The organism is Butyricimonas paravirosa, assembly GCF_032878955.1.
Lineage (GTDB): Bacteria > Bacteroidota > Bacteroidia > Bacteroidales > Marinifilaceae > Butyricimonas > Butyricimonas paravirosa.
The window spans coordinates 2,422,205-2,479,875 of the sequence record NZ_CP043839.1 but is presented as its reverse complement, the minus strand read 5'-3'; the positions used below and the strand labels follow the sequence as shown (position 1 = coordinate 2,479,875).

Annotated in this window: 39 protein-coding genes and 1 tRNA gene (2 of these 40 running past the window's edge); 18 read left to right on the top strand and 22 right to left on the bottom strand. The window is 43.7% G+C overall.

Going from position 1 to position 57,671, the window contains the following annotated elements:
• The 5 genes from F1644_RS10300 to F1644_RS10280 all read right to left on the bottom strand — a co-directional run.
• Window positions 1-42 carry the 5' portion of a DNA recombination protein RmuC gene (locus F1644_RS10300; RefSeq protein WP_118303800.1) on the bottom strand. The gene continues 1,272 nt to the left of window position 1, outside the view, so the window shows 42 of its 1,314 coding nt (coding positions 1-42); it begins with the start codon at window positions 40-42; the stop codon falls past the left edge of the window.
• A 40-nt stretch (window positions 43-82) separates the two neighbouring features.
• On the bottom strand, window positions 83-646 hold the full coding sequence (locus F1644_RS10295; protein WP_229782404.1) for a lipocalin family protein: 564 nt from the start codon (window positions 644-646) through the stop codon (window positions 83-85).
• Between the two features lie 344 nt (window positions 647-990).
• Window positions 991-2,025, bottom strand: coding sequence for a 23S rRNA (adenine(2503)-C(2))-methyltransferase RlmN (gene rlmN / locus F1644_RS10290; protein WP_118303802.1), 1,035 nt, complete (start codon window positions 2,023-2,025; stop codon window positions 991-993).
• Window positions 2,026-2,164: 139 nt separating this feature from the next.
• Entirely contained in the window at window positions 2,165-3,289 is a 1,125-nt protein-coding gene (locus tag F1644_RS10285) for a PDDEXK nuclease domain-containing protein (protein WP_118304014.1), read from the bottom strand.
• A gap of 88 nt (window positions 3,290-3,377) precedes the next feature.
• The gene (locus F1644_RS10280; protein WP_087421422.1) at window positions 3,378-3,911 is read right to left on the bottom strand and encodes a sigma-70 family RNA polymerase sigma factor; all 534 of its coding nucleotides are present in this window, start codon (window positions 3,909-3,911) and stop codon (window positions 3,378-3,380) included.
• A gap of 208 nt (window positions 3,912-4,119) precedes the next feature.
• On the opposite strand from F1644_RS10280, the gene F1644_RS10275 reads away from it, so the two are divergent.
• The 8 genes from F1644_RS10275 (at window position 4,120) to F1644_RS10240 (ending at window position 20,970) form a co-directional block, all read left to right on the top strand.
• Window positions 4,120-5,343, top strand: a complete 1,224-nt coding sequence (locus F1644_RS10275; protein ID WP_158571845.1) for a FecR family protein — start codon at window positions 4,120-4,122, stop codon at window positions 5,341-5,343.
• 88 nt (window positions 5,344-5,431) lie between these two features.
• Window positions 5,432-8,869: a SusC/RagA family TonB-linked outer membrane protein gene (locus F1644_RS10270; RefSeq protein WP_118303806.1), complete on the top strand. Its 3,438-nt coding sequence runs from the start codon at window positions 5,432-5,434 to the stop codon at window positions 8,867-8,869.
• 14 nt (window positions 8,870-8,883) lie between these two features.
• Entirely contained in the window at window positions 8,884-10,809 is a 1,926-nt protein-coding gene (locus F1644_RS10265; protein WP_230328283.1) for a RagB/SusD family nutrient uptake outer membrane protein, read from the top strand.
• Window positions 10,810-10,859: 50 nt separating this feature from the next.
• Window positions 10,860-12,206, top strand: coding sequence for a DUF4959 domain-containing protein (locus F1644_RS10260; protein WP_158571846.1), 1,347 nt, complete (start codon window positions 10,860-10,862; stop codon window positions 12,204-12,206).
• A gap of 3 nt (window positions 12,207-12,209) precedes the next feature.
• Window positions 12,210-13,784: a DUF4998 domain-containing protein gene (locus tag F1644_RS10255; RefSeq protein ID WP_118303810.1), complete on the top strand. Its 1,575-nt coding sequence runs from the start codon at window positions 12,210-12,212 to the stop codon at window positions 13,782-13,784.
• Window positions 13,785-14,011: 227 nt separating this feature from the next.
• Entirely contained in the window at window positions 14,012-17,302 is a 3,291-nt protein-coding gene (locus F1644_RS10250; protein WP_168044285.1) for a metallopeptidase TldD-related protein, read from the top strand.
• 91 nt (window positions 17,303-17,393) lie between these two features.
• Window positions 17,394-18,485, top strand: a complete 1,092-nt coding sequence (locus tag F1644_RS10245; protein WP_118303814.1) for a TlpA disulfide reductase family protein — start codon at window positions 17,394-17,396, stop codon at window positions 18,483-18,485.
• Window positions 18,486-18,807: 322 nt separating this feature from the next.
• Window positions 18,808-20,970, top strand: coding sequence for a S46 family peptidase (locus tag F1644_RS10240; protein WP_118303816.1), 2,163 nt, complete (start codon window positions 18,808-18,810; stop codon window positions 20,968-20,970).
• A gap of 245 nt (window positions 20,971-21,215) precedes the next feature.
• On the opposite strand, the gene F1644_RS10235 is transcribed toward F1644_RS10240, so the two are convergent.
• The 4 genes from F1644_RS10235 to F1644_RS10220 form a co-directional block, all read right to left on the bottom strand.
• The gene (locus F1644_RS10235; RefSeq protein WP_118303818.1) at window positions 21,216-24,341 is read right to left on the bottom strand and encodes an efflux RND transporter permease subunit; all 3,126 of its coding nucleotides are present in this window, start codon (window positions 24,339-24,341) and stop codon (window positions 21,216-21,218) included.
• Window positions 24,342-24,496: 155 nt separating this feature from the next.
• Window positions 24,497-25,588: an efflux RND transporter periplasmic adaptor subunit gene (locus F1644_RS10230; RefSeq protein WP_118303820.1), complete on the bottom strand. Its 1,092-nt coding sequence runs from the start codon at window positions 25,586-25,588 to the stop codon at window positions 24,497-24,499.
• Between the two features lie 97 nt (window positions 25,589-25,685).
• Window positions 25,686-27,113 carry an efflux transporter outer membrane subunit gene (locus F1644_RS10225; protein ID WP_087421432.1) on the bottom strand — a complete coding sequence of 476 codons (1,428 nt, stop codon included), beginning with the start codon at window positions 27,111-27,113 and terminating at the stop codon, window positions 25,686-25,688.
• A gap of 98 nt (window positions 27,114-27,211) precedes the next feature.
• Window positions 27,212-28,405 (bottom strand): DUF4252 domain-containing protein, encoded by a 1,194-nt coding sequence (locus F1644_RS10220; protein ID WP_118303822.1) that lies wholly within the window; start codon window positions 28,403-28,405, stop codon window positions 27,212-27,214.
• Window positions 28,406-28,650: 245 nt separating this feature from the next.
• Between F1644_RS10220 and F1644_RS10215 the strand changes: the two genes are divergently transcribed.
• Window positions 28,651-29,871, top strand: coding sequence for a 3-deoxy-D-manno-octulosonic acid transferase (locus F1644_RS10215; protein ID WP_118303824.1), 1,221 nt, complete (start codon window positions 28,651-28,653; stop codon window positions 29,869-29,871).
• On the opposite strand, the gene F1644_RS10210 is transcribed toward F1644_RS10215, so the two are convergent.
• The gene (locus F1644_RS10210) at window positions 29,860-31,227 is read right to left on the bottom strand and encodes a S28 family serine protease (RefSeq protein WP_118303826.1); all 1,368 of its coding nucleotides are present in this window, start codon (window positions 31,225-31,227) and stop codon (window positions 29,860-29,862) included. The genes F1644_RS10215 and F1644_RS10210 overlap by 12 nt on opposite strands.
• A 117-nt stretch (window positions 31,228-31,344) precedes the next feature.
• On the opposite strand from F1644_RS10210, the gene F1644_RS10205 reads away from it, so the two are divergent.
• The gene (locus tag F1644_RS10205) at window positions 31,345-31,809 is read left to right on the top strand and encodes a DUF2059 domain-containing protein (protein WP_087421436.1); all 465 of its coding nucleotides are present in this window, start codon (window positions 31,345-31,347) and stop codon (window positions 31,807-31,809) included.
• 7 nt (window positions 31,810-31,816) lie between these two features.
• Window positions 31,817-32,356, top strand: a complete 540-nt coding sequence (locus tag F1644_RS10200; protein ID WP_118304018.1) for an RNA polymerase sigma factor — start codon at window positions 31,817-31,819, stop codon at window positions 32,354-32,356.
• Between the two features lie 136 nt (window positions 32,357-32,492).
• On the opposite strand, the gene F1644_RS10195 is transcribed toward F1644_RS10200, so the two are convergent.
• The 6 genes from F1644_RS10195 to F1644_RS10170 form a co-directional block, all read right to left on the bottom strand.
• Window positions 32,493-35,183, bottom strand: a complete 2,691-nt coding sequence (locus F1644_RS10195) for a zinc-dependent metalloprotease (RefSeq protein WP_118303828.1) — start codon at window positions 35,181-35,183, stop codon at window positions 32,493-32,495.
• Window positions 35,184-35,309: 126 nt separating this feature from the next.
• Complete coding sequence (locus F1644_RS10190; protein ID WP_118303830.1) at window positions 35,310-36,902, bottom strand: PKD-like family lipoprotein; 1,593 nt, start codon at window positions 36,900-36,902, stop codon at window positions 35,310-35,312.
• A gap of 18 nt (window positions 36,903-36,920) precedes the next feature.
• Window positions 36,921-37,625 (bottom strand): DUF4843 domain-containing protein, encoded by a 705-nt coding sequence (locus F1644_RS10185; RefSeq protein WP_118303832.1) that lies wholly within the window; start codon window positions 37,623-37,625, stop codon window positions 36,921-36,923.
• 18 nt (window positions 37,626-37,643) lie between these two features.
• Entirely contained in the window at window positions 37,644-39,179 is a 1,536-nt protein-coding gene (locus F1644_RS10180) for a RagB/SusD family nutrient uptake outer membrane protein (RefSeq protein WP_158571847.1), read from the bottom strand.
• An 18-nt stretch (window positions 39,180-39,197) separates the two neighbouring features.
• Window positions 39,198-42,617 carry a SusC/RagA family TonB-linked outer membrane protein gene (locus tag F1644_RS10175; RefSeq protein WP_229782403.1) on the bottom strand — a complete coding sequence of 1,140 codons (3,420 nt, stop codon included), beginning with the start codon at window positions 42,615-42,617 and terminating at the stop codon, window positions 39,198-39,200.
• A 79-nt stretch (window positions 42,618-42,696) separates the two neighbouring features.
• Window positions 42,697-43,866 carry a FecR family protein gene (locus tag F1644_RS10170; RefSeq protein ID WP_118303836.1) on the bottom strand — a complete coding sequence of 390 codons (1,170 nt, stop codon included), beginning with the start codon at window positions 43,864-43,866 and terminating at the stop codon, window positions 42,697-42,699.
• A gap of 200 nt (window positions 43,867-44,066) precedes the next feature.
• Here F1644_RS10170 and F1644_RS10165 point away from each other — a divergent pair, with 200 nt between their 5' ends.
• Window positions 44,067-45,452 (top strand): MATE family efflux transporter, encoded by a 1,386-nt coding sequence (locus tag F1644_RS10165; RefSeq protein ID WP_118303838.1) that lies wholly within the window; start codon window positions 44,067-44,069, stop codon window positions 45,450-45,452.
• An 18-nt stretch (window positions 45,453-45,470) separates the two neighbouring features.
• On the opposite strand, the gene F1644_RS10160 is transcribed toward F1644_RS10165, so the two are convergent.
• Window positions 45,471-46,088: an HAD family hydrolase gene (locus F1644_RS10160; protein WP_118303840.1), complete on the bottom strand. Its 618-nt coding sequence runs from the start codon at window positions 46,086-46,088 to the stop codon at window positions 45,471-45,473.
• Between the two features lie 26 nt (window positions 46,089-46,114).
• Complete coding sequence (locus tag F1644_RS10155) at window positions 46,115-48,523, bottom strand: TonB-dependent receptor (protein WP_118303842.1); 2,409 nt, start codon at window positions 48,521-48,523, stop codon at window positions 46,115-46,117.
• Window positions 48,524-48,885: 362 nt separating this feature from the next.
• Between F1644_RS10155 and F1644_RS10150 the strand changes: the two genes are divergently transcribed.
• A tRNA-Leu gene (locus F1644_RS10150) sits at window positions 48,886-48,970 on the top strand.
• 105 nt (window positions 48,971-49,075) lie between these two features.
• Here F1644_RS10150 and F1644_RS10145 read toward each other — a convergent pair.
• Together F1644_RS10145 and F1644_RS10140 are read right to left on the bottom strand one after the other, a co-directional pair.
• Window positions 49,076-49,720, bottom strand: a complete 645-nt coding sequence (locus F1644_RS10145; RefSeq protein WP_118303844.1) for a nucleotidyl transferase AbiEii/AbiGii toxin family protein — start codon at window positions 49,718-49,720, stop codon at window positions 49,076-49,078.
• Window positions 49,717-50,049, bottom strand: a complete 333-nt coding sequence (locus F1644_RS10140) for a hypothetical protein (RefSeq protein WP_087421441.1) — start codon at window positions 50,047-50,049, stop codon at window positions 49,717-49,719. Before F1644_RS10140 ends, F1644_RS10145 begins: the two co-directional genes overlap by 4 nt.
• Window positions 50,050-50,262: 213 nt before the next feature.
• On the opposite strand from F1644_RS10140, the gene F1644_RS10135 reads away from it, so the two are divergent.
• The 3 genes from F1644_RS10135 (at window position 50,263) to F1644_RS10125 (ending at window position 53,408) form a co-directional block, all read left to right on the top strand.
• Window positions 50,263-51,186 (top strand): alpha/beta hydrolase, encoded by a 924-nt coding sequence (locus tag F1644_RS10135; protein ID WP_118304022.1) that lies wholly within the window; start codon window positions 50,263-50,265, stop codon window positions 51,184-51,186.
• Window positions 51,187-51,291: 105 nt separating this feature from the next.
• Window positions 51,292-52,587 carry an MATE family efflux transporter gene (locus F1644_RS10130; RefSeq protein ID WP_118304024.1) on the top strand — a complete coding sequence of 432 codons (1,296 nt, stop codon included), beginning with the start codon at window positions 51,292-51,294 and terminating at the stop codon, window positions 52,585-52,587.
• 386 nt (window positions 52,588-52,973) lie between these two features.
• Window positions 52,974-53,408: a PepSY-like domain-containing protein gene (locus tag F1644_RS10125; protein ID WP_087421443.1), complete on the top strand. Its 435-nt coding sequence runs from the start codon at window positions 52,974-52,976 to the stop codon at window positions 53,406-53,408.
• Between the two features lie 53 nt (window positions 53,409-53,461).
• Here F1644_RS10125 and F1644_RS10120 read toward each other — a convergent pair whose 3' ends face one another.
• Together F1644_RS10120 and F1644_RS10115 are read right to left on the bottom strand one after the other, a co-directional pair.
• Window positions 53,462-54,550 carry a linear amide C-N hydrolase gene (locus tag F1644_RS10120; RefSeq protein ID WP_118303846.1) on the bottom strand — a complete coding sequence of 363 codons (1,089 nt, stop codon included), beginning with the start codon at window positions 54,548-54,550 and terminating at the stop codon, window positions 53,462-53,464.
• Window positions 54,551-54,598: 48 nt separating this feature from the next.
• Window positions 54,599-55,486, bottom strand: a complete 888-nt coding sequence (locus F1644_RS10115) for a helix-turn-helix domain-containing protein (RefSeq protein ID WP_158571848.1) — start codon at window positions 55,484-55,486, stop codon at window positions 54,599-54,601.
• A gap of 144 nt (window positions 55,487-55,630) precedes the next feature.
• On the opposite strand from F1644_RS10115, the gene F1644_RS10110 reads away from it, so the two are divergent.
• Together F1644_RS10110 and F1644_RS10105 are read left to right on the top strand one after the other, a co-directional pair.
• Window positions 55,631-56,800, top strand: coding sequence for a multidrug effflux MFS transporter (locus tag F1644_RS10110; protein WP_118303849.1), 1,170 nt, complete (start codon window positions 55,631-55,633; stop codon window positions 56,798-56,800).
• Window positions 56,801-56,878: 78 nt separating this feature from the next.
• A protein-coding gene (locus F1644_RS10105; protein ID WP_118303851.1) for a hypothetical protein crosses the window boundary here: on the top strand, window positions 56,879-57,671 show its 5' portion. The gene runs 203 nt beyond the window's last position; 793 of the gene's 996 nt are visible here — the first part of the coding sequence; its start codon is at window positions 56,879-56,881; its stop codon lies off the right edge, out of view.

The window sequence follows — 57,671 nt, the reverse complement described above, 5'->3', positions numbered from 1 at the left end:
AATGAGAAGTAAAACGCAGGATATAAGTATAAATAATTCCATATTTCTGAACTTTTTGTTGTTCAAAAATATGGAAAATAACTCAGAGTTTGGTCAACTCTTCTTGAATTTGTTCCTGCCCATGCGGGACGAAGATAAGGGCGGTAGTGTCGTACCCTCTGCGTTGTGCCCGTTGCATCAAGTCATTCAATTTCTTGGGAGGGAGTTTTGGGGTACGACTCACAATCCAGAGATGATCACATTGAGAACTTCCGATGAGGGCTGCACTGTAATCATTCTCGACTTCCAGAATGTGATAGTCTGTCTTGAAAATCAAGAAAAAAGTGACCTTTAGAACTCCCGGTTGGGTCGTGTCTGGGATGTGCACGTGCCCCACGATTTCTTTCCTCTCCCCTTGGAAACTATCTTGGTAACCTCGTCCAATAACCTCGATGTTTCCGTCGGGTTTGATGGTGTACTCGGTTGTAACCCCGACCAAGCCTCGTTCGAAAGGATGGTCAAAGCGTGCGATTTCATACCATAGGCCGACGTACTTTTTTAGATCCAGAGTGTCTATGGCCCGGTTATCGACGATTTTGTCGGATTGTGCTGTTGTCGCCATGATATTGCATCCGACGAGCAATACGGCTAATAAGAAGAACTTCATACTATGAGTTGATAATTAGGTGTTTAGTTTCTTGTAATACGAGAAGTCGGGAGCCGATGTTCGTTTATAAGATTTATAAAGTCTGTAAAGTTCATAATACCTTTGGGGAGGTATTATCAAATGAAGAATAGATAAGTACTTAAGGTAATCACCAGATAATCAAAAATTAAAGATAAATCGAATTCGTATCAAAGACGTTCACGAACGTCTTTGATACGTCTTTGTAGCGAAGTTGATACGTCTTTAATCCCTAAGTGCATCGAATGTGCAACGGGTAAACACGGTGTATTACCTTGAAAAAGTTTACTGTAAGCCTATGTCAGAATAGCTAAAAATGTAGTAGGCTAACTATTCTTGTTGGCCAGTTGTCCGCAAGCCGCATCAATGTCTTTTCCTTTGCTGCGACGGATATTCACCACGATATTTTTGCTTTCGAGGTAGCGAACAAATTGATCCCTGCAGGCATCCGGGCTGTGGCGGTAGGGGGCGTTGTCCACTTCGTTGTACTCGATAATGTTGATTTTCACGGGGAATTGTCGACAGAACAAGGCGAGAGCCTTGGCATCGTCGAGACTATCATTGACACCTTTTAGTAACAGGTACTCGAACGTGGGACGTGTCCCCGTTTTATCCACGAAATACCGAATAGCCTCGGCGAGTTCGGTAAGCGGGTAAGCCTTGTTTATCGGCATAATTTTGTCCCGGGTCGTGTTGACTGCCGAGTGGAGTGAAATGGCAAGGTTGAAACGAACGTCGTCATCTGCCAGTCGCTTGATGCCTTCCACGATGCCGGAGGTGGATAGCGTGAGGCGATAGGGGGACATTCCCAATCCATCCTCTGCCGTGATGCGTTCTATGGCGGCAAGGACATTCTCGTAGTTCAGAAGTGGTTCGCCCATGCCCATCAGTACGATGTTGGATAGCGGTAGTCCCCGTTCTTCTCCCAGGCGTTTCACGGCAACTACTTGGTCGAATATTTCTTCCGGTAACAGGTTTCGGGTGAACCCCAACCCTCCCGTGGCACAAAAGCTACATTTCAGTTTGCATCCTACTTGCGAGGAGACACACACGGTCGATTTATCCTTGCTTGGGATAAGTACGGTTTCAATCAGGTTCCCATCGGGAAGGGTAAAGCCGAGTTTCGTTGTACCGTCACTACTCTCTTGTTTATGGGTGAGTGTGGCCGTTTGTAGGATAAAGTGGTTGTCCAAGAATTCCCGGAAGTCTTTTGACAAGTTGGTCATGTCCTCGAAACGGGTCACTCCCTTTTGCCAAAGCCACTGCCAGATTTGTTTTGCCCGGAATGCTTTTTCCCCGTGTTGTACGAGGACGTTTGCTAACTCTTGTAACGTGTACGCTCTTATGTTCGTTTTTTCCATGTCATCGCTTTTTTCCGCTGCAAAAATACAACAAGAAAATGATAAGGAGTTCATATAATGGAAAAATGTTGTGAATTAATGGTTTAGAAAAATATTTTGTTTTTGTAAGAAATTGATTCTCTTGAAATTTTACTTCGTATTAGTCATTATTTTCTTCTTCTAAAAGTTTCTTCAATTCGTCGGCTCTAGGTAAAATCCCCTCATAATCTTTAGGTAATTCGTTGGCCAATTTGTATGTGGCAACACCCATCGGTTTTGAAGTGTCGCGAAAGGCGAATTCAACGGTTTTCGAACGTTGCGATTTGCAGAGGATAATCCCGATAGAGGGGTTTTCGTGTGGAAGACGCACATATTCATCCAGAGCCGAGAGATAAAAATTGAGTTTCCCTGCGTATTCGGGTTTGAATTCGCCTCGTTTTAGTTCGATGGCAACGAGCGCTTGTAAATGGCGATTGAAAAATAGTAAATCGATAAAATACTCTTGTTCATCTACAATAAGTCTGTATTGGTTACCTAAAAATGAGAAATTAGAACCGAGTGCCATGATAAATTTCTTTATGTTTTGAATGATCTGGTTTTCAATAACTCGTTCATCAATCTCATCAATGTCCTTGATGTTGATAAAATCAAGGAGATATTCATCTTTGAATGATTGTATGGCTCGTTTACGATAATTTACATTTGTGATGGTTTGATTGAAATTATTGGCTACCGCTTGTTTAAAATAGGATTTTTCATTCAAATAGTATCTTAATTTTTCGACACTCCAAAATTCAGTAGCACAATGACGGATGTAGAATAAACGTTCTTCTATATCTGATGTTTTTAAAAGTATTTCATAATGGTGTGTGAACCCGATACTTGTAAAAGATTCCAAGTCAGAAATATTCAATTCGTCCGTTGTCAACGGACGAATTGTAATAGTTATATTTTCTGGGATTAATGAGGATGTGTTTTTGTCCGTTGTTGACGGACGGTTTGAAAATATACTATTCCAGTTTTCGAAAAAAGTACGCATTTTTTTTAGACTGGTGATAGAGAATCCTCGCAGTCCGGGCAATTCTTGTTGTAATTGTTGCGATATGAACTCTAATGCACCGGTTCCCCACGTGTTTGTTCGACTATTGAGTGAGATGTATTCACCTACGGCATAATATAGGGCGAGCATTTCTCGATTGACCAATCGAGCTGCCGTGTAGCGACTCTGCAAAATGGCCTGTTTAATTGCCTGAATGGCATCGGAATATTGTTTGCTATATGTAATTTGTGCCATAATGAATTATTGTATTGATTTTGGAAATATGTAACAAAGATAAGCTATTCTTTGTGTGAAATCGTTATATGGAGACGATTTAAAACTCGATCCAAATATCATTCCGGGAGAAATATTCCCTTAGTTTATGGATGGCCCTGCTTTTTAGGACTTTCACGGTATTCACGGCGATGTCGAGGGTTTCTGCGATCTCTTTCGTGTTTTTGCCCGTGAGGGAGAGTTCCACGATTCGGTTGCATTGCGGGGGGAGAGTTGCAATGGCAGTTTGAAGTAGCTGGTTGGCTTCTTGTTCGATGATGGTGTCCCACAAGGATTCCTCCTGTTCGGAGTTTAGAGAGGCTTTTTCGTGGCGGTTCTTTTCGCGGGAGAGACCCCGGAGGTAATTTAGTGCTTCGTTGCGGATCATGATAAATAGGTAATTTTCGATGGAATCCAATTGTTTGTGTTGTCCTTGATTTTCCCAGAACTTGATGATAACATCTTGGGCTAAATCTTTGGCGACTTCCGAATTTCCCGTGATTTTAAAGGCGATGGCACATAAAGACGCAAAATGATCCCGGATAAAATTACCCAGATCAAAGTGACCGCCCATAGCATCTTTATTTTTTCGCATAAAAAACGTTTCATTGATCAGACCTACCTTCTCGATACAATGTTGTATGAATACTGACGTCACAAACTTACGAAAAAACTTTATAAATTAAATGTTATGTATGGTGCTTTATATAAAAGAGGCGGAAATTCACTTTTTTGAATTTTTTTTATTCCCGTGTAATACCAAACATGGGTTAGTGGTGTCTTTAGTAAAAATAATAGAAATAATGGGAGAATTAAATAGTCATCAAATTGCCCGGATTATCTTAAAGATGAGATATGAAACCGCCACGGAAGAGGAAAAGCGGGTTCTTGAGGCTTGGATGAAAGCCGGGGATGGGCGGCAGGCAATTTATGACAGAATTGTTTCTGACGAAAGCTTGAGAGAGTATCGGGATTTGAAAGCAGAATTTGAAGGGGTGACGGATTACGGAAAATTGCAGTCTGATATATTAGGAACCTTGGCGAAACGGAACAGGCAGAGAAAACTTCAACGAATCTCCTTGTGGGGAGGAAGCGTGGCAGCCGTTTTATTGGTGGCGTGTCTGTTCGTGTATAAGTATGTTGGAGAGTCGCATCCGGAAAGGATGGGAGAGATGCAGGTGGCTAAAATCGAATCAGAGCCGATCGTGCAGGATAAGGTGATATTAGTGTTAGGCGATGGGAAAAGAGTTGGAATGCAGGGACTGCACAGGGATAGTTTGAGGTTGAAGTCTGCGGTGGTTGTCGGGGCAGAGGCGAAATTGGTTTACGATACGAATACGGGGCAAGGAGCGGGGGACGTTTCCCCGGAGCCGGAAATCAATAAAGTGATTACTTCCACGGGAGGGTTTTATTCGTTGATATTGAGTGACGGGACTCGGATTTGGTTGAATTCCGAGAGCGAGTTGGAATACCCGGTATTTTTCGGGAAAGGGGAACGACGGGTGAAGCTGGTCGGGGAGGCTTTTTTCGAAGTAACGCCGGATGCGGCACGTCCTTTTATTGTCGAGGCGAACGAGATCCGGACGAGGGTACTGGGAACGTCATTCAATATAAAGGCGTACAAGGATGAATCGGATATTTATGCCACGCTTTTTACCGGGAAGGTCGCCGTGGAACCTTTAGCAGATACGACCCGAAAAGTCATCTTGCAACCTGGGAAACAGGCCGGCTGGGATGTGCAAGCTCGTAAGTTAAGTGTACGGGAGGTTAATCTGGATCGTGTTATGGCTTGGAAAGAGGGGATGTTCATGTTTAACAAAGAGAATATCGAGGTCGTTACTCGCCAGATCGAGCGCTGGTATGGCGTGAAATTTATATACCAGGTCAAAGACCGGAATCAATACACGTTTAACGGGTATTTCAGTAAGGACGAGACGTTGGAATCCATATTAGATGCCTTCACTTATACCGGAGGGCCGAAGTTTAGAAAAGAGGGAGATACCGTTTACGTGGCGGACCCACTATAAAAACAAAATGGAGCAACTTTGGCAGGCGGCTCCACTTTGACGACCTTGTGCGAGACAAGGCCCATGTTAAATTTAATAACACAAATTTATGACAAAAAGAACGAAACCGAAAGTCTTTTTGGGACTTTTATGCGTTTGCAAAAGAATGTTTAGTATTTTTTTACTTTTCTTGGCAACGCTGTTACTATCTTCTGCCTCTGTTTTTAGCCAGCAGAAGAATCAGAAAATTATCTCCATTGATTTCAAGGAGTACAGTCTGACACGTGCTTTACATGAGATCAACCGCTTGAGTGGGGACTTAGTCAATTTCCGGGAGGAAGTTGTCATAAAAGAGTCGAAAAAGATTACCTTGAAACTGGATGACATCACGGTTTTCGAGGCGGTGAAGGCCTGTTTGGAAGGCACAGGGCTAACTTGTTCCCAGCAAGGGAATGGTAAGATTCTCGTGGGGCCGAAACAGGAAACGACAATGTTGACTGTTAGCGGTCGGGTTGTTGATGAGAAAGGGAATCCTATTCCCGGTGCTACGGTACTCATACAGGGAACCACTCAAGGGGTTGCCACGGATGCAGAGGGGCGTTACACGATTACCGCTAGGCCGGAGGATGCGTTGAGATTCTCGTTTATCGGTTATAAGCCGGAAGTTGTCCCGATCAAGGGGAAAACGAGGTTGAACGTTCACTTGAATCCCACGGCCGAGAATATCGAGGAAGTGACAGTAGTGGCGTTCGGTGAACAGAAAAAAGAGAGTGTCGTGTCGGCTATCACGACCGTGGACGCTAGAAGTTTAAAGTCTTCCAGTAGTGATTTGACCAGCCAGTTTACCGGGAAAATTGCCGGTATGATCGGTTGGCAGACGGGAGGTATTCCCGGTGCGTTGACGGAAGAAGAGATGAACACGAAATTTTATATCCGGGGTATAACCTCTTTCCAGACCTCGGCCAACGTTGACCCGCTGATCTTGATTGACGGGGTGGAATCATCCAAGTTGGACCTTTCCCGTATGGTTCCGGAGGACATCGAGAGTTTCAGCGTGATGAAAGATGCGTCGGCTACGGCAATGTATGGGGCTCGCGGGGCTAACGGTGTAATTCTGATTACGACCAAGAAAGGACAGGAGGGAAGTGTTTATACCTCGGTTCGTTACGAGATGGTAGTGAGCGCTCCGACCAAGAAAATTGATGTCGTTAATCCCGTGGATTACATGAAGATGTATAACCGGGCCTTGTTGTCTCGTAATCCGTCGGCAACCCCGCAGTATAGTGTGGAACGTATCCAGCGTACGGAATCCGGACTTTATCCTGATTGGGTATATCCTGCCAATGACTGGTATGATATCATGTTTCAGGATTATTCGATCAACCATCGTGCGGGGTTAAATATGCGGGGTGGTTCCCGGTTGGTGCAGTATTATGCATCTGTTAACTATGTTCGGGACGAGGGGATGTTGAAGACCGACCGTTTGAACCAGTTCAAGTGTAATATCGAGAACAACACGTTTTCTTTCCGGGCGAACCTGAATATCGACTTGAGTGCGGGGATTCGCTTGAATATTAATACATCAGCCAATCTGGATAAATATCACGGGCCTTATGCCGACGTGACGGAGGCTTACTACATGGCGTTCAATGCCTCTCCGGTGGATTTTGCTCCTCTTTATCCGGGAGACGAGACGTATGGCTGGCCGCACCTTCGCTTTGGTGCCGTGGATTTGAACACGATTAATCCTTACAAGGATCTTCACCAAGGGTACAAGGACCGCCGCCGTTATTCGGCTGTAGCACGTGCAGAGTATATTCATAATCTTTCTGCCCTGTTGAAAGGATTGGAGTTGCGGGCATCCGTGTCCATGAACCAGACGGGATATTATACCAATGCTTACAAGACGGAACCTTATTTGTATTCGTTAGCCGATTATAGTTTTGAAACCGGAAAGCATCGATTACTGGCATTGAATGAACGTAACGCGTCGCGGACGTTGTCGAAAGCGTATGGTAATAGTTCTCAGTCTACGCAAATGAGTTACGAAGTACGGGGGTTGCACGTGGCAGCCTGGGGTGAACACCAAACCAGTTTAACTGCCGTGTTTAACGTGCAGGAGTCGACGTACTCTAATACGGAAACTGTACTGGACGGTATTCCTCACCGGAATATGGGTATGTCCATGCGTGGAACCTACGGGTTTAAGGATAAATATTTTGCCGAGGCGAGTTTCGGTTACAACGGCTCGGAGCGTTTTGCCAAGCACAATCAATGGGGATTTTTCCCGGCGGTTGGTGGTGCATGGATTGCATCCAAGGAACGTTTTATGGCAGACAACGTGGGACGTTGGTTCTCGTTCTTGAAATTCCGTCTCTCTTGGGGTAAGGTCGGAAACGACGGGGTGATTGATTCCCCGCGGTTTGCCCATTTACCCTTGTTAGATAAAGTGAGTATCATGGACCCGGCACCGGGTGGTACCGTTTTACAGCGTCCCGTGGTGAAGTCTTATCCTAACGACAAGATTACTTGGGAAATTGCAGAACAGACGAATTTGGGTATCGAAACGAAATTCTTTGGTGGAATCGTGGAATTGAATGCCGATATTTACCAGGAGGTTCGCCATAATATTATAGATTATCGTTACACGATGCCGGCATCTACCGGGTTGGAGTATTTACAGATCGGAAACGTGGGAGAGGTTCGTTCCCGAGGTATTGATCTTTCGGGTAAAGTGCAACACGCTTTTACTCCGGATTTTTGGACCATTCTAAGTGGTACGTTTACCTATAATAAGGCGGAGTATAGAGATATTGAAGAGGCTGCCAATAAGCCGAAATGGCAAAAGAAGGTCGGACATGAGATTTCACAGCAAATCGGTTACATTGCCGAGGGCGTTTTCCGTGATCAGGCAGAGATTGATAATTCCCCCCGACAAGGTGGGGACGTGATGCCGGGTGATATTCGCTATCGCGACCTGAACGGGGACGGCGTGATCGACGTGAATGATGCCACGTATATCGGTTTCCCGACAACCCCTCGATTGATTTACGGTTTCAGTGCCTTTTTCAATTTGAAGGATTTCGAGTTAAGTTTTGCTTTTCAGGGAGCGGGCAAACGGGCGTTCTTTATGGACCCGATGAAAATCAGTCCGTTTGTGAAAAACCGGGCGATGTTGAAGGCGATTTACGATGATCATTGGAACGAAAATAACATGAAAGAACGTCCTTTCTGGCCGCGTCTTTCCACGCAATCCATTGATGCGCATAATCCTCAGGAAAACTGGAAGAATAATACAGAGATACGGAAGTCTACTTATTTCATGCGGGAGAGTAGTTTCTTACGTTGCACTTCGATCGAAGTGGCGTACAATGTACCGCAGGATTTCCTGAGCAAGATCAAGATGCAGAATGTGAAGTTTTATGCCCGGGTAAACAATCCTTTCCTGATTTCCAGTTTTAAGATCTGGGACGTGGAGTTGGGGGACAGCGGTTTCAACTACCCGATTCAGCGTACTTGGTCAGTCGGTTTGAACATAAGTTTTTAATTTAATATATATCGATGATGAGAAAACATTTATTATATATACTTTGCGGAATGCTTTTGCTGACCGGATGCGATTATCTGAACCGGGTACCGGAGAAGGATATTGAAACGGTGGAATCGCTTTTCGAGCAACGAACGAAAGCCGAATCCTGGTGGAAGGGGCTGTATGGAGAGGTAAATACGGTGCTTACGAGTTTGACGAATAATACCTCCTTTTTGGGGGCCGATGAATTCGTGACTTGTCAGGCATTGTACAATTCAACTACGTTCCGTCTTGACGGGCTGAAGGTGGCGGATGGATTGCAGATGTCACAAAGTCCTTACGGGTCGTTGTGGTACAAGATGTACACGGTTATTCGGAACGCGAATACTTTTTTGGAGAATATCGATAATACTTACAATATTACCGACGAAGACCGGGAATGGTGGAAAGCTGACGTGAAGGCCTTGAAAGCGTTTATTTATTTCGAGTTAGTGCGTCGTTACGGGCCGATTTGTCTCGTACCTCAGAATATGCCGATGGAGCTGGATGTGAGTGCTTATCAATTGCCGCGTCAGCACGTGGATACTTGTTTCAAAGAGATTGTCAGGTTGTTAGATGAGGCGGCGCCGTATATACCGATGCATAATCAGCGGGACCCGGCTTACGGGCACACGATTTGTCTGGAGGCGTTGTATGCTTTAAAAGCTAAGGCATTGCTTTATGCCGCATCCCCTCTTTTTAACGGGAACGCTTTCTATTCCGATTTCAAGAATAAGAACGGGGAGTTACTTTTTAATTCTTCTTACGACCGGAATAAATGGTTGCTGGCTGCAGAGGCTGCGGATAAGGCTGCCGAGATTTGTGCCGTGGGAGACCGGGATTTATACACGGAGGAAACCACGAAAAAGACTAAATTGTTGAACCAGATGAATGACATCGAAAGTAGTATGTTCTCTCGTTTCGATAATAAAGAGTATTTGTTGGAAATGAAATGGGGAACCTTGCAATTTTATCGGTTTACATTGCCCCGGTTATTGGATGACGAGGTGAATTTTAACGAGAGTTTACTTGGTTGTCTTTCTCCCTCGATGAAAATGGTGGAAATGTATTACACCAGTCACGGGTTACCGATTGATGCCGATAATTCATGGAGCTACGCGAATCGTTATAAATTGGGTTCTGAGAGTAGCGTGACTTACGAGGATGTGATCCCGATGAACACGTCAGTGGTGAATCTTCACCTGCGTCGGGAACCTCGTTTTTATGCGAGTATTGCGGGCGACCGGATGTACTGGCAGCGTGGGACAAACACGGCAACAAGAAATTATAACTTATTGGTGGAGGCTCATAAAGATGAGTCTTGGGGTACACAAGAAGACTTTATCGTGAGCAATAACTGGCAAAATATTAACGGTTATTGGTTGAAAAAGCAGACTTTCGGAAATTTTGCGACCTCGAATTACGTGGCGAATCTGAAAGGACAGGAAACATTCCCTGTTTTACGTTTGGCCGAAGTGTATATGATGCAGGCGGAGGCTTGGAACGAGTATCTGGAGCAGCCGGATAACCGGGTGTATGATCCTCTTGATAAAGTGCGGGAACGGGCTGGTATTCTACCGGTACGGGAGGCCTGGAAAACTTTTTCCAATTTCTCTTCCAAAGTAGATACGAAAGTTGGTATGCGTGAAATTATTCGCCAAGAATACAGTATCGAATTCGCTTTCGAGGGACATCGCTATTGGGATATTCGTCGTTGGACAATTGCTCACCAAGTGATGAACGAGAAACAGTATGGTTGGAATATTCTGGGAACAACATTCCAAACATTCTATAATAACGAGAACGGCCCGATCGTGGTGTGGAGCAAAAATAAGTTCGTGGCACCGCGGGATTATCTGGAACCGTTCAATGCTGAAGAGATCTTGATTTCCGGAATGGTTCAAAACCCCGGATGGTAAATGAAGTTTTGATTTACGATTGTAAATTTTAACCCGTAAAAGATAGAATGATGAAAAATACAATTTTGTTATTATTGTTAATATTCAGCTTTTCGGCTTGTAGTGACGACGATTCAGTTTTCGGCGTGTCGACGGAAGGTTTGGAACTTAAATTTACCCCGGTGGAGGGAGGTGCCATGATGCACTATTCTTTGCCGAATAACAGTGACATTTTTGCCATGAATGTGCGTTATAAGAATTGGCAAGGGTTGGAAATATTGAAAACTTGTGGATATAGCGGTGATTCGCTTTTGCTGGATGGTTTTACGAAAGCGCAGGACGTGAGTGTCCGGATTTCATTCGTCAATCATCGGGATGAGGAATCGGCCTTGTACGAGTATAGTTTTAAAACGCTGGACAGCGCACCGTGGACTTTTTTCGATAATGTAGAGATACATTCTTCTTGGAATGGTTTTCAGGTGATTTACAAGAGTCCCGCGGTTGTAACCGGGATGGCACATATTTTTTACTTGGGAATAGACCCGAAGACGCAGAAACAGGACACGATCCTGATGAGAAGTTTTCCTATTCTTCAAGGAGGTGATACGTTGAATTTTGCCGTGCAGCAAGAGAATGCGAAAAACACGGTAGTGATCCGTACCGAAGATTTCCAGGGTTACCGGGTGAGACAGGAAATTTACCCGGATATTGATGCTTTCCCGACGGAACAATGGACAATGAAAGCAGAAAATTTTAATGATTTCGGGCTTTCCGTGGAGAATGGTATCGCTAAAACTGGCGTGCAGTATTTGTTTGACGGGGAGTTGAAAGGAGAGGTCCGTCTGGTTGCCTCGGCTATCGAGGAAAATAAACCGGAACGTAAAAGTACCACGACGTATGCTACCTATCTGGCAGGTCCCCAGGCTTATGACAAGCCGATAGTTCTGGATTTGAGAGAACAAAAGGTGCCGGCATGGCTGCGTTTGTATTGTTTGTACCCGTTGAGTAATGCATCCAACCCGCTTACGGGGCAGGAGTTAGGATATATTTGGTCCGGTTGTTACGAGGATAAGACTCCGTGTAAATTGACCGTGTACGGTAGCAAGACTTCTTCAGACCCGGATTCCGGGGATTGGGTACCTCTAGGGAAATTGGATCAAAAGCGTGATGCCACTACTGCGAGTGACAGGTGGTCATTCCTCACGTCATCGACCACTGTGGCTGCGAAGACCGTGGAAGAGCTAGCCCAAAAAGATCCGATTTACGTGGATGTTGTTTTCCCCACGATTGACGAGACCTATCGCTATTTGAAGATTATTGTGCATGATACCTTTAAGCGGATGAATTCGGAAGTAAACAGTAATCAGCAAAAGTATTTTACCTTGCACGAGCTGGAAGTTTATGTAAAAAAGAATTAAGCGATGAGAATGAGAAGAAATATATTATACTGGTTTGCGGCAGTACTATTATTGACTGCTTGTAACGAGAGTCTGGAGGACACGTATAGCGATTTCGCGGGAGACGGGAAAATCCGTTACGTGGCTAAATGTACGGAAGTTCACGCCACTCCCGGTTGGGAGAGGTTGATGGTGGACTGGATTAATGGAACAGATGCCACGATCGATAAGATAAAAGTAATCTGGTCATGTGAGGAACGCAGGGATTCGGTTATGTTGCCGGGAGCGTCAACTTCTTACGAGTTAACGAATTTAGAGGATGGGACGTATCGGTTTGATGTCTGTGCCGTGGATGCCGCGGGAAATCAGTCTTTGGTTGAAACAACCTACGGGCGTCCCTATACGAGAGAACATGAGATTATGTTGGCATTCACCAGAGGGGTTACGAGATCTTATTTTCTGAAGAATAAGATGATTTTCTTTTCCGACCAGTGGAACGAAAATATTATTGAGTTACAATTGAAATACAAGAATTCTGCCGGAGATACACGATATTACACGTTCGATAAAGAGACCAGTTATAATACGCTTGTCACGATCTCGGATGTGAGTATGAACCCGGCAGACACGGTTTATGTACTTCGGAGAGGAAAGTTGGAGGATTGCCCGGATATTATCGAGTTCGACCCGTACGTGATAAGCCGGAAGAAAAATTATAGTGCTGGGTTCGTGAATGCGATCCACAGACGTTATGGTTATCACACGGATACAAAAGAGGATGAAGTGCGGTTTGAAGAGTTCGTGGAGAATGCGCAGGAGTTGGAGTTTGATTACGATATGGAAACTTTCGAGGATATCTTGTATTGCCCGAATTTGAAAAAGCTCGTATTTCGTAAGAATCGTTATTTGGATGAGAGAAACGTGACGGAGTATGCCAAGAGTAATATATTGGGAGATAAGGAAAAAAGTCGTCAAGTATTGGATAAGGCAAATGAGTCGGATATATTGGGATTAAAGATTGATTATTATGGGCGTGCGAGATATTTTGTGCCTTATTTTGATTCGGAATTACCATACATGACTTATATGGGATATTCCCAGTTACCAACTATGGAAATTATCCCGAAAGAGGCTTTTAAAGAGGATGAGGATGGGAAACGGATTCAATGTGTACCGTCTGATCCTTATGCGGATGCAGATTTGGAGCTTCTGATGGATAATAATTCGGAAAGTGCTTGGATCACGACTCCTTTGGCCAGTATACGTTATTATGAGTTACAGATGGAATTGTTGACGGCCACGGAAATCCGGGGAATAAAGATTGCCCAGCCTTATTACGGCCAATGGGGCGGTAATACCGGGTTGGTGAATTTCATGCCTACCACGATTTCCGTGCAGACATCTGCGGACGGGATTATTTGGAAGGATGTGACTTATTTTGAAAATAACACGTTAGGACGTAGTTCGGGAGAGGTGACATTGTTGCCGATGGTTGAGGGGACCCGACTGGTTCGTTATATCAAGATTTCCCTACGTGATCAGATGGATACGAGTGGTTTCTGTAAAGTTAACTTGGGGGATATAGTTCTCTATAAGTAAAATATTATTTAACGGCTGGCCAGAAAGTCATTTTATTTCAAAAAACTCCTCCGTCACTTCGTGCCACCTCCTCTATAAACAGAGGAGGATCTGGTGACTATTCCCGAAGACAGAGAGTATTTTAACTCTCCCTCTGTTTATAGAGGGAGTACCCCGAAGGGGGGAGGGAGTTTGAAAAATGACTTTTGGGACAGCCCCATAAATAGAATTAAGAAGTAATGTTTAGAATGAATCATTTTATAAGACTTTTTCTAAGCGGGGTATTGCTATTGACTTTCTCCGGGCTGTTTGGTCAGGAACAAGAGGATCGCCTCTTGCAACTGATGAAACAGGAATTGAAGTACAACATGGAGGAGTTAAAAAAGCAGGAATCTGCTCCCTATTATATGAATTTACGGGTCATGGACGATTACACGGTGACCGTGACAAGTTCATTTGGCGCCGTGGCGGTATCGAATGAAAATCATTCCCGAATGTTGGTTCCGCAAATACGTTTGGGTAGTCCGGAACTGGATAATTTTAAATATAACCAGCAAGGTGGGGTAGCCGGAGAAAAGGCCAGGGGAGCCCAAGGCGTGTTCCTGCCATTGGATGATGCGGCTCCGGAGGCAATCCGGGAGGCCATCTGGCGAGAAACGTTAAAACGTTACGAGTTTGCCCGTAATATGTATGACCAAGTGAAAACGAAGACTTCCATGAGCGTGGAGGATGAGGATAAAGCTCCTTGTTTTTCAGAGGCTCCCGTGGAGTATTATTACGAGGCTCCTGTACCTGCGGGGAAACAGAATGTGGATATCCGGGTTTGGGAAAAGCGTATGAATGAGGTGTCTGCCGTGTTCAAAGCGTGTCCGGTTTTGCGTGAAGGAGCGGCTAATTTCAGTTTTCAGGTATTGCGTACCTATTTTGTGAATAGCGAGGGAACCGTGGTGGTACAGAACCGAGTGGCAGCACGGGTGACATTGTCGGCATCGCTGAATGCGGCTGACGGGATGAAATTGCCATTAAATGCCAGTTATTTTGCGTACACGCCGGATGAATTGCCGGGTAATGCGCAAATGATTGCTGATGCGGAAGATATAGTTAAACGATTATTGGCATTGCGTGATGCTCCGGTTGCTGACCCATACACGGGACCTTCTATTTTGTCGGGATCTGCCAGTGGGGTATTCTTTCACGAGATATTCGGTCATCGGTTGGAAGGCCATCGTTTGAAAACAGGCGGTCAGACGTTTAAAAAGATGGTGGGAGAACAAGTGTTGCCCGTTGAATTTCAGGTATATTGTGACCCATTGCTGGAACATTATGCCGGGACGGATATGTATGGTTATTATCGGTATGATGATGAGGGAGTGAAAGCTCGCCGGGTAGATAACGTGGTGAACGGTGTGTTGAAAGAGTTTTTGATGAGCCGGATTCCTTTGGATGGATTTCCGGTGAGTAACGGTCACGGACGAACGTCCGGAGGGGGAGATCCCGTATCCCGACAGTCGAATCTGGTGATCGAGACAACCCGGCCATACTCTGAAAAGGAGTTGCGGACCATGTTGATTGCGGAGGCCAAGAAACAAGGGAAAGAGTATGGTTACTATTTCCAGACCGTGACAAGCGGTTTCACGTACACGGGTGAAGGTGGAAGTTTGAACTCGTTCAACGTGACCCCGTTGGAAGTATTCCGGGTGTTCGTGGATGGTCGTCCCGATGAGTTGGTGCGAGGGGTAGATATGATCGGAACACCCTTGTCCATGTTTTCCAATATCATGGCTGCCGGAGATAAACCCAGCGTTTTCACGGGAGTTTGCGGTGCGGAGTCGGGATGGGTACCCGTGACGGCATCTTCACCGACGATATTCGTGAGTCAGATCGAGACTCAGCGTCGGGCACAGGCTCGTGATATTGCCCCAATCCTGCCTTCTCCGCAACCTGAGAATATTGCTGTTGGAGATACGGATAAAATTATTTTTGCTGCCATGCGTTCGGAACTGGATCGTAATCGTGCGGCATTGATTTTGCCGGGAGGTCCGAAACCCTATTATATTTCATACACGATAGCCCGTTATCGTCATTTTCAGATAATCGGGTCGCTGGGAGGATTGCTACATTCCAGTGTCTCCCCGTGGAGGATGAATGGCGGGACGCAGGTAATGCTTGGTGATTACCAGAATAACAGTAACGTGCAATATCTGGAACAGATTGCCCCGGTGCAATTACCCTCGGAGGTGGACTATGATGTTATTCGTCGCGGGTTATGGGAATCGTCAGACATGATGTACAAGTATTCGCTGGGAATGATGGCCCAAAAGACGAATTATTTGCAACAGAATCCGTTGCCTGCCGATGAGGCCGGGCTAGCTGATATGCAACCGCTACCGGCCGTGACTCATCTGGAGGAACGGGAAATGCCGTTCGTGATTGATTCGGTTGCTTTTGACCAGTTGGTCATGGAGCTTTCGGCCGTGTTTAAGGATTATAAGGATATTTACAATTCAAGCGTGATGCTTAACGGGCTGGAGATGGATATTTACAGGTTGACAACCGAAGGCGTGCAGTTGAAGAAACCCGGTGGGGCAATCTCTCTGGCTGTTAGTGGTAGCGTGCGTTGTGATGATGGTTCGAGTTTGAGTGATTCGTTCTCGCTTTCCTTGCAGAACCCGGCAGAACTTCCTTCCATAGAGCAATTGAAGGAAAGAGCGAAAGCTTTTGCTGAAGGGTTGTTGCGTTTGAAGAGTACGCCAGTGGTGACCGAGTATTATAACGGGCCGGTGATGTTCGAGGGGGGAGCAGTGGCCACGATTCTAGCAAATAATTTATTGAATCGGGGCGGTTTGATTGCTACCCGTTCACTCGGGCCGACACGGGGCGGATTGGCTGATCAGTTCGGTCAGCGGATTATTGATAGTCATTTAACCGTTAAGAATTACACGGCGAAAAAAGAATATAATGGGACGCCATTATATGGTTATTACGAGGTTGACGGGGAGGGGGTTACCCCGGAGGCCGAGATGACGCTGGTGGATAAAGGGGTATTCGGGAAGATGTTGAACGGGCGAATCCCGACAAAAAATGCCTTGGAAACTACCGGTAGTTCCCGGTTTATGATGATTCCCCAAAGCCCGACGGTGGCGACTGGAACCGGAACCATTCACGTACAGGTGGATAAAGGTATCTCTCACGAAAAGATGAAAAAGGCTTTAATCAAGGCGGCAAAAGAGGCCGGACAATCCTGTGCCTATATCGTGAGAGGCATTTCCGGTGCGACGCTGGAAGTGTACCGGGTAGATTTGAAAGACGGGAGGGAGACCCGTGTGAGGGCTACGAGTTTCCGGTTACCGGATTTGACTAAGTTATTGAAGTTAGTGGCTATATCTTCGAAAGAGGAAGTCTTGAATTACTTGCCGAACAATTATCCGGCCTCGATGATTTATCCTGCCGGAGTAATCGTGGACGGTTTGGTGATTGAGAAGGCTACCGTGAAAGCGGAAAAAGAGCCGGTGTTGACGCTCCCGCAACAACGGAAATAGGGATAATACATCAATTCATCATATGAGTTTAAGTTTCCCGTCGAGATATTAAAATCGAGACGGGAGACTTTTTAACCTAAAACAAGTGGACATGAGAAAGGTTTTATTTGCTGTTTGCGTGTTATTTTGTGGTATCGTTACAAGCGTCGCACAAGATGGCAGTTACAGGCTTGAAGGTCGGTTGGATCCCACGGTCAACGGACAGATGGTGTTGATTGCCGACACGGAGAACGGGTTGATCGAGTTGGGGGATATTACGGTCACGGATGGTCGGTTTGAGTTTTCGGGAAGAATGTCGGAAATGACCGTGGTATACTTGATGACAGGAAAGAAAGATGCGGTATTGGCAACAATTATGTTGGAAAACGCTCCCTACCTGATTACTTCTGTTTCCGGAACTTTGGTAGTGGAAGGAGGCGGAGAGGCCCAGAAGATATGGACAGAGTTCAATGATTTGAATCGTTATCTGTTGGAGAGTCAAGAGTGGTTAGATGCACAAGCGATTGCAAATCCTGCTCGGTTACAAGAGTTCCAGCGAGAATTCCAGACGATTCTGTTGAACGTGGAGGCCGGGGAATTGGCGTTATTGAAAAAGTATAATCATTCGATTGTTGCGGCTTGGATGGTAGCATCCAAAATGGAAGGTGTTGACGAGGCAAAATTGACTGAGCGTTACGAGGTGCTGGGAGAGGAGGCGCAGGCCACGTTTTATGGGAAACGGATTGTTGACGAGTTGAATAAGATGCAAAAGATTGCTGTGGGGGCTGTTGCTCCCGATTTCAGTGCGCCATTGGCCGATGGAGGTGTTCTTGCCTTGCATGAGACACGGGCTAAAGTGAAAATAGTCAATTTTTGGGCATCTTGGAGTAAGCCTTGCCGGGATGAGAACGTGAACTTGTTGAGATTATACAAGCGTTACCGTCCTAAGGGATTGGAGATTATCAGTGTTTCGCTGGATGATAACAAGAGTGTCTGGCTGACGGCTATCGGAGAAGATGGCAGCGATTGGAAGAACGTGTCTGATATGCGGGGGCCGAATTCCGTGATCGTTGTAAACTACCAGGTTAAGACACTCCCTTGTACATTTATTCTGGATGATGAAAATCGTATCGTGGCTAAAAACCTTCGGGGCAAAGAGTTGGAAAAGAAAATCGATGAAATGTTGAAAAAGAAAAATAAGTAAAGTAATAGTAGAGCGTGTTGTTTAGATCAGAGTCCCCTCACTTCTCGTTTTGAGGGGACTCGCTTTTTGTGTGGGTGTTAAAATGGTATGTATGACACCGGGAATATAAAAGTAATTGGAGAGATTCAATTGGTTAAAAAGACGAGATTAATTTACTCTGACAGCGTGTTGTAAAATGTTATAATAATATTAAATCACGGTGAGTTACATAAGGTTTCTTTGAATTAAATTGTATATTCGCGATCGTTTGTGGGAGGCGAGGGCATAATTTGACAGGAATTAAATTAGATCAGATTATATATTAAACGTGAAATTTAAACAGATGAAGAGAGTTTTTATTATTGTATTTGCTTTGCTTTCAACGTCAATCGTGCGGGCGGATGAAGGTATGTGGCTTTTGTCATTGCTCGGGAAGAACATCGAGCAGATGCAGGCACAAGGCTGTAAATTGACGGCGGAAGATATTTATTCCGTGAATCAGGCATCGTTGAAAGATGCAATCGTTGGATTAGGAAACGACGGACGTCCTTTCTGGCATTTCTGTTCCGGAGAGATTATTTCGGACAAAGGATTGGTATTGACGAACCACCACTGCGGATTCAGCGTGATTCAAAAGCACTCTACCGTAGAACATGACTACTTGTCAAACGGTTTCTGGGCTTACAAATATAGTGAAGAGTTACCGAATCCCGGTATTACTGCATCTATCCTACAACGTATGGAAGATGTGACCGATCAGGTGAACGCTGTTTTGAATGATAATATGTCAGAAGAAGAACGTGCAGCGGCTATTGATGCTATTTCTAAACAAATTTCTGCTAAGGCAGTACAAGGAACTAACCTTCAAGCTCAGGTACAGGAGATGTTCGAGGGAAATCAATTCTTCTTGTTGGTTTACAAGATTTACCGCGATGTTCGTTTAGTAGGCGCACCGGCTCAAAGTATGGGTAAATTCGGTGGTGACACGGACAACTGGTCTTGGCCCCGTCATACGGCAGACTTCTGTATGATGCGTATCTACACGGGTCCTGATGGCGAACCGGCTCCTTATAACACGAGTAATGTTCCGTTGAAACCGAAACATCATTTGCCTGTTTCTGCCAAAGGAGTACAGGATGGTGATTTCGCCATGATCATGGGATTCCCCGGAACAACCGATCGTTTCTTGACTAGCTTCGGTTTGAAAGAGACGATGGATGTAACCAATGATATTCGTTACAAAGTACGTACCGAGAAGTTGCGTATCATGAAAGAAGGAATGGACGCTGCGGCTGCCACTCGTATTCAATATGCATCTAAATATGCACAATGTGCTAACTATTGGAAATATTCTCACGAGCAGAATATCGCTTTGGAGAATTTGAACACGATGGGTGAAAAAGAGAGAATCGAGCGTGAATTTACCGCTTGGGTGAATGCTGATCCGGCTCGCAAGGCTAAATATGGTAACGCTTTGACTTTGATCAAAGAGGGTTACGAGGCTATGCACCCGTATAACGTGGCCATGTCTTATATGCAGGAGGCTGCATTGCAAGGTCCTGAAGTTCCATTGTTTGCGTTCCAAGTGGCTAACACCTTGGAAAGAGCTTTGGATGCAAATACCCCGGCTGAAATGAAGGATATGTACATCGAGGCAATCAAGAAAAATGCAGCAGGTTTCTTTAAGGATTTCAACAAAGATGTTGATAAAAACTTGATGGCTGTTTTGTTCAAAATTTATAGTGATAACGTGGCAGCCGAATGGCATCCTGAAGTGATTAATTTGATCAACAAGAAATACAAAGGTAACTACGAGAAATTCGCTAAAGAACTGTCCGACAAATCTATTTTCACGGATGAGGCTCGTTTGAACGCATTCCTTGAAAAACCGGATATGAAAAAATTGAATAAAGATTTGGGTTATATCACGGGAAAGAGCTTGTTCGAGGTTTACCAGAAATTAAGCGGGGAAATGAGTTCTATGCGTAGCAATATTGCTAAAGGAGATCGTTTGTTCGTGAATGGATTGATGGCAATGGAACCGAACAAAGTATGGGCTCCGAACGCTAATTCTACTATCCGTTTGACTTATGGAAACGTGAAGAGCTACAAACCGAGAGATGCCGTGTTCTATGATTATTACACCACGTTAACCGGTGTTATGGAAAAAGAAGGCCCGAAAGGTGGCGAGTTCGAGGTTCCGCAAAATTTGAAAGATTTGTATTACGCGAAGAATTTCGGACGTTACGGTGCTGACAACATTTCCGTGAACTTTATCACGAACAATGATATTACAGGTGGTAACTCCGGTTCTCCGGTTATCAATGGTAACGGCGAGTTGATCGGAACCGCATTTGATGGAAACTCAGAGGCTATGTCCGGTGATATTGATTTCGAGGAAAACTTGCAAAGATGTATCAACTTGGATGCTCGTTACATGCTGTTCATCGTGGACAAAATCGCGAATGCTCAGAACTTGATTAACGAGATGACGATTGTATTCTAATTGTTTGGAAGCCTCATTAAGAGGGTGAATTTAAGTTTTTAAAAGAGTGTACTTTACACATATAACTGTGGAGTACACTCTTTTTTGTATTTCTACCCGAAACTAACTCAAATAAAGAAGTAATCTAACCCAAATAATCTCACTCCTTCAGAGATCATTCAGAGTTTATTCGTGGCTTAAATATCACGGTATGGAGAAGCTCCGAATAATCTCTGAATAAAGTCCGAATAATAGGTATTATTTCCTTAGGATTTCTGTTTCTTTCGGGTTAGTCGTTCTTGTAAAGACTGCATGACGTAGTAGAAATTGGGCATGAAAAGTGTACCCACCAACGAGGTCATCAGCATCCCGGCGAAGACGGCTATTCCTAACGAGATTCGACTTGCTGCTCCGGCTCCGGTGGAGATGACCAGAGGGAAAACACCGAGGATGAAAGCGAATGAGGTCATCAGGATCGGGCGTAACCGAACCTTTCCGGCCTCAATGGCTGCCTCGGAGATCGGTTTCCCGGCGGCTCGATAATCCCGGGCGAATTCCACGATCAAGATGGCATTCTTGGCGGTTAGAGCGATTAACAGGATGATACCGATTTGGGTGTAGACGCTGATCGGAAGATTCATCACGAGACACCCGATGACAACTCCCAACAGGGCAATGGGTAGTCCCATGATCACGGCAAATGGTGAAGTCCAGCTTTCATATTGAGCAGCGAGAATGAGGAAAGCCACAAGAATGGCGAGTATGAAAATCATTGTTGTGGTCGATCCCGCACTCTCTTCCTGGTAGGCCAGTCCGGTCCATTCGTAACCGAACGTGTTGCCTAGTTCTTGCTCGAATACCTGTTGCATGATAGTTAAGGCTTGACCGGAGCTATAACCTGAGGCAGCACTTCCGGATAGGGAGGCTGCCGAATAGGTGTTGTACTTGGGAAGAAGTTCTGTCCCTAGGCGTTGTTCCACGGTCGTGAAAGCAGAGAAGGGAACCATTTCGTTCCGCGTGTTCTTGACATTCAGAAACAAAACGTCATCAATCACTCTCCGGCTGTCGGGAATGCCTTGAAGTTTAACTTGGAAGGTCCTGCCGTATTTCACGAAGTTATTCACGTAAATAGAGCCGATGTATGCCGAGAGAGCGTTAAACACGTCTCCTATCGGTATTTGCATTAATTCAACCTTGTCTCGGTCGATGTTCAGGTAATATTGCGGAACGCTGGCGCTGAACGTGGACCGGAGCATGGATAAACCGGGAGTTCCGTTTCCTGCATCAACCAGATGATCGACGGCTTGTTGCAGGGATGTGGAACCGTAGTTATTGATGTCTTCCACCATGAGCTCGAACCCGCTACTTTCTCCCAGGCCAGGGATCGGGGGAGGGGAAACGGCGTAACTTTGAGCCTCCGGGATTTCGAGATAAGCCAGTTCATTGAATCGGGTCGTGATGGCATCTACTCCCAAGGCTTTGCTTTTTCGCTTGTCCCAGTTTTCGAGCATGACGAAGATGGAAGCTGCGTTAGAGTTCTGGGCGTTGTCCATCATGGAGAATCCATTGATCGCAATATAAGTTTTTACCCCGTCGATTTGCTTTAATATCTCACCTGCTTTGGCTGATGCGGATTCTGTCCGGGAGAGGGACGAACCGTCCGGTAGTTGCATGGAGACCACGAAATACCCCTGATCCTCGTTCGGGACGAAAGTTGTCGGTAGTCGTAAGAAACCGATGAATGCCAGTATGGCAAGAACCAAGAATGCCAGAATTGCCAATGCCGATTTCCGAATAAAACCTTGTACCACCCACGTGTACCCGTTCGTAGTTTTCTCGAAAAACTTGTTGAATCCCTTGAACAGGAAGAATTTGGATGGTTTGGCGGGTTTTAGGAAAAGGGCGCATAATGCGGGACTTAGAGTCAGGGCATTGAACCCGCTGATAACGGTTGCAGCTGCGATGGTTAAAGCAAATTGTTTGTAAAGCATTCCCGTGATCCCGCCAATAAATGCGGTCGGGATGAACACGGCCAGGAGGACAAGGATAATTCCCACGATAGCCCCCGACACCTCTTTCATGGCTTGGGTGACGGCAGATTTCATGTCTGCATATTTTCCGGTCTCGATCAGGCGGTAACTGTTCTCGACAATAATGATCGCATCATCTACTACCAACCCAATGGCCAGCACCAACCCGAAAAGGGTTAGTGTATTGATGGAAAAGTCCATGAGTCCCATGAACGTGAAGGTTCCGACAAGTGATACCGGAATGGCGATCAGGGGAATCAGCATGGCTCTCCAGTTTTGTAAGAAGATCAGAATGACAATCAACACGAGTAAAAAAGCCGTTCCCAGCGTTTTATATATCTCTTTGACAGATGCGTGAATAAATTCGGTCGTGTCGAGCGTGATATTCAGGTGTACACCTTCGGGTAAATACGAGGATAACGTGTTTACCCGGGCTTTGATGCGTTGAGCCACATCCAGGGCGTTTGCTCCCGGAAGTTGATAGATGGCTATGGCGGCCACCGCCTGACCTTTTAACAGGGCGTTTGTCGAGTACGTCTGACTTCCCAGCTCGATTGTGGCCACGTCTTTCAAGCGTAAGTATCTTCCGTCGGAAAGTGTTTTCACAATGATATTTCCGAATTCTTCTTCACTGACCAGCAATCCTTGGGTTTCCAGCGTGTACTGGAAGGCTACCGGGCTGGCAAGCGGGGGAGCCCCGACTGCTCCGGGTGCTACCTGTATGTTTTGGCTTTCGATGGCAGAGATAATCTCTTGCGGGCTGATGCCTCGGATGGTCAGTAAATCGGGATTCAGCCAGAGACGCATACTGTAATTTCCGGCTCCGAATTCCCCTACACTGCCTACTCCTTTTACCCGTGATAATTCGTTCACGAGGTTCAATTCTGCATAATTGGATAGGTAAAGAGCGTCATAACTCGGGTTATCGGAGGTCAACGTGAGAAACATGACCACGTTGGTGGATTCTTTGGTGGTGGTGACTCCTATTTTTGTCACTTCTTGCGGAAGTGAACTTAGGGTCATGTTTACCCGGTTCTGTACGAGAACGGTAGCCATGTCCAGGTCGGTACCGACCTCGAAGGTTACGGTAAGCCGATAGACCCCAGCACTGGAAGAAGTGGATGACATATAAAGCATTCCTTCGACCCCGTTAACTTGTTGCTCGATCGGGGTGGCTACCATCTGTGCGATGGTTGTGGCATTTGCTCCCGGATATTGAGCCTCCACGACTACCGTGGGCGGGGTTATCGTGGGATATTGTTCCACGGGTAATGATCTCAACGTGATCACACCTGCAACTACAATTAATATAGATAGAACGGTGGCAAATATCGGTCGATTGATGAAAAAGCGAGATAACATCTTGTTGATTTTAAATTTTAGATTTCAGATTTTAAATTTCAACAACGCGAGTTGGTTGCTTTTAGATGAATGATTTTTAGTTTTAGATTTTGTAATTCTCAAAGCGTTGTTTTTGTGTGGCTGGAATCTAAAATCTAAAATCGTAAATCATTAAATCATAAAGTTGGTTTGATTTTCATTCCCGGGCGTACGTTGATGAGGGCTTTGGTTACGTAGCGGTCTTCTAGGGTGAGACCGCTGGTGATTTCCCGCATCCCATCGGGAGTGAGTACTCCGACTTCCACTTGACGGAAGACGATCGTGTCATCTGGTCCCACGAGATAAACATAGCGTCCGCCTTGATTGGTACCGAGGGACGCTTCCGGAATGACAATCGCTTTCGGGACACTTTTGTAGGGGACAATGACTTTCACGTACATCCCGCTAAGAAGTTCCCCGTTCGGGTTGCGGGCAATGGCCCGCAGGTTGAGGGTTCCCGTGTTGAGGTCAATATTTGGAGAACTGTAATCCAGAGCGGCGATCCAAGTCTTTTCCGGATTATTCACGTCTTGTATGGTAACCGGAAGGGCAGATGGGGTATTCTTGGGCAACCGGGCAAAGTCCGGGTAAGCCATGTTGAAATAGAGATACATTTGGTTGTCCTTGTATATGGTGGCTAGAGCCGAATTACTGGCATCTGTTCCGACCATATTGCCCGGATCGACCATGTTCCGGGAGATTCGTCCGGTAAAAGGTGCTTTCACGATACAGTATGAAAGGTCTATATTGGCCAGGCTTAACTGGCTCCGGGCCTCTTCATAAGCAGCAAGGGCTTCTCCGTAGTCGGATTGGGCTTGAAGGTAGTCTATCTCACTGATCGCTTTGGTCTTCACGGCCTCCTGCATCCGTTCGTAGGATGCTTTTGTGTAGGCGAGTTTCGATTTACTACTTTCCACGTTTGCCTCGGCTTGTGTCACTTTATCTTTATAAGGTTGCGGCTCAATCACGAAAAGAGTTTGCCCTTCGCGAACCCGTTGTCCGGGAGTAAATTGATAGGATTCCAAGTAGCCCGAAACCCGTGCCACGAGATTTACCGTTTGTTCCGCTTGTAGATACCCCGGGTACTCAAACGTATAGACCACCGTGCGCAACTGCGGATGATCAACGGCAACCGAGGGTGTTGGAGCTGTTTCCTGTTGTTTCTTCGATTTGCCACATCCGGCCAAAAGAAACAGGAAAACGACGAAAATGATGGAAAGTGCTTTCATATGGTTAGTTTATAAAGTTCGTAAGGTTTGTAAGGTTCATAAGGTGCGTGGTAGCTGGTGCGGCTGGAATCTAAAATTTAAAATTTAAAATTTAAAATTAGAAATCTCCGACAGGCCATCCCCCTCCTAGGGCTTGATAAAGTTCTATCAGGTAGCGAAGGGAGGCAGTTCTGGCTTCCACAAGGGAATTCTCGTAGTTCAAAAGACTGATTTGGGAACTTAACACGGTCTGGTAACTGGCCAATCCGTTTTTGTATTGTTCTATTGCGAGATCTAACGTTAATTGTGACTGTTGGAACGCGTCGTTCAAGGCGGATATTTGCAGGAGTGATTTGTTGTAAGTTACCAGAGCATTATCCACCTCTTGCAAGGCGGTCAGTAATGTTTGATTGTACGAGTTGATTTCTTCGTCAAGTTGTAATTGGGCAGATTTCTTGGATTCCACCAAGTTTCTACCGCTGAAGATCGTCCATTTAATAGAGGGTGCGATTTGCCAGATCATGTTTTCTTTATTCGTAAACTGTTCGAAGTTTTCGGACGAGTAGCCGAAGAATCCGGTCACGAGGAACTTGGGCCACCAGTCGGCACGGCTTGCTCCCACGGCCTCGGCCAATCCGTCAATCGTTCTCTCTGCCGAACGTACGTCGGGACGCTGGCGGATCAGGTTGGCAGGAATACCGTTTGCGGCTTGCCGGGGATTGGTCGGGATGGGACGGATTTTCAATAACGAGTCCCGGATGGCAACCGAATGTTCTCCGATAAGAACCCCGATTAGGTTGATTTGCTGGGCAATGGTCGATTCGATTCCCGGTAATGACGCTTTGGTTTGCAGGTAGAGGCTCTTGGCTTGTGCCGCGTCAAGTTGGGAGGCTAATCCGAGTTTAAACCTTGATTCGGTGAGTTCCATAACCTTCTTTTGTGATTCGATGTTTTCACGGGTTACTTCCAGTTGTTTCTGGGCACTCCGCAAGTTGATATATGCCGTGGATAATTGTGCGGCAAGAGATACCATCACTCCCCGGTAATCTTCTTGTGCGGCAAGGTAAAATTCTTTTTGAGAAGAACTCTCTTTCCGGATTCGTCCGAACACGTCGAGTTCCCAGTTTAGGTTGACGGTGGCGGTTCCGTTCCGTTCGATAATATTTTTTTTATCTGCGCTAAGGCTGCTTTTTTCCGGGGCATAGTTGGCAGAAAAATAGATAGTCGGGTAGTAGGGACTGCGATCCACACGTAGTTTTGCTTTTGCCATCTCTATTTTGCGAATAGCATTCCGTACATCGTAGTTTTTGATGACGGCTTTGTTAATAAGCGTGTCGAGAATCGGATCTTTGAACAGTTGCCACCATTCATCGTTAGAGGGTAAGGTTTGTTGCAGGTTCGAATGTTCACTTACCTTTTTATATGGTTTGATCTTTTCCGGTTGGTCGGGTTGGTATTGCCCGGCATTCCCGGCCGAAGGGGTAAGGGTGAATAGAAATAATGTTAGGAAATAACTTCCCGTTCTCGTGATAGCAGCCAATTTCATAACGTATGCGTTGATTGTTAGTTTATAGCGAGAGTGTGTCAAAAGTCGTTTGACACACTCTCGTGTATTGCTGCTATACGTTTTTTATTACAAAAATGTTAGAAGAAGAAACCCATTTTATCGGTTACGATAATGACTTGGGCTGATGGGGCGCCTAATAATTGTCGTTCCAATTCGGATACCGGGCGAATCTGTATAATTTGTACCGGATCAATATTGAAACTTCTTGTCAGACGGTTGTTGATAATCAAGGCCGGTTCTTCCAACTTTTCGGGATTCAACGTGTATTCCTGTTTGTTGTACTTGTATTTCAGCACGCCGTTGGCATAACTGATGAATTGTCCTTTTTTCTGTTTCGTGTTGATTACCACGTATGATTTTTTGGCATTCGTCGGGGAGGTAATCATGTTCACGGTGGCGATTTCGTCGGGGATACCGTTTTTAAGGGAATCGGCCGCGTATTCGATACCGTCGATCACGTAAGATACTTCCGAGTTTTTGGCGTTTACTTTTATACGGGTTTTCCCGTTTTCCTGAATAACTTCCAGGCCGTTGGAAATGGATTCTCCCATCCCTTCCATATCCGATTCTCCGCTAAACATGGGACCCATGTCACGGAACATTTCTTCCGCTTTTTTGAGCATATCGTCCATGCTGCCGAAACTTTCCCGGAATGAACCAAAAGGATCTTTCCCGAAAATGGAATCTCTTTTTATACCAAAGCGTTCTTCCAGTTTTTTGATAAAATCGGAACCGGATGCAACCTGATCTGTCGGCGTGTTGATGTAAGCCAAGCGATCGAGTCCTTTCACTTTTAGTGCATTGGCGATTTCATCCACGTTATCCAGTTGGATGTTACCCTTGAGTTCCACGATAGAAAGTGTTTCTACATCTTCGCTCCATAGAACGAGAGACGTGATACGTTCCTCGTGTTGTGTCACGTAGAGAAATTCTTGGCTGTAAGCTCCCCGGTGGCTGCGCACGAGCGTGTATTTGGCCTCGTTTTCCACGATCGGGGTGATGCGTTGAGAAATTTCTTCCACAACCTTGGGGGTGGCCCGTTTGATGTCAACTTGCATCACGTTGATTTCTTTTATGTCTTTCAAAGCCTCTTCCGCGGGTAGGGACAGGTCACCTTGTTTGTAAAGGCTGTAAAGCGACGGGTTTAACATCGTTACGGTTATACCATCCTTGTTGCGGAATGCTTTCATTTCCTTGCCGACCTGAGCCTGTAATGGCAGGATCGTGACAAGGCTTACCATCATGCATGTTAATAGACTTTTGATCTTCATAACTTGACTATTTTAATGTTTTACTGACACGTACTTCTATTCGGAGAGTAAATGTAATGTAATAACTCGTTCATTCTCCCCTGCTTAACGTTATTTACAAAAGTTATACCATTGGGCGATAAATTTTATACCTTTGAAGCCGAAAAATGATTAGGTGATTAGGTGATTTATGATTATGTGATTTTAGGTGCATGATTATGAATTTCGAATAATCACTGAATCTAAAATCATTAAATCATAGAATTATGCTATATAATTTCGGAATTATTGCATATCGTTGTGCTATCGGCGTGGCCTCTCTTTTTAACGAGAAAGCGGCATTATGGGTAAAAGGGCGAAAAGGAATATGGAAACGTATGGAGGCTGTTGAGCGTGGAAAGGGACGATTGGTGTGGGTTCATGCCGCATCGCTGGGAGAATTCGAGCAAGGACGTCCAGTGATTGAAAAATTGAAAGAGATAGAGCCTCATACGAAAATATTATTGACCTTTTTCTCTCCTTCCGGGTACGAGATTCGCAAGAATTATCAAGGTGCTGATTATATCTATTATTTACCGATTGATACTCCTTCAAATGCCCGTCGTTTTGTGGAAACATGGAAACCGGATGCTGTCGTGTTCGTGAAATACGAGTACTGGTATAATTATCTGAATGAACTGCATAAACAGCAGGTGCCAACGTATTTAATCTCTGCAATTTTCCGTCCGGAGCAACCGTTCTTCAAGAAATGGGGGAATCTGCATCGTCGTATGCTCGGGTTTTTTACGCATCTTTTCGTGCAGGATGAGGAATCCGTAAAGTTGTTGTCGACGATTGGTATTACTCACGTGCAACAGACGGGGGATACTCGTTTTGACCGGGTAAAACAGATTGCGGATGCGGCAAAAAGAATCGAAAAGGTGGAGGCTTTCTGTAATGATAGGAGGGCCGTGGTTTGTGGAAGTACCTGGCCCGGAGACGAAGATATTATTCTGGATTATATCAACGCGCAGGAAGGAAATTACAAGTGGATTATCGTGCCTCACGAGATCGGGGAGGGGCATATCAAAGATATTTTGGGTAAGTGTCGCAAGTCGGTAGCTCGCTATACAGATGAGACGGCCGACGTGACGAAATGTCAGGTCCTCGTGGTTGATACGATCGGGGTGCTGTCTTCAATCTATCGTTACGGTTCTATCTCCTATGTTGGGGGTGGTTTCGGGAAAGGGATTCACAACACGCTTGAGGCTGCAATCTATGGTATTCCTGTTCTGTTCGGGCCGAAATATCACAAGTTTAAAGAGGCGGTTGATTTGATCGCTTGCGGCGGGGCGTTTTCAATCTCGGATAAGGAGCAATTTACTTCCTTGATGGATTCATTAATAAATAGCCCGGCAATCGCTGAGGCGGCCGGGCAAAGTGCTTTAAAGTTCGTCAATCAACAACTTGGTGCGACAGACGCAATTATTCGTCAGTTAGTAGATTAAAACTTCTTCAATTTCTTCTTCGACTTCCGTGCCCGTGAGCCATGATTTCAATACTTTGACAATGGCAGAACGGGTAAGGTTTTCGAAACTTGCAATGCGACATTTGTGGTCCATGTTGGCTTTGATGTACTTGCGGCATTTGTCGTTTTTCTTCAAATCGACAGCCGTGGCGCTCCAAGGATCACTTCCCCCGTAAATGAAAAGAATGTTTTCTGCATTGGTCTGTAACCAATGATTAATATCCTGCAATTGTTGTGTGTTGAACGGGGCATTTTCATATCCTTTAGGCATGGCGAAGTCGAACGTGATGATCGGTTCCGGTTCATCCTTGAAGAATTTCTTGAACGGCTTGGTATTATAAGCGTACATGCCTGTTTCTGTTAGAGCGGCGTAATAGAACGCTTGTAAATTTTCAATGGCTTTGTCGTCAAAGAAATCCGGGGAAGACACTTTCACCAAGTAGTTGAATATCTCGTTATAATCGTCTTCTTCCAGTTGGGGCATATCATTGATGTTGTTTCCCCATTGCCAGAATGCAAATGGGAATTCAAGGATCGTGAGTTTGAAAGCCCGTTCTATCCCGCCAACCTTGTTGAATGAATAGCCTTTTGCTTGCGTTAATTCCTGCATGAGCGGCATGAGCTTATCCATATTTTCAAGACATCTCTTTTGAAAATCGAAGATTTGCCATTTAATATCTTTTCCACCACCTTCGAGTAATTTTCTGTTTTCCGGGGTTCCGCCTAGTTTGGAAAGGAATTTTTCTAACCGGGGATCAATTTTTTCCAGGTTAATGGGAGCCACGTAAGGCACGCTTATCTCCACGTCTTCCGGGTAGAAATAACGGTGATAGACGGTTGTCTGTCCCCCTTTGCTGATTCCCGTGGAGATCCATTTCGTGTTCGGATATATTTTTTGTCGTAAGGCTTGAATAATCTCGTGCTGGTCAGTGGCAGCCTGTTTCAAGGTTAAGTCTGTCCATGGTGTTTCTCCTTCGGGTTTGCTGTTGTTGAAAAAGCGGTGTTCGATGGTAAGCTGGTTTGTCTTGAATAGTTTTGACAACTCGCTTTCTGCCGGGGAGTAAATCCCGTACCCTTCGAGGATGGCTACCATGGGAGTGTTGAAATCCCGATGTCCCAGTAATACCCTTTGTTTGAAAGTTCCTTTCGAGGGATTATTGTGGTCTATCGGTTGTTCGTACCAGAATTCGTAGTATTCCGTGTAAGGTTGAACTTTTAGTTCCCGAATACCGGATATTTCTTTGATTTGTTGTAATTTCTGTAATAACGGGCCGTTTGCAAGTACGGATCCGCAAGCTAATAATAGAGTTACAAAAAGTGAAAATACATATCTCATAGTTCAGTTCTTTGCGTTATTGTGCTGCAAGGTATAAATTATTTCTGTTTTTTCTTGTCTCGTCCGCACTTTTGTGTAAAAAAGGTATCTTTGTAACACAAATTAAAATATGATGTTATGAGAAAAATTTTATTTATCCTTGTCCTTGTTTTGGGTATAGGAGGTGTAAGTGTCGCTCAGACAGCACAAACTCAACCTTCTAAAGAATACGTTGCCGCATTGAAAAAAATGATCGTGGTTTCCGGAAGCGATGCGACATTCAAGCTTGTTATCCCGCAAATGTTTGCCATGATGAAACAACAACTCCCGAATGTTCCTGCTGAATTTTGGAGTGAGGCAGAAAAAGAGATGATGAAGACATTGGTGGATGACTTGGTTGAAATGTTAGCCCCGATTTATCATAAGCGTCTAACTTTGTCCGATTTACAGGAAATTACGAAATTTTACGAATCTCCTGTCGGTAAAAAAATGGCTGCCGCACAACCGGCAATCGCTACTGAAAGTATGGCTGTCGGACAGCAATGGGGTATGAAGATTGCGACGAAAGTACAGGAGTCGTTGAAGGCGAAAGGGTATTTATAAGATGACTATGAATCCTAACAAAGTGGTATTGTCAGAGAAAGATTTTGAAGAACTCTTTGATCTTCATTTTGAGAACTTGATGGGATTCGTGTGTAGTTATGTACGGGACGAAGAAGTGGCAAAAGATATTGTCCATGATGTTTTTCTGATGCTTTGGAAGAATAGGAATAAACTGTATTCTTTGTATTCTTTAAAAACGTATCTATTTAATTTTGCTAAAAATTGTGCGCTGAATTATATAAAACATCAGAAAGTCATTGAAAATAATGAGCGTAGTATTATTGAATTGAATGAGAGCGTAACGGAGGAATTGGAGTATTACGAACAATGCTTGTCTCGATTGGAGAATAAATTGTTGGAGTTGTCAGAGAAACAACGTCTTGTGTTGATCGCTCATTTCGTGGACGGAAAGACCTATAAACAAATTGCAGAGGGATTGGGTATAAGTGTGAATACAGCGAAGACTCATGTTGTTAGAGCGATTAACTATTTGAGGGCAGAATTGCGGGATGAGATGCTATTCCTATTCTGGTTGCTAACAAAATAAACCGGGAACTTTCGATCTGCGTTTTTATGGTTAAATACTGATCTGTATTTGGTCCATTTTCTAAATAAAGCCTGATCTAGAGTTTTTCGAGATCAGGCTTGAATGCCACGAGAGCGAGTTCGTGGGTTAATAAGGATTAATTGACATCTAGTGCATTACGGGTCTGTCTCCATAAATACTCGTAATGTGCTTTGTCGTCAGCGTGGGCATTCGTTCGTTTATTTTTTAATAGTTTATTAATTTTATCTACCATGTTTTGCTTGTAGATGTCTATTTCGCTAATATCATTTACTTTCACTGCCTTTTGGAAAGGAAACCTTGATTCCCCGAATTGCTCTGTCAATAGGGCAGAAGCAACGGCTCCTTTGCCGAATTTCTCTTCGAGATACTCTAGCTGCGTCTCGAAACGATCCAGTAAAACAGGGTGAATCAGGCCTAGGAATCGTAATTCTTCTAGCGAAGGCAAGGATGGTTCTATTGTAACAATTGGGTCTGCTGTGATTTTTTGTGCATTCTTTTCTGCAATCATGGGTTTAGCCATGGCTGTTACTATCGAGCGTTGAAGAATCTTTTCTTCATTTGTTAATTTGCGGTCTCTAAGAGTAGAGGAGAAAACTTCATTATAGAGATCATTGAAATATTCCTGAATCGTGTAAGCGTTTTTTTCTTGGGCTACGTGTGCTGATAATGTTACGTTTGTCGGGATGGTCGTTAACAGATTACTTGCAACAAGGGCGCAAATTTTTGAGGACATTTTTGTGTGTAGAGGGAATTTATTTGTTAATTCCGGATTGTTAATCCAATCGCATGAACGTAATTCCTTCAATACCCAGAATAATGATGATTTTTGACGTTCCCGATCTACTGGAATTACTGGATTTCCTGAAGTCCCGTCTTTTACTTCTGTCAAATAAATCCCGCCGATCTGGTAAAGAGCATTCGTGAGGTATCGGTAATATTGGTTTACGATTTGAGTGTATAAACTTTGACGGTGACGGGTATCTTCATCGCTCTCAATCCACTCGTTCATTCGGGGAAGAATATATTTGAGGTTCTTTATACCATAATTACCGGCTTTTATGGGGTCATCTCCAAGGTCTTCCATGAGGGCGCTTGGGTCGTATTGACCAAATCCTTGCGACTGGATTTGTTGGCGACCGTATCGATAGAAAGGATCACCTGCTTTTTCATCAATCAGACGACTGGCAATTTCAGCCTCTTCCCACATATCTTTTGCTTCGGGAACCGGTGTGTACAACCATTGAATGACATATTCGTCATAAACGCCAAGGTCAGGAGGTGTTAATTTTACCCCTTTGTCTTCCGGTTGTGCCACGTAATTATGACGGGCGTAGTCCATGATGGAAGGGGTAGTTCCGTATTTCTGTGTAAAACTGACGGAACGTAATGAATCTACCGGGAAAGCTGAAGAGGCTCCCATGTTGTGCATCAAACCTAACGTGTGCCCGATTTCGTGTGCGATTACATATACCATCGATTCATCCACCACGTCTTTAGGCATTTTTTTTGAGCGTACTCGTTCGTCGACTTGGGCTGTTTGTACAAAACGCCAGTTATTGATTAATTTGATGATGTCGTTATAGACAATCACACTTGCATTTAGAATTTCTCCTGTTACAGGATCTACCCATGACGGACCCATTGCATTCATTGTGGCACTTGGGGAGTAACGAATACACGAGTACTTCAGGTTATCCGGATCAAAAGCAGGATCTTCTTCTTCTGTTGGAAAATCTTGAACCTGCATCACGTTCTTCAAGCCTATTTTTTCAAATGCTTTATTCCATACAAGAACGCCTTGACGGATTGAGGATTTCCATTCTGCCGGGAAGGTATTGTCCACGTACCAAACAATGGGTTTCTTTACTTCAACGGTTTGACCTTTTTTCCAAGCTGCCATGTCTGTTGGTTCCAGACGCCAGCGATTGGCAAGGATATAGGGACGCATACCGTCTTCGATCGTGGATATTTCGTGTTTTGAGGTTGAGGTTTTCGAGTTCGCATCCATACTCCAGAATACTCCTACGCGGGAGTCTTGTATCCGGGGAGACATTTGTTTTTCTGGTAATAACAAGATAGAAACATTCGAGGTCGTGGATACTTCTCCCAGCTTGAAGCGGAATATGAGGACTTGTTGCATGACTTCAATCTCCTGGCTGATTTCTACGGAGGCATTGTCAGTAAAGGATTTAATTTTACCAAGGGATGTCTTTTCCTTTTCTTCTTTACTACCTTCTTTCGGGGGAACTAGATTATTATTGTGAGGCCCCATTTCGAATACCATGGCCGTAATATCGAATACAACGGCTGTACTGTCGGGAGTGTAGGCTGCAATCGGAAATCTTTTGTAGAGTTTTGGTGTGTAATTTTTCTCAAATGCGGCTCGTAGGCCGGGATCGTTACTATTCAATGTTGCAGAGGTATTAGGTCTGTTAAAGATAACTGAACTGTCCTGCAATTCAACTTGAAGATGTAATGGGTCTGCGTATTTATATCCCACGTTCACGAAAGTTGGGTTGCTGACCGAGGAAACGGTTCCCCCGATTAATATTCGACGTCCTAAGTGTTTCAGAGGATATTCGAGATAGACTTTTTTGTCTATTTTGTGTATTGTCACGAACTCGCCTTTTGCGGTGACAACACCCGGTTTTTTAAGTAATTTGTCGTACGTGTTAACTTTTTTCTTTGTCGTGTCCGTTTTTTCGTTTTTTTTCGTGTCCTTTTTACGTTCGGTTCCTGAAATTCCGATACAAGGAACCAACATGGCTACTAAAAGTAGCCCTACATACAGTTTTTTCGTTTTCATGAAATTAAAAATTGATAATAGTTATTAATGCCGGTAATTATTCCGGCTTAGATATTTTATTTTTCAGTCTATAGTCTCTCTATTTCCCTCCTGTCTTAACAGGAGGGAAATAGAGAGACTCTTCTACTAGTATGCTATTTTTGCATTTAGATAATTAGCTGATTTTCCATACTTGAATGCCGAGTGAACAATTTTGCCTAATCCGGAATAATGTTGAATTTCGATTGAATTATCGGTTAACGGGTCAATATCTCCTCGAGCAATTTTATCAATGATATTCTTTGTTATATTGCAAATATAAAAATGTCCGTCGCTGAATGCAAATCCCATTTCAATGGCGTTTCCGTTGGTGTGCATGGATACGAGGTCGCCTGTGGGGGCATTTTCTCCTGTTCCGAAGTCTTTATAGAGATAAATTTTATCATTACTCCAGCGATAGAAATAAACTTTTTTACCAATACTAAAGAACAAATGAGGATCAGCAGTAAAAGACGTACCGGTGCCTCGTAATAGACAATATTGTGTTTTGTCATCAATGCCATATCCTGAAGCAAATTCTTTTTGTTCTGGTTTGGTAACGGTTATACGATAATTTGATGTAGAAAATGTGAGCGTCGATACTTGGAGGTAATGATTATTTGTAGTGTTATCTTTTAAAACATGGACGAGATAACAGCTGTTGGTGGATTCATTACATGTTTCTGCGTATGCGAGATCGATGTTCGCATTCATTCCGTTGCAAAAATCGAATGCTCCTGGGTAACTCTCATCCGTGTATCCTTTCGTGAAAATAGGGATGGCATAAGGGATTGTCGAAGTGTTATGGTATGCCAGCCACCTTTTGTTAGCATTGTCAAACATTAATTGGAAATTGGTTGATCCCGGGAAGGTGAAATAAGTAAACGATGTATTACCACTCACATGTAGGAAAGGTATGGTGGAATAAGAAGCTGTTTGAAACATGCTGGTTGTTTTTCTATTGATGCGGTCATAAATTTCTCCTTGATCCGTGAGCAAGAGTTCCGGGCCTTTATGAGTGTACGCTACCCGAATCGGGTTGAAACCGGCATAAGGATATTCCCCCCCGATAAATTCCTCTTCTGTCCGGATTACTTTCTTGAAATTACTCCCGTCTAGTTCAATCAAACCCTCTCCTCCTTTTTGCATGATGAGAATTTCGTCCGTTTTGGTCGTGTAATGTGTTTCCATACGATATGGCTTGGAACCTAACGGGTCGTTAGGATAGAGGGTCTTGTAAACATCGGGATAAAGTTCGTAGGTTTGCATATGGATAAATGATAAGGCCGAGTGCCCGTCTGTCTCATCCTCGGCAAGAATAAGCCATCCTAGGAAATATTCAGAACTGACGGTCAGTTTGAAATCTTGTCCATAGGTCAATTTATTTGTGCGGTCTGTCATTTGGAAAGTCAGGTAGAAAGTTCCTGCATCCGTGAACGTGTGTTTCAATACTTTCTCGGTAGACAATTTCTCCCGTCCGTTGTAGGTCCACAGGAAATCATAATTTGTCGAATCGGTATTAGCCCATTCGATCGTCGGGGTATATGCTTTTTCCTTCCCGACGGGGAAATTAATATCATCGTCAGATCCGATAATTACATTCGGCATATTGAATTGAAAATCTTTTGATTCATCATCAATACAACTGGTCATGAAGTAACTCGCTATGAAAAGGATACTTAAATATATAATGTTTTTCATAAAAGTCTATTTTATAGGTTATTTCAGTCTTCCTCCGGCCACGACAGTCATCTCTGTTTCGTCTGCTTCAAGTACGGTGTTGCCTGCTGCTTTTTGTTCTTCCAAGTATTGTTTGAATACGAGGGCGTAATGCCTTATCGTGCTTTCGTCGGCATCGGTTAGGTCAACCCCGACAATACTGTTGAAAAGGCTGTATTTTAGGTCGGAATAAGTGCCTAGGTAATAAGAAGTTACCGTACTGGTCCACCAGTCGGGTTGTGAGATGATGTTGTGGAACCAGATAATGGCAACCTGATACATACTTTCCCCTTCCGTGAAGTTCTCGTTATTTGCCAATTTAATCACTACACGTACCTTGTCCGAGTCCAACTTGGAAGAGTATTTTAATTTAATGTAACACGTGTCTTTGATGGCCCCGGCTTTAAAGATGAGTTTATCGGGTATTTTGTAATCAGAGGACAGGGCGGTGGTGTATTCATCCATCACTACAATTTTGTATTCTTCGTCTTGGTTGCTGAAACCGGAACTTTTCACGACAACCGGAAAATTGATTTCGATCTCGCCCGGATAGGTAAAGAACGATATATCTGATGAGTCTGCTTCGGACTTCTCGAAATAAATAAAACGTTCCGATGTATTGTTATTATAGGTAAGAATTTCTTCTTTTGAGCAACTATATAATGAATAGATAGCTCCTATCACGATTATATATATATATTTCATATTGCTTTATTTAAAAAATCAATAATAAGCAGTTTCACTGTCTGGCATGGGTAGAACATACCAGCCATCCGGTACGGTTTTGTTTGCGGGAGTCCCGTTGTAAAGTTTGGGCCAGTTGAGTTTTTTCAAGAAATGCCAAGTCTGTCCTCTGGCAATGAAATCACGGTTTGCTTCATTAACTAACTTTTCCATAAAACTATCATAATCCGAGGCGGAAACGGTGTTTGTACAACCACGGGCATCCCTGATTTCTTTCAAGAGAGCCAGGGCTTTGGGTATTTCGCCGCGTGCGGCAAGACATTCAGCTTTGATGAGATAGATTTCCGGTAATTCCAACACGGGAATAAGCGGGTTACTATAGTTTACTATGGAGTTATTCGTTGAGTAAGAGGCGTCTTGCCCGTCCCATACCCGATAGCGATAATTACTGGAATTATAGAGATCCGTGTATCTGTAGTCTTCTGTTAAATCGCCATCGAAAAGGTACTGGGGATCAACCATTCTGTTATAGATGCTACTGATGGCAGTTTTGTAATTGTCACAAACTTTGTCATTCCAAAATGCAATGAGGGGTTCCGGGATGCGTTTCCCGTCTATGGCGTTCGGGTTCGATGTGGCTTTGGGATTTTTGGAATACAAATGGAATTTGTCACTCCCTACCCAATCATTCAGAATTGTATCGGCGTATTGTTCGGCCTTGGTGTTGTCCCTCATGTAAGAGTAAACTCTGGCCAGTAGAGCCGTAGCCCCCCAATAGTTGAAACGGTATCCTCGGAAAGCAAAGAAACCGTCACCGTATCCTTCACGGGTCCCGTCGGATTTTAAGTTTAAAACGCCTTGGAAAAGTACGTATTCTATATTGTCCATTCGATTTCCGTTTACGATCCATATACTCTTATTACGAAGTTCGTCGACGTCGATGGGTCTTAATGTCTGCTTTGCATATTCTAAATCCTCGATAATGGAAGTTAATACTTCTTCTGTGTTTTTGTGTTGGGGTAACAAATCGGGATAGTCCGTTACGTATGGGATGGTAGTTCCCTTGTAACCGGTAATCGGAGCCGGGGCAAAGAGCCGGAGCATTTCAAAATGTAGAAGGGCTCGTAATCCGCGGGCTTCAGCCATGATCATATCTTTTTCCCATGTGTACTCAAAATTTGCATTGCTGCCCTCGATCTGTTTGAGTAAATTGTTACAGTTTGCAATGGCATTGTAGGCCGCTCCCCAAATATTCGAGACGATTGTTTTCGTGTTGTTGTCGGTGTAAACATCGTATTGAAGTGGACCCCGATATTTGGGAATTGCATAACCGGATTGATAATTCCAGCTGATGGAACTGAGAAGCCCCCAAGTTAGTTCTTGACCGTAAAGGTTTTCCGATGTCACAAGTCGATAAACTCCGATTAGGGCACTTCTGAAGCCTTTAGCTGATGAGAAGGCATCGTCTTCAAGCACTTCATCGTTTGATCCGGTCTCCAGCCAATCATTACAGGAATATAAGCATCCGGAAAAGAATAGGGCTAGAGCGATCGGTAATATTTTAATATTTTTCATAATGGGCATCATTAAGTGTTATAACGTGATGTTCAAACTAAAATTAAAGGTTCGGGCAAAAGGGTAGGATGTTCCTCTCTCTTGCTTGATGGACGAGAACGTTGCTATATCTTCCATGTTGAATTGTAAACGTACCATGCTTAAGCCCCACCTCTGTACGAGCTGGCGGTTTAAATCATACCCCAGCGAGAAAGAGTTAAAAGTCAACGTGTTGTCGTCTTGGACGAATCGGGATGTCGGGCGAGTAACATAGGTCCGGTCCTTGATACTTTTCAAAGTAGCCTGATCTCCGGCTTGTTTCCAGCGATCGGTTAGGATTCTACGGTCTCCACTGTATTTCTCAAGGTTGACGTTTTCCACTGCAACTAACGTGTTGTTATAAGCTTGACCTCCCCACCTGTAAGAAAACGTCGAGTATAATGTCAGGTTTTTCCATCTTAGGTTTAAACCGCAAGTTCCGGACATTTTCGGATCGGAGTCTCCCAAACATTGTTGTTCTGCTGATGACCATGTGTAAGTGACCGTCCCGTCTCGTTTGATGTAGAGTTCATCTCCGGTGGCGGGATCAATGCCGTAGGATTCCATACCATAAATAGCGGATAAGGAGTTTCCGACCTCGTATTTGGTGAAGGGGGTGCTATAAATGCTGTTCGTGTTATCACTCGAATATTTGGAAAAGAACTCGTCGATTTGTTCGTTATAGTTTTTTAAAGCGTCTCCGATTTTTGTGATGACATTTCTGTTGTGGTTTACATTGGCAAAAAGATAAACATCCCAATTTTTAGCGGAATAGATTCTGGCGTTGATTTTAATGTCTACTCCTTCATTCAATACTTCGCCGACATTACCTTTGTAAGTGCTGAAACCGGAAGACGATGGAATAGAAATATTTTCCACTTGATCCATAGTCTTCTCGTGATAATAGTCGACATTTAACGACAACGTATTTTGGAATAGAGAGATTTCAGTTCCCAAGTTTAATTTCCTCACTTTCTCCCACATCAAATCTTCATTACCTAAGGCTTTTAATGTCATACCCCACATATCTTTATAGGGAGCATCGTATAACATATTATAAGTCGTTCTTGCTTGATAGGGACTAAAATTAGCTTTACCAGTCTGTCCGTAAGTGGCTTTGATCTTGAATTGGTTCAAAAAATCCACTCCCTGCATGAAAGCATAATTGTGGAAGTTGATCCCCGCTCCGAAAGACCAGAACGTCCCCATCTTCTTGTTGGCACCAAATGCGGACGAACCGTCATAACGTCCGGAAACATCGAATAGATAGATATTGTTGTACGTGTAGTTGAATTGCAGATAGGTGCCAAAACGGCGGGTATTACTGTCTTGAAATGTCGGTTCGTCCTTGATCATCAAGGCGTTGCTTGGAGATGGTACGGCTCCTTCGACAAATCCTTCATAATAGGCATATGTGGAATTTGATTTCGTTTCGGAAGCCTCGACACCTAGCGTGAAATTGAGATTATGCTTACCAAGCTGCCTGTTGTAAGATAGTAAGGCGTTCAAGTTCCATTTGCTGGTTCTGATTTCTCCATCCTTGTAGGTCCCCTTTTCGTAAATATCCGAATTGCTGAACGTGCCTGAACTGGGATCCACGTACATGTCTTCATCCTGTAATTTAAAGGATGCGCTGAATGTGCCTTTTAGTAATAAATAATTATTGATATACCAGCTTACACTTAGGTTATCAATAAATTCTTTGTATTTACTTTTGTCGAAACTGTCAATGGACGCCTCGTAAAGGGGATTGGTAACGTAAACGGGCATGCTCACGGATGACCGGATATTTCGGTAGATACTGAAAATCTTGTAATAATTGCCTGTTTCCGGATTCCGGGGAGTTAAATAAGGTTTCATTTGCACGTAATTGCTAAATGTCCCGTAAGGCGAGTTTTTAGATGACATCAGGTTAAATGTCGCCTGATTTTTGATTTGTAAGTTTTTATAACGATAGTCAACTGTGATTCCAGCTCCGCTCACGTTCCGGTACGAACCTTTCATCACCCCGCCTTTGCGTTGGTAGTTTAAATCCAAGCCCCATCGCAAAGATTCGCTACCACCGTCGATGTAAAGGTAGTGTTTGTGATTGAATTCGTTTTGTAAAGGTTTGGAAATCCAATCCGTATCAACCCCCCGGATGATGTTGTTGTACAGATTGGCATAATTGATCAGACCTCCTGCGTTCCCGTCATCCTTCGTGTCCGATTCGAATAATCCGGCGTAATATTCGGCTTCCAAAGCTTCTCTTGCGTTCAGTAAATTGTAACTACCGAGATCTGGAGCGGTAAGGGAGGCTGTACCGGAATAGCTGATGCGTATCTCTCCGGCAACGGGTGCGGATGTTTCTATAACGATCACTCCGTTGGCGGCCCTTGAACCATAAACGGCTGTGGCGGCTGCATCTTTTAGGATTGTAACACTCTCGATACGATTAACATCCATATCGTATACTTTCTCCATGTCAACTTCGAACCCGTCTAGAATGAAGATCGGTGCGCTCGGATTGTTTTTCAAGGCAAATTCAGATACGTCATCAGAAGTCAATCTATCCAGTTCTTTTAATTCTGAGGTCCCCGAACGTCCGCGAATGTAATATTCTGGCATTGTGTTCGGATCGGATCCCATGACATTATTCTGGATCAATTTGAAGGAAGGATCGAAGGCGGCCAGAGCTTTCATCACATTGTGGGGTGATACTTTCAGCAAGTCGGCTTTGCTCACTTTCGTGGAGGTTCCTGTGAAACTCTCTTTACGGATCGTGGCATATCCTGTTACCACTACATCGTCTAATGCTTTGGTCTCTTCTTGCATAATCACGTTCAGAAACATTGTTTGCGTTTGTATCGGGATCTCCTGTTTTTGCATACCGATAAACGTGAACACAAGAGTCGGGTTCTTCATTTCGGGAAAGGTTAACGAGAATTTACCTTCTTTATCGGTAGCAACACCCAAATTGGTTTCTTTAATTTTGATCGTGACGCCGGGAATGGGAATGGAATCTTTATCCATGACCTTTCCCCTTATCGTGATTTTTTTTATCTCTTCCGGGGACTCCTTCACGGGAGAAATCACGATAACGTTATCGATAATCCGGTATTTGTAATTCGGTCCGAAAATGGTTCTTACGACTTCATCTAAAGTCGCTTTTGAAAAATTAATAGATAACTTCTGTTTGACATTAATCTCTTCTTTACTGAAAAAGAAATCTTGTTTGAGTTGCTTTTCCACTTCTTGCAATATTTGTATAAGCGAAGTGTTTTCTAGTTTTAGATTGACCAATGCCTGCTGAGCATAAACATGGGCCGATAAATGCGTGAGACTCACGCATAGAAAAAAGATCACGAGTTTCATAATTCGTAATAATTTAATGAATTTTTTACACGTGTAGGAATAGTTCTGACTTCGTTTTTTTTTCATAACTTCGTGCGTTAAATAATTACTAAAGTTTTATATCGAGACTTTGTAGGGATTGGTGACAACAATCCCTATTTTCTCCTTATTTGTATACTGTAATCGTTCTGTTTTTCACGCTGAATCTGATATCAGTTGCTTCCGAAATCATGTCCAGTACTTTTTCGATGGACATATCTTTATTTATAACACCCCTGAATTTGTGTTTTTTTATTGTTTGATTCTGGTAAAACACGTCAATGTCGTACCAACGTTGTAATTGACACATGATAAGTTCTAAACTCATGTCATCAAAAATAAAGCGCCCCTCTTTCCATGCGATATAATTGTTCACGTCTACTTCTTGGATACTTGTGTTGCCTGTGGTCGTGTCGGTGACACATTGAGTGCCAGGTTCTAGTATGACTTCTTGCTTATTTTTGTTGGAAATGAATTTTATGGAACCGTTGACCAGTGTGGTATATACACACTGGTTGTCTGCGTATGTATTCACGTTGAATGTTGTTCCCAAGACCTCGATGGAAGCGTTGTTTATATTTACAATAAATGGTTTTGTGCTATCTCTTTTTACAACGAAAAGGGCTTCTCCTTTTAGAAATACTTCTCGTTTCCCGGATATAAATTTAACCGGGAAATGTAATTCCGATTCGGAATTAAGCCACACTTGAGTCCCGTCGGATAATTCAAGTGGATAAAATCCCCCGGTGGGAACGACTAAAGTGTTGTGTATTTCTGATTCCGGTAGATTACTTGTGTTTATTCTGACTTGGGAATAACTTAAACCTGATAATGAATCATTTTTTACTCCTTCAATAAGTGGATTATCAATTATCTGAGTGAGATTGCCGAGTTCTCTCACGTCCCCGTCAGGTAGTATCAGACGGGCTTGGTGGCTGCCGGGAGTGATGATGGCAAGTTCCGTTTTAGCCTTAACAACTTCCGTTATATTCGGAGAAACAATGCCATGATAGATGAATAGTCCGATAATAAAAATAGCTGCTATGCCGGAACTCCAGTAGGTTATCAGACGTCGGTTCCGGTTTTTTCGTATTTCCTGTTTGATGTGTAACCCGACCTCTTTTTTTATTTTTTTATAATCTTGGTTGGATAACTTTTGCCGGATTACAGTGATGTCGGTCATTAATGCAAGATGAGCGGGGTCTTTTAACCATTCTGCAACTACTTCATCGTTTAACATTTCACGATGATTCAGAATTGTGAAAACAAATTCGATATCTTGTTTGTTATAATCCATCTTCTTTTTTATTAATAGAACAACGTCCCCCTGAAAGTGTATGACATTGTTTTTTATTTTTTTTGAAAATGGAAATAGGGTAAGGTTATAAAGGGAAGATGATTTTTTGTTGAATGCTCTGAAAAGACAAAGATATTCCCAAGAGGAAAACGAAGGGTTTTTAGAATATTATTCTCTATTTTTGCCGTCAAATACGAGACATGATGAATTGGCTGCAAAAATATAGAGAGGATTATTCGGCGACGATCAAAATCGGGGTGCCGATCGTGTTGGGACAATTAGGGATTGTGGTTGTCGGATTGGTGGATAATATTATGGTGGGACATTTCAGTACGTCCGACTTGGCAGCCGCTTCTTTCGTGAATAGCGTGTTTAATATTCCGATCCTGTTCGGGATGGGATTTTCTTATGGCTTGACACCTTTGGTCGGGCAATTCTTTGGTCGAGGTGATAAGTTCAGGGTTGGCGGGTTGTTACGTAACAGCCTGTTGGCAAATTTTATGATTGGGTTATTCCTTTCTGTGACGATGGGAATTATGTACTTGAATGTACATAGGATGGGACAACCGGAAGAGTTGCTACCCTTGATTCGGCCTTATTTTCTGTTGCAGTTGACCTCTCTCGTGTTTGTCATGATGTTTAATAGTTTCAAGCAATTTGCTGATGGCATCACGGATACAAAGACTTCCATGTGGATTATGTTGTCGGCTAACCTGCTGAATATTATTGGGAATTCTCTCTTGATTTATGGTGTGTGGGGACTTCCGGCATTGGGATTGACGGGAGCGGGGATTTCTACTTTGGCCTCGCGAATTTTCATGTTCGTGGCTTTTGCTATTCTCTTTTTCCGGAAACAATCTTATCGACGTTACCTTGTCGGCTATCACCGAACGACTTATAACACGGGAGATTTGAAAGTACTGAATAGAATGGGGATGATGGTCGGTTTACAAATGGGAATGGAGACAGCATTATTCAGTATCAGTGGGGTTATGATCGGTTGGTTGGGAACGGTTCCCTTGGCAGCCCATCAGGTGGTGGCCTCTATCTCCACGTTAGGGTTTATGGTCTATTATGGAGTTGGATCGGCTGTTTCTATCCGGGTGAGTAATTTCTTCGGGCGGGGAGATATTGCTGGAGTCCGACGGGCAACTTTGGCAGGAACCCATTTGCTGGGATTATTGGCAATCTCGGTTTCCGTGTTCTTTTTGTTGGTGCGGGAGCATATCGGGTGGTTATATACTTCGTCAGAAGATGTGGTAAACTTGGTTGCCGTGTTGATGGTTATTCTGGTATTTTACCAGTTTGGTGACAGTTTACAGATCATTTTTGCTAATGCCTTGCGTGGCGTGGCAGACGTGACCTCTATGGCGGTGATCTCCTTTATCGGGTATTTCGTGATTGCGTTGCCGGTTTCTTATATCTGTGGTTTCGTGTTGGATTGGGGAATCGAGGGAATATGGGTAGGTTACCCCGTGGGCTTAACGCTTACCGGGGGAATGATGTGTTGGCGATTCTATCATTTCTTGCGAAAAAAGGATAGGAATGTCAATAATCATGTTGGCACTCCTACTCGTTCTCGGTAATTCTCGGATTTCGTGTATTTATAATTTCGGATTCAGAACATTCTCCTTTAGTCTTTCCCGGATTTCCTCGTAGCCTTTGTGCCTGTCGGTGAAATGTACCGTGTTAATTCCTACTGCTTGTGCGGCCTTCACGTTGGGTTCCAAATCATCAATAAACAGACACTCTTCGGGTTTTAAATGATAGCGATTTAGAATCAAGTCGTAAATTTCCCGGTCGGGTTTCACCATGTGTTCTAGGGCGGATATGATTTGCCCGTCGAAGTACTTGAAAACTTCCCGTGTTTTCAGGTAATCGTAGAAATCGACAGACATATTGGAAAGACAATAAAGTTTGAATCCCCGTGCGTAAAGTTCTTTAATCAAAGTTTCAGTTTCGGGAATGGAGACCAATGAATGTTTCACGTGTTCCACGAATTCGTTACAGTCTTCGGGTGGGCAACCGGATAAGATGGCGACTTTGTTGATCAGTTCTTGGCGAGTGACGTCTCCCCGGTCGTAGTCCCGCCAATCGTTCAGGAAAAGACGGTTCTCTCTGACAAAATTCACGAGAATAGGATTCCCTCTAAAGGTTTCAATTACTCGTTTGGCATTCCATTCAACAACAACTCCTCCCAGGTCAAAAATAATATTCTTCATATTTTCAGTGTTAATCGGTTATCTATTTAAAAATCAATAATAATACCCACGGACGGTAATAATGTTCCCGTGTCATTTTTGATGTATCTCATCAGGTAGTGATCCGGGTGTTCGGGGTCGATTTTGTAACTTCCGTCCGGGTTCTCCTGCGGTACGAGCAGATCGGGGCTTTTCGTCTTGTGGTTATAGATATTCTGTATATCGGCATACAGGATTAATGACCATTTTTTGAAATAAAAACTCCGGTCAACCCGAATGTCCAGCTGGTGGAACGAGGAGGCCCGTTCGCTATTGAAACGGGAGTAGTCAAGATAAGGTTGCCGCTTGGCATCCCAAGCTGCTATTAGTGAACTGGTCTCTGCATCATAAGGAGTGAAGGGAGCCCCGTTCGTGATTCGCCATTTCATACCTATATCCCAGAGACCTAACTTGCGGGTTGCCGTGAGGGAAAGGATATGGCGGTTGTCCCAACTGCTGGGAATATATTCCGAGATCGGGTGCAGGTCATGATCCATTTTCTTGAACTCGGAATAGTAATACGTGTAAGCGAGCGATGCCACGATCCCGAAAAATTCCTGCGTGCGAACCATCAGTTCTACCCCGTACGCTTGCCCCTCGCCGAGAGATTTCACGGGTTCGTCACCTACCGCCACGTAATCGGTACCTTTGTTGGCAAGTACGATGCTATCCAGTAGGGAGACCGGGTAATGGTCGTACGTTTTGTAGAACCCTTCCAGTGTGATTTTTGTCCGGCTACCGGGGCGATATTCCAGACCGACCACGTAGTGGTTTGTCCCGATATATTTCAACCCGTTTTGTTTATTTACTAGGTTTCCTTGTTCGTCGGCATATCCCATCGTGGTGTACGAGGGAAGTTGATAATAGCGTCCGGCATTTGCATTGATAAACCATTCGGGGGAGAGCGAGTAGGAGAGAGACAACCGGGGTGATACCTGTTTGAAAGGATTGTTCATTCCCGACGTGTAACTGTTCCCGTCAACTCGGACTCCTACCGAAACTGCGAGACGTTCCAGAAAGAAATTTTTGCTGATTTGCCCGAAAAGAGACCATTTGAAAAAATCAAAATTCTTGTCGTAGCGTACATGATTCAACTCTCCGAGGGTGTATAATTCTCTTGTTGTCTTGTTTTTGTAAGTAGCGTATTCGATCCCGGCCCCGACATTCAACTTGATGTCGTGTCGTAACAAATGATTGTGTTCGAATCGGAATTTATTCTCCGTTTCGCCGGAATTGTAATCCACCAGTTTCGCTTGGCTTTTGTCGTTGTTGGTGTATTTCTCGATCTCGTTTTGCAGGGTACTGCGACTGAGTACGAAAAGGTGGTTCCAACGGTCCCCGTAATGTTTGTAAGTAATTCCGATCGTGTAACTCCATTGCACGCTCTCAGGCAGGTAGTTGAGCATGTATCTTTGGTCATCATCGGGAGCTTTCATCCCTTTATTGAGATGATTAACATCGTATGCCCCGATGCCCAGTATGGTTAATTCGTTTTTCTGATTGAACTTTGTTTCCGTCTTGAACTGGAAATCATTATACACGGGCAGAAAAGGGAGACCGATCATATCGAACAGGAATTTCAGGTAACTCCTGCGGGCGGACATGATGAACGTGGTTTTAGGTGCTAGAGGCCCGTCCAGCGATAACCCGAAATCCGTTGCCCCTAAAGTCCCACGTACTTTTATTTTGTCCGGGTTTCCCGCTATTTGGCGGAAGTCAAGCAGGGAACTCATCAGGTTTCCCCGGGAAGCAGGGAATGCACCCGAGTAGAAATTTACCTCCTTCACGAAATCGATGTTCACGATACTAACCACACCACCCGATGCCCCTTGTGTGGCGAAGTGGTTCAAGTTGGGCAATTCCACGTCATCCAAGTAAAAGCGGTTTTCGCTGGGGCCTCCACCTCGAACAATAAAGTCATTTCTGAAAGCGGGAGAGGAAAGGACTCCCGGCATGGATTGTAATACTTTCGATATATCTCGATTCCCACCCGGGTTTTTCTCTATCTCGGCGATCCCGATGCGTTGTAAAGAAACAGGACTTTCCACTGCTTTGCGGAATGGATTGGCCTTGACCGTTACTTGTTCCAAGTTAACTTGGCTTTCTTCCAGACCGACGTTTACCGTGCGTTCTGAGGCCGTGTTTACCATGAATTCTTCCGATAATTTTGTCGTGTAGCCGATGCTGCTTACTTCCAGGCGGTTGAAACCCAAAGGCACGTTTTCTATACGAAAGTATCCGTTTTCGTCGGCTGCCGTGCCTATGCTTGTTTTCCAAATCACCACGTTGGCAAAAGGTATTGGTTCATTGTTTTTACTATCAAAAACCCGTCCTTTCACGACACCTTTTTGTTGTGCGGAAAGGCAAAGTGGAAGAAATAATAATAGGGTAAAAACAAATCGTATAATAGTTTTCATGTTTTTTTGTATCTCTTGCAAAAGTAATTAAAATAGCTGATTTGTCAACAGGGAGATAACCTAAACTAATTCCAAACTTAATTCGGGGATATAGTTGGGTAATGATACGGCCACGCCCTTTTATGGCCCTTTCATTACCCTTTCATAGCCCTTTGCCAATAGAGTTACATGAGGATGACAACGATGTGTGCAGGATTGTATGAGATTATAACCCGAAGAGTTGTTTGAGTGTGCAATTGATTTTCTTGGGGTTATGGAAATGAGAGAATGTTGTTGTAAATATTTTCTGCTTTTTCTTGTAAAAAAAATGTCATTTTGTTTGGAGTTTGAGAAAAAAGATCTACTTTTGCACCCGAGTTCACGCCCAGGTGGCGGAATTGGTAGACGCGCTGGACTCAAAATCCAGTGTCCCTTAAAGACGTGCGGGTTCGATTCCCGCCCTGGGTACTAAAAAATCGAAAGATAACCCTCTTGGTCAGATGATTGAGAGGGTTATTTTTTTAGAGTAAATTAATCAGAACGTGGGGATTAAGAATCAGCTAGAAATTTTGTTTACGCTTCTATCAAGCAAGATTTAATATACTCCTCGATTTCTTGGGGAGAAATGGTATATAATGGTTGTAATTGTTCAAAATGGCTATCCCTGTTGAAACGTTTACTATTTGTTAGTATGGCTAAAAGATTTTTGGATTTCAGTTTATGTCCGGAGTATGTTAAAACTAATGTGATTAAATCATGGATTGATGTTCCGCTTTTAAGGATGGAATAAATGTCATAGTAATCTCTGAAATTACTTCTACGTAACATGACTTCCATTTTCATGGCACCGATAGATTTTATATCAGCTATTTTTAAATTATTCAAAAATTCTAAAGGTTCACTAACAGGGGAGTATTTGTCACAAGCATAAAAAGAGAACTTTACTCCAGATACTAGAAATTCGACATGATCTATATCCAGTAAATCCCGGTGCTGTATTTCCCCGATAGTGGCAAGTTCTTTTTCTATTTGAAACCAGGCGACTTCCATCTTCTCACTCTTGCTTGTACGCCATTTCATAAAATCCAAATCCTCGCTCTGGCGAGTTCCTAATTGCAAGGACAAGGCTGTGCCACCCACGAGAGTATAGGACTTTATATGTTCTAGTTTTGAAACGGATTCAAAAATTTCTCTTGTATGAGGTGCTAGGCCTTTCATCGTAATAACTTGTTTGAATGACGGGTTTCCATGGCTTTTATGTATGCATCGGGCTTTTTTATTTTAAAAAAGTACCATGCAAGAAAACGGTTCAGGGTGTATAGATAATCTCCTTGTGGTATCAAATAATCCAACCAAACCTGTTTTATTTTTTTGAGTGGGTAAATTGAAAATAGTTGTTTAATCTCGTCCATGTCTAGATATAACAAGGTTTTTTCAATTAATATGTCATCTGAAACTTCTTTAATTGAGTCATCCTTGAAAGACCAAAAGCGATGTTCTTGTTTTAGTTTTTCTAACAAGTTAAGTTTTAGTGCATCTACTGACATGGTATTATTCGTTACTCTTTTGACAAAGATAACGATTGTTGGAGATAAAACAAAACAGTCAGAAGTGACAGGTTGTTAAATATTAAAAGGCAGAATTGCCGGAAAGTTCGAGTACTTTTCTTTGGATAGGAAGGGACAAATCTTTTTGTATATTTGAAAAGTAAAACAGGGAAAGCGTGGAAGGAGATAATGAATTGTAAACTAAGATTATATATGTATAGATGTTCGTTGATTATTCTATCCTTTCTAATGATGGCGGAACTTTCTGCTCAAAAGATAGAAAAAGTATTTCTTGATAAGAATGATACGACAAGGAATTGCTACACGATTATTTATCCGGACTCGCTACCATGGGTGGGATATTTGTTTTTGGTGCCGGGATTTGGTGAAACGGCAGAGGATGTTTTGCTACAAACAAAACTGCCTGTTGAAACGGCGAAAAAGGGAATTTTGACCATTATACCTACTTTTCAAGATGGCGTTTCTTCGTTTGGCTTTGATAGTTTGAGCCAGCAGGCATTTCATCGAATCGTTGATGATGTGACGAATAGGTATAAATTGCAGAATTCGGAATATTATCTTGGTGGCTTTTCGATGGGAGGAAGTACGGTGGTAAAATTTGCGGAAACGGCAGATAAAAAGCCCAAAGCTGTTTTTGCTATCGACTCCCCGTTGGATTTTGAACGGTTTTATAACTCTACAAAACGGGATGTCGTGTTGTTTGGAAAGGGTGGGGCTGACCAAGAGAACATATATCTTTATTTGCTTTCAAGGATCGAGCAAATCATGGGTGGAACGCCTCAGACGGCATTGAAGAATTATCACGAAATATCTCCTTATTCGCTTTCCGACACGACGCAAGCTGCTATAAAAAGGCTGTTGAATGTGCCGATCAGGATATATATAGAACCTGATATTCAATGGTGGCTTGATGAACGGGAAACGGATGTCTTTGGTTTGAATATCATTGATTGTTCCGCAATGGTTAATGAATTGAAAAGGTTGGGTAACGACAGGGCTGCTCTTATTGTAACTCAGAATAAAGGGTATCGGAAGCCGGATAATAACCGACATCCACATTCTTGGAGTATTGTTGACAATAGAGAGTTGATAGAGTGGTTGTTGCAACAAAAATAGTATTTACGTTTTTCAGAGAGGGACGTGGCGTTTAACGGTATAAAAAAGGATCGGGGTCTAACGACCGGAAATATAACTCTTGGGTTGTTGTGGTTTGCTGTACCCATGATTTTAGGGAATCTGTTGCAACAATTCTATAATATTGCCGACACGCTGATCGTGGGGCAGTTTTTAGGGGCGAATGCGTTGGCGGCGGTCGGATCGGCTTACTCGTTGATGATATTTCTGACTTCGGTACTTTTGGGGTTGTGCATGGGGAGTGGGGCCATTTTTTCTCTGCAATATGGGGCGGGAGACCGGGAGGCATTGAAACGTAGTATTTTTGTTTCTTTGGTGTTAATAGGCTTGGTTACTTTGGTTTTGAATGTCGCTGTTTTCGTATGGATTGATCCCATACTGAGATTATTGCAAGTCCCGGAAGATGTTTACCCGTTGATGCGTGATTATCTTTGGGTAATCTTTTGGGGCCTCGGGTTCACCTTTATCTATAATTATTATGCCTCGTTACTGCGTGCGATAGGTAATTCCGTCGTGCCATTGTGGTTTTTAGGAGTGGCGGTTGTTTTGAATATTGCGCTTGATTTGATTTTTATTTTGTGGTGTGATTGGGGAGTGAAAGGAGCGGCATGGGCAACTGTTATCGCGCAGGCCGTTTCGGGGGTTGGACTTTGTGTTTACACGATCCGGAAATTCCCGGAGTTTCGAATTCGGCGTGAAGATATGTGCATGAAGTGGCAAACGGTAAGGGAAATTGCGGTTTATTCATCCTTGACTTGCGCCCAGCAGTCCGTGATGAATTTCGGTATATTGATGGTACAGGGATTGATCAATAGTTTCGGGGTTGCCGTGATGGCAGCGTTTGCGGCCGCGGTTAAAATAGATTCGTTTGCTTATATGCCCGTGCAGGATTTCGGGAACGCCTTCTCGACGTTTATAGCCCAGAATTTTGGAGCCGGACAAATGAAACGTATTCGAGATGGAATCCGGGTGGCGGTTGTTTCTGCAACTATTTTCTGCGTGTTTATTTCTCTTCTTGTATTTGCGTTTGCCCGTCCCTTGATGTTGATTTTTGTTCCGGTACATGAAACGGAAATTATTTCTATCGGGGTTCAGTACCTGCGAATCGAAGGGGCTTTTTATTGTGGAATCGGTTGCTTGTTCCTGTTGTATGGTTTCTATCGGGGGATTCGGAAACCGGGGATGTCGGTCGTGCTGACTGTTATTTCTTTGGGAACTCGTGTCGCTTTGGCTTATGCTTTATCCGCGATTCCGGCTATCGGGGTTGTGGGAATCTGGTGGTCAATCCCTATTGGTTGGTTCTTGGCTGATATTGTCGGGTTGTGGTATTATCGTAGATTGTTCTCGAGAGTCACGAGATCGGGTATTTTAAAGTCTGTTTAAATTTTGTTGAACAAAATTTTGATTACCCCTAGGGCGTGCCAATGTCCCTTCGATGTTCCTTTAATGTTCCAATATGACTCCGTCTCGATTTGTGCTGTGTTCAAATGTATTTCCTCCGGCGATCACTCGCAAGTGACACGGAGAAAGCACGGAGAAGACCTAGCCAAACAATAGTGTAACAGCATACCATGGAAGTGGTAAAAACTTGTTCGTGGATAACTATTTTGTATTGGATAGCCTGTCTTTTGAACAACTGACACTCGATATTTTTATCTTATCCATGCGAAATTTAAACAGGTTCTTAATTTTTCCAGATTCTTTTCAGATTCGGGGGATATTTTTGTCATGTAAATAATAAAATAGTAACCCATTAAAAATAGAAGAATATGAAAAAGATTGTTTTTTTACTCGTATGTTTATTCTCGATGACGATAGTAAAGGCTGATAATGACAAGCCGATTGAGATGAATCAGTTACCGGCGAAGGCGCAGACGTTTATCACGACTTATTTTAAAGATCAGAAAGTGGCATTGATAACACAGGAGACGGGTTTGTTTTACAAGAGTTATGATGTGGTGTTTGCAAGCGGGGAAAAGTTGGAATTCGATAAATCGGGAGATTGGACAGAGGTGAAATGCAAGACAGGTGAGGTTCCTGCTGCCATTATTCCGGAAGCGATACTTAAATATGTGAAGGCCAATTATCCGGAGGCAAAAATTTTAGAGATCGAGCATGATTCGGAAGGATATGAGATCAAATTGTCAAATCGCTTGGAGATTAAATTCAATAATAAGTTTCAGGTAGTGGATATTGACGATTAAAGATAAAGTGAACGTGTGTGTAGAGGGACTGCTTGAGTGGCCCCTCTATTTTATTATCCGATCCGAATCGGGATTATCGGTTGCTGGTTTACTCTGTCGAGAGGCTCTGTTTGATATTTTACCCGGGCAAAATTGATCTTACGGAGATCGATGCAACGGATGGCGCTATCGTACATGGTACGATAGTAGATCATGCGGTTCGTCATGTCGGTTGCCGAGGTCCATTGCGTGGCACTTGGAATATCAACAGGAGTTTGATCGGGAGCGAACTCTATTCCGATGGGTATGTCAAAATTATTCAGTATTTGGAAACATTGAATAACGGATTGTTGCCCTGTCTCTTGCCGTGGTGCGGTTGCTTGATAGAAAGCGGCACGGACAAATCGGGAGGGAGGGGTGATATCGCCCGGTATACCAAGAAAACCACTTCCGTTTCCGAAAGAAGTAAGAGTCACTCCGTCTAGTTGTTGGGAGGGGGCCATACCGGGAATCAAGTTGACATGGTTATTCAGGTTTGTCATCTGCCAGTCGAAACTTGGGGAGTTGGTCAGTACACCTAGTTTGTTCTCGTAAAAGATCGGTTTTTCATTGATGATTTCGAGAACGATCTGGCGTCCGGTGGTGTCGGCAAAACGCCAGTGGGCGGTAGATGCCCTCGGATCGATACCGATGACATGAACTTTTTTGATGGATTCTTTTACTTCGTCCACGGTCTTGCAACTGCCCAATATCCATGAAACGAGTTGTAGATCGGCAATGCTGGATGCTTTTTCTTTGGGATTATAAGTTTCATATTTCCCGTATTGCGGGAAGTAAAACAGTCCGGCAGAGAGTCCTGCCTCATTCAGTCCTTCTGCCACGAATTGTTCTTGCTCCACGGCTAGCCCGATATACCCGTAGCGAGCCGTGAAAATCATCCCTTCTGTTGTGCCGCCGGGAATGTAGGATTGTTGTTTATATTCTCTTGGTACGACAACATATTGGCTATTGAGATTGCTACCTCCCCATTCTATGGTGCGGGCCACGATGCAGGAACCATCCTTGGCTTTCAACGTGATTCCGGTGCAGGCTTTGAGTCCTCTGGGGAAGAAGGTGATAAGGGGCAATATCACCCATAGGGTTATTGATAATTTCTGTTTCATAAGAGCATTGTTTTTATTTTAAGATAACGGGGAAAACGGCTTTTTGTTTCATTCTTCGGAAGTTTCATGAACTTGCTTGTTGTTTCTGAATTGTAGGGGGGTCATGCCCGTGTGTTTTTTGAAAAAGCGGGCGAAAAAGGAAGAGTTCGGGTAGTTAAGTTCCTCGGAAATCTGGATGATACTCATGTCCGATGATCTCAATAATACTTTGGCTTCTTGCAGGCTGAAATTCGTTATCCACTGGTAGAGGGAGCAATCGGTGGTTTGTTTCAGTATGCTCGATAGGTATTTCGATGTCATGCAAAGTTTGTCGGCATAGAACGATGGGGAGCGTTCTTGTTTGTGGTGCTGGTGCAATAGCCGGAAGAAATCGTCTACAATTTGTTTTTGGCGATTGGTACCCACGAGTACGGTTTGGTGAGAGTAAATGAAACTGAGTTCCGCGATGAAGGAGAAAAGTAAGGCTTTGGTGATCTCCTCCCGGGAGGGATGATCGAGTCTGGCTGCCTGGTGGGAAATAAAAACGAAGAATTCGTCCAGGTGGTTGAATTCTTCGTTTGTTAAGGATAGGTAGGGTTTGTTGCCTATTCTTTCCGAGGTCCCCGATTTGAGAACGAACGGGAAATCAACCATGAAGTCAAAGCTGTAAGACAGGTATTTACAAGCGAAATCATCTGACAGGTAATGATTCTCGATCAGGTGGAAAGGTAAAAGAGAGATTAACGTGCCGGGGTGAACGAGGTGGTCTTTAGTATTGATTTTCAAATGACCTTCTCCGGCGGTAATCATGATGACGGTCAGGCCGTTGATGTCGTTACGTCGTGGCTTGTGGAGCGGAAATAATTGGATGAAGGATTCCTTGCTTAACATGGAAATGAAGAAATTTCCAAGAGAGGGGATTGTCGTGCTGTTTGGTATGTCATTTCCTTTTTGCATGTACTCTGGTTTCATGTTCCGGAAACAAAGATAAGATATTTGCACGAAAAAGCATTATAGGGCAAATCTGTGGATGATTAGGACGAAAATGTTTGTAGAATGTTGGGGATATTCGCGATGTAAAAATGATAAAAACTAGAGATTATGGAACAGAAAAATTCGAAAATTTACATACTTATTGTCGTCGGAATGGTTTCGGCCCTAGGGCCTTTCGTGACGGACTTTTACTTGCCGGCATTTCCCAATTTGGTGACTTATTTTGATACGACAGCCTCGCAGGTGCAGTTGAGTTTGACGTTTAGTATGATCGGGTTGGCTGTGGGACAGATATTTTTGGGTCCGGTGAGTGATAAATTTGGAAGAAAGCGGCCGTTAGTGATCTCGATGTTCTTCTTTGTTTTGTCATCGATTGGCTGTGTCTTCTCGCCTAGTATAGAGATTTTTATTCTGGCTCGTTTTATCCAAGGATTTTCGGGTGCGGGGGGAATCGTGATTTCCAAGTCGATAGCGACTGATTTGTACGGGGGAAAGGATTTGGCGAAATTCTTTTCCATGCTGGCTTGCGTGCAGGGATTAGCTCCGATTTGTGCGCCTGTGTTGGGAGGGCTGTTGCTATTGGTGACGAATTGGCGGGGAATATTCGGGTTGCTGGTGTTAATCGGGATATTGTTGTTGCTGGTTTTGTTAAGGTTTCATGATTCTTTGTCTAAAGAAAACCGATTACAAGGGGAGTTGAAAGAGCGGTTTGTTTATTATAAAGAGGTGTTGCGGCATCGGAAATTCATGTATTTCGTGTCGATTCAAGTCTTGGGAATGGGAGTGATGTTTTCATATATCGCATCTTCGCCGTTTGTTTTTCAGGAACATTACCATCTTTCTCCTGTTATGTATAGCGTTTGTTTTGCCTGCAATGCCGTGGCAATCATGTTGGGTAGTCTGAGTGTGGTTCGTTTCCGGTCGAATGAACATGCTTTGCGAGTGGGTGTATGGGGATTTATGTTCCTGTGCTGTTGCACCGGGGCGGCTCTCTGCATGGAATTATCCGTTATCATTATTGAGATTGTCTTTTTCCTGTTTCTTTTTTTCTTGGGAATTATACTGCCGACTTCCACGACGCTGGCTTTGAATCTGGAAAGGCAGAATTCGGGGACGGCCTCTGCAATACTCGGTTTCTTGACCTTCTTGGGAGGAGGGATTGTTTCTCCTTTAACGGGTATGGGAAATATTCTTTACTCGACGAGTGCTATTATGTTCGTGTGTTGCGTGTTGATTCTGGTTTGTACTTGGAAGGTGTTGAAAATGGCGAGAGCTTGAGAATATTCTGAATGTGCAAGTAATTTGTCTTCTGAAATCTTTATATTTGTAAAGAATGTCGTGCAAAATAATATGATAATGAAGACGAGTAAGATAAAAAACAGTTTGGTGGTGATGGTATTTATTTTGTCGGTACTACCGGCATGGGGCCATTCGGATTGGGGATTTACAAAAGATTTCGGTAATGTCCGGGTTACGTATTCGTGTGGTTTCAGCAATCACGAGGAAAGATATAAATCTCATATTATTGCTCGGCTGGTAGAGATGTTATCCAAGGAACTGGGTTGTAAGCAACCGATTTATCTCGATTTCAAGCATTCTTATGTGGAAGATATTGTTCCCGAATATAAATTATGGTACAAGCGAGGAAAATCGGGCGATACGTTGGTGTTTCACGTGCATGAGAAGACGTATGATGCGGTGAAGGCACTCCAATTAATAGAGTATGGGATAAAAAATAAAGCCTCTGTTGTGAAAAATCAACGAGACACGGTTATCGAGACTCGTTATTGGGGACCGCAAACGCATACATCCCTGAGTCGGGCGGAGATAAATAAGATCTTGAGGAAAAATGTCTCTCCGTTAGTAAATAAGGTGCTAGCCAATAAAATATACAGGCCTAAAAATGAACGTGATAGAATAGTGGAAGGATTTACGTACTATTTTCAGAATAATAAATATCATCTTTGTTATGAACGGCAGGAAGGATATGGGGCTGTACAATTGAAATTGGATAATATTTATCAGTTTCAGGCTCTTGTTTATTATGATGGGGTGTTATCCAGCCGGCTTGGGGTTGTGTTCGATACAGACTCGACATTTTACGTGATAACGAGAAATGGTTATGTAGAAGAAAAAGCGGCTAAGTATT

Coding starts and splice junctions, on each gene's coding strand:
- F1644_RS10135 (WP_118304022.1), top strand. CDS start 50,263: ATGTATAGATGTTCGTTGATTATTCTATCCTTTCTAATGATGGCGGAA.
- F1644_RS10185 (WP_118303832.1), bottom strand. CDS start 37,625: ATGAAATATATATATATAATCGTGATAGGAGCTATCTATTCATTATAT.
- F1644_RS10280 (WP_087421422.1), bottom strand. CDS start 3,911: ATGCGAAAAAATAAAGATGCTATGGGCGGTCACTTTGATCTGGGTAAT.
- F1644_RS10110 (WP_118303849.1), top strand. CDS start 55,631: ATGGAACAGAAAAATTCGAAAATTTACATACTTATTGTCGTCGGAATG.
- F1644_RS10140 (WP_087421441.1), bottom strand. CDS start 50,049: ATGTCAGTAGATGCACTAAAACTTAACTTGTTAGAAAAACTAAAACAA.
- F1644_RS10215 (WP_118303824.1), top strand. CDS start 28,651: ATGCTATATAATTTCGGAATTATTGCATATCGTTGTGCTATCGGCGTG.
- F1644_RS10260 (WP_158571846.1), top strand. CDS start 10,860: ATGAAAAATACAATTTTGTTATTATTGTTAATATTCAGCTTTTCGGCT.
- F1644_RS10125 (WP_087421443.1), top strand. CDS start 52,974: ATGAAAAAGATTGTTTTTTTACTCGTATGTTTATTCTCGATGACGATA.
- F1644_RS10130 (WP_118304024.1), top strand. CDS start 51,292: ATGATTTTAGGGAATCTGTTGCAACAATTCTATAATATTGCCGACACG.
- F1644_RS10295 (WP_229782404.1), bottom strand. CDS start 646: ATGAAGTTCTTCTTATTAGCCGTATTGCTCGTCGGATGCAATATCATG.
- F1644_RS10250 (WP_168044285.1), top strand. CDS start 14,012: ATGAATCATTTTATAAGACTTTTTCTAAGCGGGGTATTGCTATTGACT.
- F1644_RS10155 (WP_118303842.1), bottom strand. CDS start 48,523: ATGAAAACTATTATACGATTTGTTTTTACCCTATTATTATTTCTTCCA.
- F1644_RS10170 (WP_118303836.1), bottom strand. CDS start 43,866: ATGGATTATAACAAACAAGATATCGAATTTGTTTTCACAATTCTGAAT.
- F1644_RS10270 (WP_118303806.1), top strand. CDS start 5,432: ATGACAAAAAGAACGAAACCGAAAGTCTTTTTGGGACTTTTATGCGTT.
- F1644_RS10225 (WP_087421432.1), bottom strand. CDS start 27,113: ATGAAATTGGCTGCTATCACGAGAACGGGAAGTTATTTCCTAACATTA.
- F1644_RS10165 (WP_118303838.1), top strand. CDS start 44,067: ATGATGAATTGGCTGCAAAAATATAGAGAGGATTATTCGGCGACGATC.
- F1644_RS10120 (WP_118303846.1), bottom strand. CDS start 54,550: ATGAAACAGAAATTATCAATAACCCTATGGGTGATATTGCCCCTTATC.
- F1644_RS10235 (WP_118303818.1), bottom strand. CDS start 24,341: ATGTTATCTCGCTTTTTCATCAATCGACCGATATTTGCCACCGTTCTA.
- F1644_RS10115 (WP_158571848.1), bottom strand. CDS start 55,486: ATGCAAAAAGGAAATGACATACCAAACAGCACGACAATCCCCTCTCTT.
- F1644_RS10265 (WP_230328283.1), top strand. CDS start 8,884: ATGATGAGAAAACATTTATTATATATACTTTGCGGAATGCTTTTGCTG.
- F1644_RS10230 (WP_118303820.1), bottom strand. CDS start 25,588: ATGAAAGCACTTTCCATCATTTTCGTCGTTTTCCTGTTTCTTTTGGCC.
- F1644_RS10200 (WP_118304018.1), top strand. CDS start 31,817: ATGAATCCTAACAAAGTGGTATTGTCAGAGAAAGATTTTGAAGAACTC.
- F1644_RS10205 (WP_087421436.1), top strand. CDS start 31,345: ATGAGAAAAATTTTATTTATCCTTGTCCTTGTTTTGGGTATAGGAGGT.
- F1644_RS10275 (WP_158571845.1), top strand. CDS start 4,120: ATGGGAGAATTAAATAGTCATCAAATTGCCCGGATTATCTTAAAGATG.
- F1644_RS10210 (WP_118303826.1), bottom strand. CDS start 31,227: ATGAGATATGTATTTTCACTTTTTGTAACTCTATTATTAGCTTGCGGA.
- F1644_RS10145 (WP_118303844.1), bottom strand. CDS start 49,720: ATGAAAGGCCTAGCACCTCATACAAGAGAAATTTTTGAATCCGTTTCA.
- F1644_RS10255 (WP_118303810.1), top strand. CDS start 12,210: ATGAGAATGAGAAGAAATATATTATACTGGTTTGCGGCAGTACTATTA.
- F1644_RS10195 (WP_118303828.1), bottom strand. CDS start 35,183: ATGAAAACGAAAAAACTGTATGTAGGGCTACTTTTAGTAGCCATGTTG.
- F1644_RS10190 (WP_118303830.1), bottom strand. CDS start 36,902: ATGAAAAACATTATATATTTAAGTATCCTTTTCATAGCGAGTTACTTC.
- F1644_RS10245 (WP_118303814.1), top strand. CDS start 17,394: ATGAGAAAGGTTTTATTTGCTGTTTGCGTGTTATTTTGTGGTATCGTT.
- rlmN (WP_118303802.1), bottom strand. CDS start 2,025: ATGGAAAAAACGAACATAAGAGCGTACACGTTACAAGAGTTAGCAAAC.
- F1644_RS10240 (WP_118303816.1), top strand. CDS start 18,808: ATGAAGAGAGTTTTTATTATTGTATTTGCTTTGCTTTCAACGTCAATC.
- F1644_RS10180 (WP_158571847.1), bottom strand. CDS start 39,179: ATGAAAAATATTAAAATATTACCGATCGCTCTAGCCCTATTCTTTTCC.
- F1644_RS10160 (WP_118303840.1), bottom strand. CDS start 46,088: ATGAAGAATATTATTTTTGACCTGGGAGGAGTTGTTGTTGAATGGAAT.
- F1644_RS10175 (WP_229782403.1), bottom strand. CDS start 42,617: ATGAAAAAAAAACGAAGTCAGAACTATTCCTACACGTGTAAAAAATTC.
- F1644_RS10220 (WP_118303822.1), bottom strand. CDS start 28,405: ATGAAGATCAAAAGTCTATTAACATGCATGATGGTAAGCCTTGTCACG.